We start from the raw sequence: 55,287 nt of genomic DNA, 5'->3' as shown, positions 1-55,287 counted from the left end.
TCGTAGGGCCGATCATCCCAAAGGCGGGAGCGCTCCACCGTCGACGAATCCGCCCGCGCTGTAGACCATCGGGGCGTCGTCGGCGACGGCGGCGTGGACCACCCGGCAGATGAACACCGTGTGCGTGCTGGCCTGGAGCCGTTCGCGGATCTCGGTCTCCATCTGCGCGGCGCTGCGCGCGATCAGCGGGCTTCCGTGGGGTCCGTGCGTCCAGTCGAGCCCGCTGAACTTGTCGTCGGACTTGGCCGCGAAGCGCCGGACCACGTCGAGCTGGGCCGTCGACAGGATGTTGATCGCCATGTGGCCGGTCCGAAAGAGGCAGTCGTGGGTGGAGGAGGACCGCTGGACGCACACCATGACCGTCGGCGGCTCCAGGGAGATGCTGGCGAAGGCGTTGACCGCCAGGCCCTTAGGGGTGCCGTCGTCCAGGGCGGTCACGACGGTGACGCCCGTGACGAAGCGCCGGTTGACCTGCTTCATCAGGTCGGTGTCGGGGGTCGCCGGAAGCGTGGGCATGAGGGTGCTCCTTGTCGTACCGCTGATCAGTCCTGTCCGACGGCGATGATCCCCAGCGCCGCGAGCAGGGTCCGGGGGTCCCAGGTCACGTGCTCCTCGGCGATGAGCCCTCCGTCGAAGCGCGCGAAGGTCGCCCCGGCGACCTCGACGCGCCGCCGCGTGGCGGGCACACCCAGGAGCGATCCCTCATGGGTGCCGGTGCTGTGCCAGCGGATCGCGGCCCGGTCGCCCTCGATGACGATGTCGTCGAGCACGGTGGCCAGGTCGGGGAACGCCGAACGGGTGGCCGTGATCGACGCCTTGAACGCGGGCAGGTCCTGGGGGTGCGGTTCCCGGCCGTGGCGCAGGTAGCCGCCGGCGAGCAGCTCGTCGAGCGCGTCGACGTCGCCGTGGTTCCACGCCGCCGCCCAGACCTTCTCGATCTGCGCGCGCCGGGGGTCAGTGTGCGGCATCGGTCTCGGCCTCCTCAGCCGTGTCGGTGGTCGGTCCGGGAGTCGTCCCGGTGGTCGTGCCGGGCGGGGCTGCGGGACCGCCCCGCAGGTCCGCCGCCAGGTCCTTCCAGAAGGACACCGCGACGCCGGCGATGATCACCAGGAAGGGCAGCGAGGTGACGATCACGGTGTTCTGGAGCGCGTCGAGCCCGTCGGCGAGCATCAGCGTGACCGCGGTGCCGCCGGTGAGGACGCCCCACAGGACGAGGACGGGGCGGCGCGGGGCGAGCGAGCCGTCGGAGGTCATCGAGCCCAGCACGTAGGTGTTGGAGTCCGCGCTGGTCACGAAGAAGATCACCGCGAGCAGGACGGCGATCGCCGAGGTGGCCGCGGGCAGGGGGTAGTGCTCGAGCGTCGCGAAGAACGCGTTCCCGAAGTCGGCCGCGGTCTGGTCGGCGATGTCCCCGCCCCGGAACAGGTCCACGTGGATGGCCGAGCCGCCGAACACGGCGAACCAGGTGAAGAACGCGAGGCTGGGCACGGTCAGGACGCCGGTGATGAAGCCGCGGATCGTGCGGCCGCGGGAGATGCGGGCGAGGAAGATGCCGACGAACGCGCCCCAGGCCACCCACCAGGCCAGCATGAAATAGGTCCACCACTGCATCCACTCCAGCCCGCCGAAGGCGGTGCCCTGCAGGCTCATCCGGAAGAAGTCGCCGGCCCACACGCCGATCGACTCGATGTAGAGGTTGGCGATGAACACGGTCGGGCCGACGATCATCATGAACACGAACATCGCGATGGCCAGGGTGCCGCTGGTATAGCTCAGCATCTTGATGCCCCGGTCGATGCCGCTGACGGCCGACACGGTGAACACGGCGGTGATGGCCGCGACGATGAGCACCTGGGCGGTGGAGCCGACGGGGATCCCGAGGAGCCGGCCCAGCCCGTTGTTGATCTGGAGCGCCCCCAGCCCCAGGGACGTGGCCGTGCCGAAGAGCGTCGCGAACACCGCCAGGACGTCGATCACCTTGCCGATCGGGCCGTCGGCCCTGTCTCCGAGCAGCGGGGTGAACAGCTGGCTCACCAGGGGGCGGCGCCCCTTGCGGTAGGTCGAGTAGGCGATCGCGAGGCCGAACACGGCGAAGACGCCCCAGGCGTGCAGGCCCCAGTCGAAGTAGGAGTACTGCAGCGCGCGCACCGCCGCCTCGGGGGTGTTCGGCTCGGCGAGCCCGTGGGGCGGATCCGCCAGGTGCGAGATGGGCTCGGCGACCCCGTACGAGATCAGCCCGATGCCCATCACGGCGCCGAGGAGCATCGCGAGCCAGGCCGGGGTGGAGAACTCGGGCCGGTCGGTGTCCTTGCCGAGCCGGATGCGGCCCGCGGGGCTGAAGGCGAGGAACACCAGGAAGACGAGGATGGCGAGGGTGACGAGCAGGTAGCTCCAGCCGAACGACGAGGTGACCCAGTTCAGCGACGACTCCGTGACGCTGTTGAGGTTCTCGGTGAACAGGGTCGCCCAGGCGATGAAGACCGCCGCGACCGCGACCGACGCCCAGAAGACGGAGCCGAGCCGACCCGCACTGTGGCGCCGGCCGGGTCCGGCGGCCCGGCTCCCGGGACCGCCCCCGTCCGGGGGCCCATTCCCCGGTGCCGCCGTGGGGTTCGGTTCCGAAGCCCCTTGTAGCTGTCTGGACATGACACTCCCTGAGTCGGGGGCCCCGAGCCGCGCTGCCGTACAAGCCGCTCGCCGTGGGGTGCTGGCATACAAGAAACGGTAAGCCACGTCACAGGTCGCATGTCAAGCATTCCACGAGAATCCAGCCGCCCGCCCGGCACCGGTTCAGTGATTCCGCAGTTCGAATAGGGCACCGACCCGGATCAACCCTCCACTGCAGACGGCGGCGGCGAACCACTCTTGACTCACGCGGCACGGATACCTAACGTTCCTTGCATGCAAGAGATGGGTGACGCGCCCCCGGTCCCACCGGTCCGCGTCCGCAAACTGGTGACCTACCGCGATGAGATCGTCACTGAGGCAGGGGTGGCGCCGGACCGGCCGGCGCGGCGCGCCAGCGTCGCCGCCGTCGTAGAGAATCCGTGGTCCGGCGCGGCACCGCTCGCCGACCTCGGCGAGGAGCAGGAGCGGGTCGGGCCCGTGCTGGCCGGACTGCTCTGCGACCGGCTCGTGCACGCGCTCGGCCCGGCGCACGGGATCGAGGCGTTCGGGAAGGCGGCGATCGTCGGCACCGCCGGGGAGATCGAGCACGCCGGAGCGCTCATCCACACGCCGTACTTCGGCAACCTGGTCCGGGAGGCGCTCCAGGGCGAGTCGATCATCTGCTTCGCCGATGCACGGGCCGAGGCGGGTGAGCCGCTGGTCGTCCCCCTCTGGCACAAGACGCACGCCGCGACGCGCAGCCACTACCAGACCATCGGCGCACGCATCCCGGACGCCCCCCGGGCCGACGAGATCGTCGTCATCGCGGCCGCGTCCACCGGCCCGCGCCCGCACCCCCGGATCGGGGACCGCAGGACCGACCCGGTCGTCACCGCCGAGACCCTGGAGGGATCGCCGTCATGAACGTCCGCAAGATCGTCACCGTCGTCGAGGAGGTGCGGGCCGAGGGGGGACGCGCGGTCTCCCCTCCGGCCACCGTCGCCGTCGTCGCGGCGGTGATCCCGAACCCGTGGGCCGGGCAGGGCTTCGTCGAGGACCTCGGCCCGGGGATCGACGCGAACGCCTCGGACCTCGGCGCGCTGCTCGCGCCCGCGGTGCTGGAGGGGCTCGGCGCCCCGGCCCAGGCCTACGGCAAGGCCGCGATCGTCGGCCTCGACGGCGAGATCGAGCACGGGTCGGCGCTCATCCACACCCTCGCCTTCGGCGACCACTTCCGCAAGGCGGCGAACGCCACCACGCTCCTGCCCGCGGTCGAGAAGCGGGGCGCGGCCGGGGCCGTCTTCGACATCCCGCTCAAGCACGTCACCGACGCGACGGTCCGCTCCCACCACCAGACGGTGGAGGTGCGGATCCCCGACGCGCCGCACCCGGGGGAGATCGTCATCGCGCTGGCGGCCGCCGCACAGGGCCGCCCCCAGCAGCGGCTCGCGGCCTTCCCGACCGAGCGGGACCGGTCGGCATGAGCAGGCCCACCGTCGTGCTCCTGCACGGTGTCGGGCTCGACCGCACGATGTGGGAGCCCACCGCCGACCTGCTGGCCGACCGCTTCACCGTCCTGGCGCCCGACCTCCTGGGGCACGGGCGGAACGGGCCCGCCCCGGCGGGGACCACCCTGGAGCACCTGGCGCTCGACGCCGCGGCCGGGATCCCTCCGGGGTCCCACATCGTCGGCTTCTCCCTCGGCGCGCTCGTGGCGCAGTACCTGGCGCTGCACCGGCCGGAGCTCGTCGCGACCCTGACCTCGGTCAGCTCGGTGTGCAGGCGCACGCCGGAGGAGCGGGAGCAGGTCTTCGAACGGCTCCGCCTCGCGCACACCGACTTCGATGCGGCGGTCTCGGCGTCCCTGCGCCGGTGGTTCGCGGGCACCGGCGTCGGCGCCGAGTGGGTGGGCCGCACCGAGGCGACCCTGCGCGCCAACGACGTGGAGTCCTTCCGCAACTGCTACCGCGTGTTCGCGACCGCCGACGCCGACCTCGCCCCCGACCTGCACCGGATCACCGTCCCCGCCATGGCGGTCACCGGGGAGGACGACCCGGGGTCCACGCCCGACATGACCCGCCGGCTCGCGGCCGCCCTGCCGGACTGCGGGGCCGCCGTCGTGCCCGGAACACGCCACATGCTCCCGGTCCAGCGGCCCGAGGCCGTGGCCGAGCACGTCACCGCCCTCATCGGAGACAGCACCCATGCCTGACGTGAAGAAGCTGAGCCATCTCATCGGCGGCGAGCCGGTCGAGCCCGCCTCCGGGGACCACTTCGAGAGCACGGACCCGGCGACGCGCCGGCCGCTCTACCGGGCGGCCCGGGGCGACGCCGCCGACATCGAACGGGCGGTGGCCGCGGCGAAGCGGACGTTCGAGGACCCGCGCTGGCGCGACCTCAGCCAGACCCGGCGCGGACACCTCCTGCGACGGCTCGGCGACCTCATCGCCGAGAACGCCGAGGAGCTCGCCCGCATGGAGACGCGGGACAACGGCAAGCTGCTGCGCGAGATGCGCGGGCAGCTCGCCGCCCTGCCCGAGTACTACCACTACTACGCGGGCCTGGCCGACAAGATCCACGGCGACGTCGTTCCGACCTCGGACCGGACGGTCCTGAACTACACGAGCCGCGAACCCCTCGGCGTCGTGGGGGCCATCACCCCCTGGAACTCTCCGCTGACCCTGACCAGCAGCAAGCTGGCCCCCGCGCTGTGCGCCGGGAACACCGTCGTGGTCAAGCCCTCCGAGCACACCTCGGCCTCCGTGCTCCGGCTGGGCGAGCTCGCCATCGAGGCGGGCCTCCCGGCCGGTGCGGTCAACGTGGTCACCGGTTTCGGGGCCGAGGCCGGGCAGGCGCTCGTCGACCACCGCGACCTCGCGAAGATCTCGTTCACCGGCAGCACCGCGACGGGTTCCCGCATCGCGGCGGCCGCGGCGGGCCGGTTCATCGGGTCGACACTGGAGCTGGGCGGCAAGTCGCCCAACATCGTGTTCGAGGACGCGGACATCCCGAACGCCGCCATGGGGGTGGTCGCCGGGATCTTCGCCGCCGCGGGCCAGACCTGCATCGCCGGCAGCCGCGTGTTCGCCCACCGCTCGGTCTACGACGAGCTGCTGGAGCGGGTGGCCGAGCGGGCGCGGAGCATCCGCATGGGCGACCCCATGGAGGACGCCACCGAGATCGGCCCGCTGGCGTTCGAGGAGCAGCGGGACAAGGTCGCCGGGTACGTCGACCTGGGACGCGCCGAGGGGGCCCACATCCTCACCGGCGGCCGCCCCTCGGACGGCGGCGGCCTCGGCGGGTACTTCTACGAGCCGACCATCCTGGTCGACGTGGACAACGGCATGCGCGTCGTCCGGGAGGAGATCTTCGGCCCCGTCCTCGCGATCATGCCGTTCGACACCGAGGAGGAGGTCATCCGCCTCGCGAACGACACCGAGTACGGCCTCGCGGCGGGGGTGTGGACCGGAAGTCTGGGACGGGCCCACCGGATGGCCGCGCGCCTGGACGCGGGGACGGTGTGGGTCAACACCTACCGGGCCATGTCGCCGATGTCCCCGCGCCAGGGCTTCAAGACCAGTGGGGCGGGGGTCGAGCACGGCACCGAGACCATGAAGGAGTACACGCGGCTCAAGAGCGTCTGGATCAACACCAGCGACGAGCCCGTGGCCGACCCCTTCGTGCTGCGGAGCTGAGATGCCGCAGGTCGACATCGCCCTCGCCGAAGGACGCACCGCGGCCCAGGTCCGGGCCCTGATGCGCGAAGTGCACGCAGCGGTGGTCCGCACCACCGGCACCCGGCCGGAGTACGTCCGTGTCGTCGTCCGCGAGGTGCCGCGGACGCACTGGGCCACCGGCGACGTGACCCTCGCCGAGATGGATTCGGCGAGCGGGACCGGCCCGGACGCCGGACGACAGAACGACGGCCAGAACGACGGCGCCGACACGGGGCGCCCCGCCGACACCGCACACCTGGAGCAGCAATGAGATTCTCCCTGTTCGCGCACATGGAACGCTGGGACGAGAGCGTGAGCCCGTCCCGGCAGTTCGAGGACCTGACAGAACTCGTGCAGATCGCCGAGGCGGGCGGCTTCAGCACGGTGTGGATCGGCGAACACCACTCCATGGAGTTCGTCGCCTCCCCCAGCCCCATTCCGCAACTGGCCTACCTGGCGGCGCGCACCTCGACGATCCGGCTCGGCGCGGGCACCGTCGTCGCCCCGTTCTGGAACCCGATCAGGGCCGCCGGCGAGACCGCGCTGCTGGACGTCATCAGCGGCGGCCGGGCCGAGATCGGCCTGGCGCGGGGCGCCCACCAGTTCGAGTTCGACCGCCTCGCGGACGGCCTGGCGGCCGGCGACGGCGGACGGTACCTCCGGGAGCTCGTGCCGGCGGTCCGCGCGCTCTGGCAGGGCGACTACGCCCACGACGGGGAGATCTGGCGGTTCCCCACCTCCACCAGCGTGCCCAAGCCGGTGCAGCGGCCGACCCCGCCGATGTGGATCGCCGCCCGGGACCCCGCCTCCCACGACTTCGCCGTCGCCAACGGGTGCAACGTGATGGTCACGCCGCTGATGAAGGGGATCGAGGAGGTCGAGAACCTGGTCGAGAAGTTCGAGTCCGCGGTCGGCGACCACCCCGAGGTGCCGAGGCGCGAACTCATGGTGCTGCGGCACACCCACGTGCACAGCCCTCAGGACCCCGACGGCTGGCGCCCTGCGGCCGAGGCCGTCCAGCGCTACTACCGCACCTTCGACGCCTGGTTCGGCAACGACCGGACGCCCGAGAACGGCTTCCTCGAGCCCAGCCCGGTGTCGAAGTTCGAGGGGCGCCCGGAATTCGAGCCGGAATCCCTGCACAGGACCGCGATGATCGGGACCCCGGACGAGCTCGTGGAGCGGCTGCGCCGCTATGAGGAGCTGGGTATCGACGAGTACGGCTTCTGGATCGACAACAGCCTGCCCCACGAGGAGAAGCGCCGTTCCCTCGAACTGTTCATCAAGGAGGTCGCGCCCGCCTTCCGGTAGGCACCGTGGGGGCTCCAGCGAGACGGCAGGGTGGACGGCCTGATCACACGGGCCGTCCACCTTGCGGGTCCGGGGCGGACACGCACCCCACATCACTTCATGTGAGTGTCGAACCAGTCCAAGATCCGCTGCGGGTGACGCTGGAAGTACCGGTAGCCGGCCCACCGAACCGTCTCGTCCTCGATCCAGAACATGTCCTTCTCAGTCGCGCCCAGGGCCGCGTAGGCGTTCTCGAGATCGTAAGGGCGGGTGATCGCGTCGTCGTACACGCCGTAGGTCAGCGTGGGCACGGTGACCGACGGCGCCCAGTCGCTGACGTTCCCATCGGCCAGCGTCCTGCTCGTCAGGAGCCGGAATCGGCGATCCACCTCGTCGATGTGCTCTCCCAGGCCCGCTCCCTCCAGGGTCGCCTCCACGAAGACGCGTGGAGACAGGAGCAGCGGCGCGACCAGGCAGGCGACGTCGTCGAACGCCTGCGGACGGGAGTGGATCGCCCGGAACACCACGCCGGCGCCCATACAGCGGGCGAAGATTCCGAGCGCCATGGACGACAGGTCCGGCCGGGAGCGGATGTAGTCCAGGGTCCCGATCACGTCACGGGTCTCGAAGTGGTTGTTCGACATCCGGTTGCCGTTGGCGTCGCCGCTCAGGCCGCAGTTGCGGAAGTCGAAGGCGAGGACGTTGTAGCCGTGGTCGTGGAGGACCTTGTAATCGAGCGTGAAGTCGATCTCGGTGTCGTTTCCCGGCCCGAACGCGGACTTCCACGGCTCGACGTGGCTCGGGAACCCGTACCGGTTGAATCCGAAGGCATGCATGCCGACGATCAGCCTGGTCGATCCCTCGGCCGGGATGAACCAGCCTTCGAGCGGGACTCCGTCGGACGACGGGTAGGAGATCTCCTCGTACGCGAGACCGTGCTCAGCGGGGGTCCGCAGGACGGGCGACCGGGAAGCGTAGCCGAGGCCGTTGGCCAGTGATTCGATGGCGGCCTCCGTTTCGGCATCGAGGACCGGAGCGCCGAGGGCGGCGTTTTCAGTCATGACCATTCCTTTCAGGGGAACGGGATCGTGCGGCCGGGCGTCCGTCAGGGCCGGCGGGCCGGGCTCCACGCATCGTAGGTCGGCGTCCGGCCGTCTTCCCGGGTGCGCTGCACCCAGGAGGATCCCGCCTCTCCCGTCCCACCGGCGACCGGGGCAGCCTCGACGGCACGGCCACACCCCGCTCCGAAGACGGCGGGCCGGCCGACCCGCTGAACACCACCGGAGGAACCGCATGACCGCATCTCTGCCCGCCCCCTGGGACCTCACCGGCCGCGTCGCCGTCGTCACCGGTGCCGCCCGCGGCATCGGCCGCGCCACCGCCGCCCTGCTGCACGCCCGCGGCGCCCGCCTGGTCGTCACCGACCGCTCGGCGGCCGTCGAGGACCTGGCCGCCGAGGACCCGGACACCATCACCGCCCTCGTCGGCGACGTCGCCGACGAGGACCACGCCCGCGCCACCGCGGAGCTGGCCACGAGCCGCTTCGGCTCCCTGGACATCCTGGTCAACAACGCCGGCCGCACCCTCAACGAACCCGTCACCGAGACCACCGCCGACGACTTCGACGCCATCCTGCGCGTCAACGCCCGCGGCAACTTCCTCCAGGCCCGCGAGGCCTTCCGCGCCATGGAGGCGTCCGGCCGCGGCGGGGCCATCGTCTCGATCGCCTCCGTCTCGTCCGTCGTCGCCTTCGCCACCCAGACCGCCTACGCCGCCTCCAAGGGCGCCCTGGCCCAGATCACCCGGGTGCTGGCGATCGAGGGCGGCCCAAAGGGCATCCGCTCCAACGCCGTCCTCCCCGGCGTGATCGACACCGACATCATGGACGGCGTCGTCGACAACGGACGGGAGATGCTCGCCTCCTTCGGCCCGGCCCACCCGCTGGGCCGAATCGGACGCCCGGAGGAGATCGCGGAGGCCGTCGCCTTTCTCGCCTCCGACGCCTCCTCCTTCATCACCGGCGCGCTCCTCGCCGCCGACGGCGGCTGGACCGCCCAGTGACGCACCGCGGTGAACCGCCCCGCGGCGGACCGCACCCGTCAGACAAGCGCCTGCGGCCCATCGACATCACCATCCCCGACCTGCACGGGAAACGAGCCGTCGTCACCGGGGCGGACGACGCGCTCTGAGGGGGGCTCAGGCGCGCTCGTCGGCGGTGGCGTCCAGCCAGGCCAGTACGGCGGCCGTGTGCTGGCCGAGCATCGGCGGCGGCCTGTGGCCCCCGGTCGGCGCCGTCCGCCCGGCCCCTTCCGCCTCGTCCTCCGCCGCCCCGTCGGGGTCGAAGCGGATCGCCGGGCCGGGCAGCTCGATGCGGCCCAGGGCGGGGTGGTCGACCTCGATGACCAGGCCCTGGGAGCGCGTCTGCTCCCACTCGTAGACCTCGTCGATGGTGCGCAGCGCCCCGCAGGGGATGCCGATGCCGGTCAGGCGCTCCAGCCAGCGGTCCCGTCCGTCCTCCTTGAACCGCCGCTCCAGTTCGGCGGTCAGCTCCTCCCGGTTGGCCACCCGGTCGGCGTTCGAGGCGAACCGGGGGTCGCCCGGCTCCAGGCCCACGAGCGCGGCGAACCGGTCCCACTGCCCCTCGCTGGCGACCGACACCTGGAGCACCCCGTCGGCGCACGCGAAGGCGCCGTACGGGGCGATCGAGGGGTGGTGGTTGCCCATCGCCCGCGGCACCTCCCCCGCGACGGTCCACCGGGTGCCCTGGAAGGCGTGCACACCCACGATCGAGGACAGCAGTGAGGTGCGCACGATCCGCCCGCGCCCCGTCCGCTCCCGCTCGTACAGCGCGGCCAGCACCCCCTGGGCGCCGTTCATCCCCGCCAGCAGGTCGCCGATGGGCACCCCCGACTTGGTCGGGGTGTGCGGGTCGGGGCCGGTCAGGCTCATCAGCCCGGCCTCCCCCTGGGCGATCTGGTCGTACCCGGCCCGGCCGCCCTCGGGCCCGTCGTGCCCGAAACCGGTGATGGAGCAGACCACCAGGCGCGGGTTGATCGCCCGCAGCCGCTCGGCCCCGAAGCCGAGCCGGTCCAGGACGCCCGGCCGGAAGTTCTCCACCAGCACGTCGGCCACCCGCAGGAGCCGGGTGAGCCGTTCGCGGCCCTCCTCGGCCTTCAGGTCCAGCTCGACGGACTCCTTGTTCCTGTTGCACGAGAGGAAGTAGGTGCTCACCGGGTCCTCCTGCGGACCGGCGAAGGGTGGTCCCCAGCCGCGGGTGTCGTCGCCGCTGCCGGGGCGCTCGACCTTGATGACCCGGGCGCCGAGGTCGCCCAGCAGCATCGCGGCGTGCGGCCCGGCCAGCGCGCGGCTCAGGTCGGCGACCACGATCCCGGCCAGCGGCCCCCCGGTCTCGCGCGGGCCGGCGGCCGTGTCGGTGAGGTTCTCCATCTCGGTGTCCTGCTCCCTGGTCGGCGCCCCGGCGGGACGGGGCGGTCGGTGACGCGGTCGGTGACGGGGTCGGTGGAAGGGCCGGTCCGCGGGCCGCCGTTCAGGCGGTCCCGAGGTTCCGGAAGCGGGCGCGGCGGCGGGCGAGCCGCGCCCCGTCGTCCTCGGCGGACGTGGTGCCCAGCTCCCGTCCGATCGCCGCGCCCATGCGGCGGCAGAAGGCCCCGGGCTCGTCGGCCGCGTCGCCGCGCTCATCGACGATGCGGTCCACCGCTCCGGCCCGGAGCAGGTCGGCGGAGCGGGCACCCATGCCGGCGGCGACCTCGGCGGCCCGGTCCGGGGTGCGGTGCACGATGCCGCTGGCCCCTTCGAAGGGGAGCGGGCTGAGCCAGGCGTGCCGTGCGGCCAGCACCCGGTCGGCGGGCAGCAGGGCGAGCGCCGCTCCCCCGGCGCCCTGGCCGAGCAGGACCGACACGGTGGGCCGGGGCAGCGTGGCCAGGTCGGCGAGGCAGCGCGCGATCTCCCCGGCGATGCCCTCCTCCTCGGCCTGGGCACTGAGCGCGGCCCCGGGCGTATCGATGACGGTGACCAGCGGCAGGCGCAACTCGGCGGCCAGGCGGATGCCGCGCCGTGCGGTGCGGAGCGCCCCGGCGCCGAGCGCGCTCCCCCCGTTCTGCGCCGCGCGGTCCTGGCCGACCAGGACACAGGCGGTGCCGCCGAAGCGCGCGAAGGCTGCGGTCATCGCCGGGTCGGCCCGACCGTCCCCGGTGCCGTGGAGGAACACGACCTCCTCCGCCGCGTGGCGGAGGAGGTCGGCGAGGCCCGGACGCCCGGCGCGGCGGGTGCGGGCGACCGAGTCCCATGCCTCCCCCTCCGGTGTGGGCCCCGCCTGCTCGTCCACCTCATCGGCGAGGGGCGCCGGAACGGCACCGCCTCCTGCGGACATCAGCGTCAGGAGCCGGTGGACCTCCTCCCTCAGGTCTTCGGGGGGCACGACGGCGTCGACCAGGCCGTGCCGGTACAGGTTCTCGGCCGACTGCACGCCTTCAGGCAGACGGTGCCCGAGGATCGCGTCCTGTGCGCGCGGACCGAGGAATCCGATGAGCGCGCGGGGCTCGGCCAGGGTCACATGGCCCTGGGACCCCCAGGAGGCCAGGACGCCGCCGGTGGTGGGGTGGCGCAGGTACACCAGGTAGGGCAGCCCGGCGCTCTTGTGCTCGGCGATGGCGGCGGAGACCTTCGCCATGGCCAGGAAGGCCCGGGTGCCCTCCTGCATGCGGGTTCCGCCCGAGGCGGGCGCGGCGATCAGGGGCAGGCCCTCGGCGGTGGCGCGCTCGGCCGCCCGGGTCAGCCGCTCGGCGGCCGCGGCCCCGATGGAGCCGCCGAGGAAGGAGAACTCCGAGGCGGCGACGGCCACGCGCAGGCCGCGGACCCTCCCCTCCCCGCAGACGACCGCCTCGTCGGCGCCGCTGGTGCGATGGGCCCGCTCAAGCTCGGCCGCGTACTCGGGCGTGCACCCCGGGCCGGCGCCGTGGGGCGGCTCCCCGCCGGGCGGCCCGTCCCACGGCACGAAGGTCCCCGGGTCCAGCAGCCCGGCGAGCAACTCCCCCACCGGGGCCCAGCCGCGCGCCTCCGTCGTTCGTGCCACTGCGCCTCCTCGGTGGATCATTGGCTTACTGGACTAGCCAATAGCCCACAGAGCGATTCGTCAATAGCGCACCCGGAGACCGGGGCCGCGAGCCCGCGCCGACAGGCGTCGTTGATCTCGGGAAAAGCGCCCCTAAACGCGGCCCGGAAGCGTCGTTCCTCCCGAGATCAACGACGAGCGCACCCGTCTGTCCGCGCGGGCTCCTAAAAGAGGCGACCGTGGCCTCATGCGGCCCAGTGGACGGGCCACTGCGCCAGCTATGATCCGAAGAGGACCCCGCCGAGCACCCGCACGACCCGCCGCCGAACCGGCCCACGCGAAGGGACCCATGAGCGACAAGCAGCCGCCCCGCCCCCGTCGCCTCGCCCGCCCGCGGCTCTACGAGCAGCTGGTGGAGCGGCTGATCGAGTACATCCGGGAGGCCGGCCTGGCCCCCGGCGACCGGCTGCCCTCCGAGCGCGAGTTCGCCGCCGACCTGGGGGTGAGCCGCGTCTCCCTGGGGCAGGCGCTGGTCGCCCTGGAGGTGCAGGGGGTCCTCGACGTGCGCCACGGGGACGGCGCGATCATCCGGCACGTGCCCACCGAGGAGCAGGTCCTGCAGGTGCTGCGGGACCGCGACAACCGGCGCGCGGAGATCATCGAGGCGCGCCAGGCGCTGGAGGTCAAGCTCGCCGAGCTGGCCGCGGCCCGGCGCGACCAGGAGGACATCGCCCGCATCGACGCGGCCATCGGGGTGATGCGCGCGGAGATCGCCTCGGGCGAGCGCGGCGTCTCCGGCGACCAGCTCTTCCACGAGGCCGTGACCCGCGCCGCGCGCAACGGCCTGCTGGCCCGGATGATGGCCGAGCTGTCGCCGATGATCATGCAGACGCGGGTGGAGTCGCTGTCCCAGCCGGACCGCCCCGACCGGTCCCTGGCCGGCCACGAGCGCATCGCCGAGGCCATCCGCAGCGGCGACTCGCGGGCGGCGGCGGACGCCATGTACGCGCACCTGCTCCTGGTCTCGGACGTGCCGCCGGTCGCCGACTGAACCGGGGCGGGACCGCGGCCCCGCCCCGGACGGGGGCCGCTCAGAACATGCCGGGCACGACGATCGCCGCCCACGACACCAGGGGGGCGGCGACGCACATCAGGCCGGTGTAGGCGAGCATCCGGCGGGAGAAGCGCTGGGCGTCGCCGGTGCGCGAGTTGGCCAGCACGAGTGCGCCGTTGGTGGAGAACGGGCTGATGTCGGTCATGGTCACCGAGATCGCGAGCGCGGCGATCATCGCAGTGGTGGACACGTCCCCCTGCATGAGGAAGGGCGCGGCCAGCGGGATGAGCATGCCGAGCATCGCCGTGGAGGAGGCCACCGCGGTGACGGCGGCCGCGATCACGCACAGCACCAGGGCGCTGAGCAGGGCCGCGTCGAGGCCGACGACCGCATCGCCCACCCACTCGATGGTGCCGGCCTCCTCCAGCACCGAGACGTAGGTCAGCACCCCGCACAGGAGCAGCACGATGGGCCAGCTGATCTTGTCCACGGCCTCCTTCTGCTGCCGGGGGAAGGCCAGGGCCAGGACGACGGCCACCCCCATCGCCACCGCCCCCAGGTGGAGCTGGAAGCCGACGGTCAGCACGACCATGACGGCCAGCCCCAGCAGGGTCAGGACCTGCGGAAGCCCGATGCGGGCGGGGCCCTGCCCGGTGTCGGACGCGGGCGTGCCGTCGGCCGGCCGGTCCGCGGCCCCGGGGCCGCCGACACCGTCATCGGACGCGGGGCCGCCGGCCCCCGGCGCGGCGCCCGCCCCGACCGCGGCGTGCTCCGCCTGCCGGACCCGCTCGGCCGACGCGCGCTGCGCGGGCACCCCGGCGCCGCCCGTCCTGCGGCCCAGGACCAGGTACAGCACGACGGCGAAGGCCAGGTTGAAGGCGTAGGTGAGGGCGAAGACCGCCATCGGGTCCATGGAGATGGGCAGGTCGTCGAGGATGCCGGCGACGATCCCGCCGTAGACGCTGACCGGCGAGAAGCTCCCAGCCTGGGCGCCGTGCACCACCATGGCGCCCATCAGCAGGGCGTCGATGCGGTACCGCGCGGCGAAGCCCATGGCGATGGGCGCGACGATGGCGACGGCGGCGGGGCTTAGCGCCCCGATGGCGGTGAGCGCCGAGGCGGTCGCGAACATCACCCACGGCAGCAGTGCGGCCCTGCCGCGCACGGCCGCCACCGCCCAGCGGATCAGCAGGTCGACGGTGCCGTTGGTCTGGGCGATGGCGAAGAGGTAGGTGACGCCGACCAGGATGAGGAAGAGCGAGCCGGGGAAGCCCGCGAGGATCTCGTCGGCGGTCATCCCCACGGCGAGGGTGCCCACCAGGAAGGCCGCGGCGAAGGCCACGGCCCCCATGTTGACCGGGACGGCCATGGCGACGGCGAAGACCGCCGCCATCGCCAAGACCGTGATGAGTTCGACCGACACATCGCCTCCTCGGCACAGGGGGGTGCGTGCCCGGGCCGGCGGCTCGGAGGGGAGACGTCGAAGAAGTGACCCAGTGGCACATTGGCTAGTCCACTGTGGCGTCCTGTGTGACCGGCGTCAACCCCTTGGAGTGGCCGAGGTCATTCCCGGGCCGTCGGGCCTGCTCGGAGGCACGGACGCCCTCCGCCACGCCCGCAGGGGCTCCCGGCCTCCGGGGTGTACGCGCGTCGTGCGGTGCCACGGCCGTCCCGTCCGCCCTGTCGGTGACGGCGGTTACGCTCCATCGCACGGCAGGCACGGCGGCGACACGGGAGGCCCGATGTACGGCTTCTATCTGTTCGAAGGTTCGTTCCACCAGGGCGGTGGGGGCTGGGAGCGGTACGAGGTCGGCACCGGCCTGGACCAGGTCAAGACAGCGGCGGCCCGATACATCCGGGAGGGGTGGTGGGTGGCGAACCCGGGCGACACCTGCGCGGTCCGCGTCTACCGCGGCGGCGAGGTCGAGCACGAGGCGGCCGTCTACCCGTTCACCCGGGTGAAGGTTCCGGGCTTCGCCTGGATCTCCTTCGACGACAAGGGGCGGCCGGTCGGCGGCGAACCCGAGCCCGGCGGCCGCCATGAGGGCACCGCGCCGCTCGACCTGTGGGGAGCGGTACTCCCGGAGGCCCTCAACGAGTGCCCCGGCGAGATCGAGGTGACGATCGATTGGGAGCGCATGGCCCTCCCCGGACTCGAACCACCGCTCCTCCCCGAGGGCGCGTCCCTGGTCGTCGACCATGCGGAGGGGACGGCCACGGCGTTCGGCCACGACCTGTCCGACGAGGAGCACGACGACCTCACCGATGAGCTCTACGACGACCTGTCCGACGACCAGGTCATCCTCACCTACGGGTCGAACGACACGCTTTGAGGCGCGGGGCGTCCACGTCACCGCCGCCCGTGCGCTCGGCCGGTCCGGCCGCCCCTCAGGTGCCGGGTCCGTGGGCGGCCGTACCGGCGGCCAGGGAGCCGAGGAGGGCGAGGGCGCTGCTGCTGGGGGAGGCGGGCTCGGCGTGGTAGACGACCAGTTCCTGGCCCGGGGCGGAGCGGACGTCGAAGGTCTGCATGGTCAGCGTCAGCGGGCCGACGTCGCGGTGGGTGAAGCGTTTGCTCTCCAGGGCCTTGCCCCGGGCGTCGTGGCGTGACCACAGCTCGGCGAATTCGGGGCTCGCCTCCAGGAGTTCGCCCAGCACCTGCCGCACCCGCGGATCGTCCGGGGCCGTGCCGTGGCCGAAGCGGAAGCCGGCGACCGAATTGCGGGCGACCTCGTGCCAGTCGCGGTAGAAGGCGCGGGCGGCCGGGTCGGTGAAGACCACGTGCATCAGGTTGTGCGAGTGCGTCCAGTCGTGGAAGAGGGCGTCGGCGATGGCGTTGGAGGCCAGGACGTCGTACGCGCGGTTGTAGACGATGGCCGGATTGTGCGGCCAGGCGTCCATCAGGGCCAGCAGGCTGGGCTCCACCCGGTCGGTGACGGCGGCCGCCGCGGCGCGCGGCCCCACACCCGCGAGGCGGAACAGGTGCAGCCGTCCGTCCTCCCCCAGCCGCAGCGCGGCCGCCAGCGCGTCGAGCACCTGGGCCGAGGGGCTGCGCTCACGGCCCTGCTCCAGGCGGACGTAGTAGTCCGCGCTGACGCCCGCGAGGAGGGCCACCTCTTCGCGGCGCAGCCCGGGCACACGGCGGTGGCCGGTGGTCGGGAGGTTCGCCTCGGCCGGGGTGACCTGGGCGCGGCGGGCGGATAGGTAGGCGCCGAGCTCGGTGCGTGCTGCCATGGGCCCAATCGTAGGTCGGGGTCCGGCCGTCTTCCTGGGTGCGCTGCACCCAGGAGGATCCCGTCTCTCCCGCCCGGCCCGCGCGCCGGGCAGCCTCAGGGCATGACCACACCACACACCGAAGGCGGCTCGCCCGCCGACCGCAAGGTCGTCCTCGTCACCGGCGCCAGCAGCGGCATCGGCGAGGCCGTCGCCGAACGCCTCGCCGCCGACGGCCACCACGTCGTCGCCGGCGCCCGCCGCACCGACCGGCTGCGCGCGCTCGCCGACCGTGCGGCGGAATCGCCCGGCAGCGTGCACCCTGTCCCCTTGGACGTGACGGACCGCGCCGACGTCGCGCGCTTCGTCGCCGCCGCCCTCGCACGCCACGGCCGCGTCGACGCCCTCGTCGCCAACGCCGGCGTCATGCCGCTCTCCCGCCTGGACGCCCTGCTCACCGACGAGTGGGACCGGATGATCGACGTCAACGTCCGCGGCCTGCTGCACGGCATCGCCGCCGCGCTGCCGGTCTTCACCGAGCGGGGCGCGGGCCACTTCGTGACCATCGCCAGCGTGGGCGCCCATGAGGTCGTGCCCACGGCGGCCGTGTACTGCGCCACCAAGCACGCGGCCTGGGCGATCACCGAGGGACTGCGCCTGGAGGCCGACCCCTCGATCCGGGTCACGACCGTCTCCCCCGGCGTGGTCGAATCCGAGCTCGCCGACACCATCACCGATCCGGGGGCCGCCGCGGCCATGCGCGCCTACCGGGCCCACGCCATCGCCCCGGACGCCATCGCGTCGGCGGTCGCGTACGCACTCGCCCAGCCCCCGGAGGTCGACGTCAACGAGATCGTCGTCCGCCCCGCCCGTCAGCGCTGACCCCCACCGGAGGAACCCTCGTACCGCGCCCCTGCCCGCGCCCCGGGCGCGGCGGCGGGCCGGGGGTTCAGGGAGCGGTGGCCGCGATCGCGACGGCGGCGCACAGGCAGGCCACACCGATGACGCCGAAGATCCCGCCGAGGAGCACCGACCCCTCGCCTCGGATCTGGATCCGCTCGGGGTTCTTCGACAGGTAGGTCACCTGGACCTCCTGGCCGACGGTGAAGCGGGCCGGGTAGGCCCCCATGGACCCCTGCCTCCGCATCGGGCGGCCATCGGCGGTGCGGTAGTCGACGACCGGGTAGTAGACCGGATTGTCGCCCTCCCCGGACTCACCCCGCAGCGCCACGACCCGGCCGGGCACGGTGACGCCTTTGAACCGGTATCGGCGCCGGCGCCAGAGCATCAGCGCCGCCACGACGATCCAGAACAGGCCGATGGCGCCGAACGTGGGGGCGCTGTCCTCGGAGACGAACACTGTCAGAACGACCGGGCCCATGGTGGGGCCTTCCTTTCCGGGGGCGGCCTCACATTCCGCACGGCCGCGTCGTCAGTAGGGGTGGGAGCGCGAACCGGGGTTACCGAACCGCTCGGGTTCGCCTTCTGAGGGCATCGACCACTGCACCCAAGGAGGAATTCTCGTTATGACACCCCAGGAGATCAACAGGGCCGTCTATGAACGGCTCCATGAGGCGACCGACAGCCGTGATCTGGAGCGGATCTCGCGCACCGTCGACGAGGTGTTCCACCCCGATGCCGTGTTCCACGCCACGGGGCCGGTGGGCCCGACGGCGCGCGACGCCGTGAAAGGCGCCTGGGCGATGCTGCTTCGGGCGTTCCCCGACATCCGGGTCACCGTCGAGGACACGATCGCCGAAGGCGACAAGATCGTCGTCCGGAACACCGTGAGGGGGACCCACCAGGGCGAATACCGCGGCCTCGCGCCCACGGGAAGGACCGTCACCTACGGCGAGATCTTCGTCGTCCGCTTCTCCGAGGGAAAGGTCGCCGAAGCGTGGGGGGTCGTCGACATCTTCTCCCAGATGCAGCAGTTGGGAGAGAGGGTCCCGTGACCCCGCCGACCGTTGTGCGTTTCGTGGAGGACGGCTTGACGGACCCATGGACGTCGGGAATCCGCAATGGCCACGAGTGACCGCCCGTTCCCCGGCCCGGAGGACCCGGGACTGAAAGCGGTGATGAGCGAGCGGCGCAAGCTGGTCGCTCTCGCCTACCGGCTTCTGGGTTCCGTCGCCGAGGCGGAGGACGCGGTGCAGGAGACCTACGCCCGCTGGTACGCCATGTCCGCGGACCAGCGGGACGCCGTCCGCTCCCCCGGCGCGTGGCTGACCACGGTCGCGAGCCGCGTCTGCCTGGACGTGCTCGGCTCGGCGCGGGCCCGCCGGGAGCGGTACGTCGGCGAATGGATCCCCGAGCCGCTGCCCGGGTCCGTGGAGTGGTCGAGCGCGGGCCGGGCGCCGGGCGGTGCCGGTGACCCGGCGGACCGGATCACCCTCGACGAATCGGTCACCATGGCGTTCCTGGTCGCGCTCGAAGCGATGACGCCGGCCGAGCGCGTGGCCCTGGTCCTCCACGACGTCTTCGGCTATCCGTTCCCCGAGGTGGCGGAGATCGTCGGCCGGACGCCCGCGGCCTGCCGCCAGCTCGCCTCGTCGGCCCGCCGCCGGGCGCGCTCCTTCGACGCCGCCCGGGTCTCGGAGGACCGGCGGGCCGAGACGGTCCGGGCCTTCAAGGCGGCGTGGGAGGCCCATGACATCGATGCGCTGGTCGGCCTTCTCGATCCCGGCGTCACGGCGGCCGCCGACAGCAACGGTCTGGCACAGGCGGCACTCCGGCCGATCGAGGGCGCCGAACAGGTCGCCCGCCACTTCCTCGCCCTCGCCGAACGGATGCCGACCGGTGTGGCGGTGGCCGAGTGCGTGGTGAACGGTCAGCCGGGGCTCGCGGTGCAACGGGACGGAGCCACGGCGACCGTTCTGGCGTTCGACATCGGTGAGGACGGGATCACGCGCATCTGGGCCGTCCTCAACCCCGACAAGCTCCAAAGCTGGAACCGGGCCGACGCCCTTCACGGCCGGAGCGGGGGCGCCGGGCAGGACCCCTGACCCCCTCGTATCCGCCATGTCCGCCCTGCGAGGCGGGCACGGCGGCGGCGAGGTCGCCCCCGCCGCCGTAGGGATCATGCGGCCGGGGTGCCTCCCGTGGGGGGCGGCGGGGCGGGGAACCGGTCGAGGGCGGGCTGGTCTCGTGCGCCCAGGGGAGCCATCCCGGGAACGTCCGCCGCGCGTGCCAGCTCGTCCAGGCCCAGGCGGGCGCGGCGGACCCGCTCCCGGGACGCCGCCAGGACGGTCGCGGCGACCTGCTCCCCGGCCGGGTACACGTCCGGGGCGTTGCGCAGCCCGAACTTGATGTACACGGGCGCGGCCACGCGGGCGATCTCGGCGATCTCATGGTGGCGCACGAAGCCCCCGATGTCGTCGGGCGCCTCCACGTAGACGTCGAGGGGCACCGGCGACCCGGCGCGCAGTTCGGCGAGCTGGTGGGTCGTCAGGTCCGAGGGGACGTTCACCGTGTCGGCGCCCAGGAGCTCGTGCACCCGCAGCGCGGCCGGGTTGGCCGGTCCGGCCATCACGGAGACCTTGAGCTGGAGGGAGGCGGGCAGGTCGCCCCGATCGCGCAGCAGGTGCAGGGCCCACAGCAGCCCCTCGTCGGCGACCAGCACGCTGCCCACGCCCAGGGCCGCGGCCCGCTCGGCCTGGGCGACGCCCGCGGCCAGCTGCCCGCGCCCGCGGCTCCGGGCGACCAGGGCCCGGGCGGCGGTCGCGGAGGCCGCGCCGGTGTCCCAGTTCGCGCCGGGGCGGGCGAACAGGCACAGCTCGATCCCGCGCTCGCCGGCGGCCTGCACCATGTCGGTGATCTCGGCGTCGGTGAGCATCCCCACCCCCGACCCCTGGGAGACGCGGTGCACGGGGACGCCGAGCCCGTCGGCCGCCTCGATCACCGCGGCGAGCGCGTCGGGGCCCTCGACGCTGGGGATCTCCAGCCGCCAGGCGCCGCCCCCGGGGAAGGCGCGGGGGGAGGAGGGCGGTCCGCCGCCGGACGGCGGCAGTCCGAGCGGATCCAGCAGAGCACTCATGGACACTCCCGAGAGCGAGGGGTTCGAGGAAGGTTCGAAATATCGGACGTCATTCTTTATTTCGAACTCACCCTAGAGCGCCCCGCCCGCGGGGGTCAACGCGGTGACGGAGGCCACTGCCCGGGTTGACCCCGGTCACACGGGTGGATTACGGTGCCCGAAATAACGAATAATGTTCGATATTTCGAACCTGGCTGCGCGCTCCCCCTCCCACCCCCGAGACAGAGGCACCGCACCCATGCCCCCCATGAACGACACCGCCGCCCTGCCCGCCGGCTGGCTGCTCACCATCGCCGTGCTGGCCGTCGCCGTCCTGCTGCTGCTCATCATCCGCCTGCGCCTGAACGCGATCCTGGCGCTCATCCTGGTCAGCGCCGCCACCGCGCTCGCCACCGGCGTCCCGCCCCAGGAGCTGGTCCCCGTGCTCACCGAGGGCATGGGGTCCACGCTCGGATCGGTCGTCCTCCTCGTCGGCCTGGGGGCCGTCCTGGGCCGGATGATCGAGGTCTCCGGCGGGGCCGCCGTGCTCGCCGACGGGCTGCTGCGCCTGTTCGGCGAGCGCCGCGCCCCGCTGGCGCTGAGCGTGGCCTCACTGCTGTTCGGCCTGCCGATCTTCCTGGACGCCGCCTTCGTCGTGATGCTGCCGGTCATCTTCTCCGTGGCGCGGCGCATGGGCGGATCGGTCCTGCTCTACGCCCTGCCCTCCACCGGCGCGTTCCTGGTGATGCACGCCCTGCTGCCCCCGCACCCGGGGCCGGTCGGCGCCACCGAGATCATCGGCGCCGACATGGGCCTGGTGGTCGTGCTGGGGCTGGCCGTGGGCCTGCCCGCCTGGTACCTGGGCGGCTACCGGCTGGGCCTGTGGCTCGGGCGCCGCCACGACCTGCCGGTGCCGGCCATCTTCGGCGGCGAGGACGACCGGGAGCTGGACGGCCCGCCCCCGGGCATGGGCGTGCTGCTGTTCCTCCTGCTGCTGCCGCTCGGCCTGATCTTCCTCAACACCGGCCTGGACGCGCTGGCGGTCGCCGGGGCGGTCGACGGCGACGCGCTGTGGGTGCGCTCGGCCGCGGCCGTCGGCGCCACGCCCTCGGCGCTGTTCATCACCGTGCTCATGGCGCTGTGGCTGCTGGGGTGGCGGCGCCGGCACGGCGGCGACGTCCTCGACCGCCTCATCGACCGCGCCCTGGCCCCCGTCTGCGGCATCATCGTGCTCACCGGCGCCGGGGGGATGTTCGGCGCCGTGCTCACCCGCAGCGGCATCGGCGAGGCCCTGACCTCGCGCCTGGACGCCCTGGGCATCCCGCTCCTGCTCGCCGCGTTCCTCATCGCCGTGGTGATGCGGGTCGCCCAGGGGTCGGCAACGGTCGCCGCGACCACCGCCGCGGGGTTCATCGCCCCCGCGGTGGAGGCCTCGGGCGGGTACTCGCCCTTCCAGCTCGCCCTGACCGTCCTGGCGGTGGCGGCCGGGTCGATCGTGCTCTCGCACGTCAACGACTCGGGGTTCTGGCTGGTGCGCGGGTTCCTCCGCCTGGACACCGCCACCATGCTCCGCACGTGGACCGTGCAGGCGACGGCGGTGGGCGTGCTGGCCTTCGCCGGGACCTGCCTGCTCTACCTGCTGAGCTGACCGGCCGGCGCGGGCGCGCCGCCGAGCAGCGCGGTGAACCGGTCGGCCGCCTCGGTCACCACCCCGCGCAGCTCGTCGCGGCGCGCCCGGGACCAGCGGTGCGCCGGGACGGAGATGCTCAGCGCGGACACCACCTGCCCGGAGCGGTCGCGCACGGGCGCGGCCACGCAGCACACGTCGGGGTTGGCCTCGCACTCCTCCATGGCCCACCCCTCCCGGCGCACCTGGTCCAGTTCGGCCCGCAGGCGCGCGGGGTCGGTGATGCTGCGCTCGCTCAGGGCCTCCAGCGGCCCGGCCTCCAGGCGGCGGTCCAACTCGGCCTCGGGCAGGCTCGCCAGCAGCGCCTTGCCGAGCGCGGTGCAGTGCGCCGGGAGCCTGCGGCCCAGGCTGGAGACCATGCGCACGGCGTGGGAGCTGTCCACCTTGGCGATGTAGATGATGTGCAGGCCGTCGAGCACCGCCACGTGAGCGGTCTCGTTGCAGGCCTGGACGACCTCCTGGGCGACGCGCTGGCCGATCTTGGGCACGTCCAGGCCCTCGGAGTAGCGGCTGCCGAGCCGGAAGAGCTGGATGCCGAGCTGGTAGCGGCCGGGCACGTCGGGGTGCCGGTGCAGGTACTCGCGCCCGGTCAGGGTGTTGAGCAGCTCGTGCACGGTGGTGCGCGGCAGCTCCAGCTCCTCGACGATCTCCGGAGCGCTGACCGAGTCCCGGCCGTCCAGGAACAGTTCGAGGATGTCCAGGCTGCGCTGGACCGCGGGTGTGCGCCGTGCCATCTGCGTGCCGTCCTCCTTCGGGCGCCGGTCGCCGACCAGGCTATACCGGTCGGCGCGCCGGGCCCGTTCACGGCCGCGCGCCGTCGGTGCGCCGTCAGTGCGACTCGCGCGGCACGTCCGCCCCGCTGGAGCCGACGAGGAAGTCCAGGTCGGCGCCGCGGTCGGCCTGCAGGACGGTGTCGCAGTACAGCCGGACCCAGCCGCGGTCGGCGAGCGGCGCGGGCGGCGTCCAGGCGGCCCGGCGGCGCTCCAGCTCCTCGTCGTCCACGTGCAGGGTCAGGGAGCGCTCCGGCACGTTCAGCTCGACCTCGTCGCCGTCGCGCACCAGGGCGAGCGGCCCTCCGACGGCGGCCTCGGGGGCGACGTGCAGCACCACGGTGCCGTAGGCGGTGCCGGACATGCGCCCGTCGCACACCCGCACCATGTCGGTGACGCCCTGGGCGAGCAGCCGGGACGGCAGGGGGACGTTGCTGACCTCGGGCATCCCCGGGTAGCCGGAGGGGCCGCAGTTGCGCAGCACCAGCACGGTGTCGGCGTCCACGTCCAGGTCCGGGTCCTCGGCGACGGCGTAGTACTCCTCCGGGGAGTCGAAGACCCTGGCGCGCCCGCGGTGGACCAGCAGGCGCTCGTCCGCGGCGGACTGCTTGACCACGGCCCCCGACGGGGCGAGGTTGCCGCGCAGGACGGCGGTGCCGGTGCCCGCGGGCTGGAACGGCTCGTCGAAGGGGCGGATGACCCGGCGGTCGTGGCACGGCGCCTGCCCCGCGCGCGCCGGGGCGTCGATGGGCTCGCCGGTCACGGTGACCGCGTCGGTGTGCAGCAGGTCGCCCAGCTCGGCGATGACCGCCGGCAGGCCCCCGGCGTAGCAGAAGTCCTCCATCAGGAACCGGCCGCTGGGCATGAGGTCGAGCAGGGTGGGCACGTCGCGGGCCAGGCGGTCGAAGTCGTCCAGCTCCAGCGGCACGCCCAGGCGCCCGGCGATGGCCAGCAGGTGCACGACCGCGTTGGTGGAGCCGCCGATGGCGGCGTTGACCCGGACGGCGTTCTCGAAGGCCTCGCGGGTCATGATCGAGGAGGGGCGGACGTCGTCGTGGATCAACTCCACGATCCGGCGCCCGGATCGCTGGGCCATGGCGTACCGGCGGGCGTCGACGGCCGGCCAGGTGGCGCCGTAGGGCGGCTGCATGCCCAGCGCCTCGGCCATGCAGGCCATGGTGGAGGCGGTCCCCATGGTCATGCAGTGCCCGTTGGAGCGCGACATGCAGGACTCGGCGAACGCGCAGTCCGCCTCGCTCATCCGGCCGGCCCGCACCTCGGCCTCGAACTTCCACACGTGGGTGCCCGAGCCGATGTCCTCGCCGCGGAACTTGCCGTTGAGCATGGGCCCACCGGTGATCATCAGGGCGGGGAGGTCGGTGCTGGCGGCCGCCATGAGCAGGCCGGGGGTGGTCTTGTCGCAGCCCGACAGCAGGACGACGCCGTCCAGGGGGTTGGCGCGGAACAGCTCTTCGGCCTCCATGGCCAGCAGGTTCCGGTAGAGCATGGCGGTGGGGCGCAGCACCGTCTCGCCCAGGGCCATGACGGGGAACTCCAGGGGCAGCCCCCCGGCCTCCCACACGCCGCGCTTGACCGACTCGGCGATGCGGGACAGGTGGGCGTTGCAGGGGGCCAGCTCGGAGCCGGACACCGCGATGCCGACGACGGGGCGCCCGTCGAAGACGTCGTCGGCGAAGCCCTGGTTGCGCATCCAGGAGCGGTAGAGCATGCCGGAGCGGCCGTCGGCGCCGAACCAGTGGCGGCTGCGCAGCTCCCGGTCGGGCGCGGTGTCCTGGGGCATGGCCGGAATCCCCTCACTGTCCGAAATATCGAACGCTTGCCAATATATCGAAGTTGACGCTAGACAAGGGGGTGGACGGGCGTCAACCCCCGCGCCGCGGGGCACTCCGGAGAGGCTGGTACCGACCGTGGACGGATTCGTTCGCTTCACCGATCACCCTTCCCCCGCCGCCGGGAGCGCCCCCCGCGTCGGCTGGTACTCCGCCGACCGCGGCGCCGTGCACCCCCTGCCCGGCACCGCGACGATGGCGGACCTGCTGCGCCTCCCCTTGCCGCAGATCCGCGCCCTGGCCGAGCGCGCCGCACGGGACCCCTCCCCCGTCCCCGCCTCGGACGCGCTCCTGCTGCCGCCCGTCGACGGCGGAACGGAGGTGTGGGCCTCCGGGGTCACCTATGAGCGCTCCCGCGAGGCCCGCCGGGAGGAGAGCGGGAGCGCCGACCTGTACGAGCGGGTGTACACCGCGCAGCGGCCCGAGCTGTTCTTCAAGGCCGTCCCCTGGCGCGTGGTCACCGACGGCGAGCCGGTCGCGGTGCGCGAGGACTCCGCGCTCGACGTCCCCGAGCCCGAGCTCGCGCTGGTCGCCAACGCCTTCGGCGACGTCGTGGGGTACGGGGTGTGCAACGACATGAGCTCGCGCAGCATCGAGGGGGAGAACGCGCTCTACCTGCCCCAGGCCAAGGTCTACGCCGGGAGCTGCGCCCTGGCCCCGGTGGTGCGCCCGGCATGGCTGGTGCCCGACTGGCGCGCGCTGCGCGTGTCGATGTCGGTGGAGCGCGGGGGCGCGACCGCCTTCTCCGGGGAAATCGGCCTGACGGCGATGCGCCGCGAACCGGCCGACCTGCTCTCCCACCTGTTCGCCGGGCAGCCCTTCCCGGACGGGGCCGTGCTGGCCACGGGGACCGGGATCGTCCCGGACATGGACTTCACCCTGGAAGAGGGGGACGTGGTCCACATCGGGATCGAGGGCGTGGGCGGCCTGTCCAACCCCGTCGTGCGCGGCGGTGCGGGCCTGGAGTGGCTGGTGGCCGCCCGCGACGACGCCCGGGCCCGCCCGCCGCGGAGGCGCGGATAGGGCCTTGTGACCCCGGTTCCGAACACGGATTTTACGGCGGTTTCCTAGACTCGGCAGTGACGCGACATGTCGCATCTCCGCTCCGGGGAGGGGGACACGCGCTCTCCGGCGGTATTCGGGAACGAGGTGACCACGATATGGCCAACCTGCAGAGGCTGTTCCGGCAGGTCCTCAGCTACGTCCGCAGGAACCCCGACGCGGCGAACCGGCATCTGCGCAAGGCCGGGGAGACCGTGAAGCAGCGCACCGGGGGCAAGTACGACCGCCACATCGACAAGGCCCTCGGCGGGGCGTCGCGGTACCTCTCCAAGCAGCGCGGCCGCCCCGGGCGGGGCGGTCCGCACGGCCGGGGCTTCGGCCACGGCCGCGGGGGACCGCCGAAGTACCGCCCCTGACGGCGGCGCGGCCGAGCGGGCCGCGACCGTCCCCCTCGTCCCGCCCCCACGCCCGCCCCGCGCGCTGACCGGCGTAACCGTGGGCGGGGGCCGTCCGACGGCCCCCGCCCACGGCCGTCGCGACCGATCCGGCGGCACCACCTCGGTGTCATCGGCGAAACCGATGGGCAGCGCGTGCTCCACCCCGAGCGCGGTCATCGCCGACGGTCCGCACTGCCACTACCGCGACGGCGGCGACGTGCCGGCCGTGTCCATGCGCGTCGTCACCGGCGCCTGACCGCCCCGCTCCCCGGGGCCCTCGATCCGGATGACCCGGTCGCACCGCGCCAGGGTCTCCGCCCGGTGGGACGCGATGAGGACGGTGCCGTCGAAACCGGCGATCACGTCGGATATCGCCCGCTCGGTCGCCGGGTCCAGGCTGGCGGTCACCTCGTCGACCAGCAGCACGCGCGGGCTCCGGACCAGGGCGCGGGCCAGGCACAGCCGTGCCCGCTGCCCTCCGGACAGCCGCACCCCGCTCTCGCCCAGGCCGTCGTCGAGGCCGATCCACCCGTCGGCGCCGACCCGCTCCAGCACGGCGGCCAGATCCGCGTCGGGACGGGTCCCGGTCCCGCGCAGGAGGTTCTCCCGCACCGTTCCGTGGAACAGGGTCGCGTCCTGGTCGACCAGCGCGACCGCGCCGCGCAGGTCGGTGTCGTCGAGCTCGCTCAGCGCCACGGCGTCCCCGTCCCCGCCGACCAGTTCGACGGCCCCCGAGGCGGGGTCCCACAGGCGGGCGGCCAGCGCGACGGCCGTGCTCTTGCCCGCGCCGGAGGGCCCGGCGAGGCCGACGTGCTCACCGGGCGCGATCTCGGCGAACCAGGACGCGAGCACGGGCTCCCGGCCGTCGTAGGCGAACCCCACGTCCCGGAAGCGGAGCCCGAGTGGGCCCACGGGCAGGCGCCGCGCCGCCGCCGGCTCGGACACGACCGGGGGCCGGTTGATCCCGGCGGCGACGCGGTCGGCCCCGGCGACCAGCGGGTGGAGCTGGCTGAGCGTGGTGGCGGCCTCCGTGGTCGCGGCGACCCCGGCCACGGCCAGCGCCACCAGGGCGGGCAGGAGCGCCGGGGACAGCGCGGCCCCCGCCCCGGAGCCGGACAGCACCCCGGCGGCCGAGGCGCTCACGGCGATGACGCCGATCACCACGGCCGTCACGATCAGCTCCCGGAGGGCGGTGACCAGCTGCGCCACGAGTTCGCGGCGGCGCGTGGTCGCCGCGGCCGCGGCGGTGGCGGCGTCGGTCTCGGCGACGATGCGCGGCGCGAGCCCGTAGGCGAGCACCTCGCGCAGCGCCCCGAGCGCGTCGACCATCCGCGCGGACAGGGCCGACCGCTCGCGCTGCTCCTCCTCGCCGAGCCGCCGCGCCGTCCGGGCCCAGGCGAAGGCCGACGCCGCGACCGCCGCGCTCCCGACGAGCATGACCGCGCCGGCCTGCGGGAGCAGGACGGTCGCTGTGGCCAGGGCGGCCAGGAACACGGTGACCGACGCCCCGATCTGGGCCACGGTGTGGGCGTAGAAGAACTCCAGCTTCTCGATGTCGCCCATGGCGACGGTCGCCGCCCGCCCCGAGTGCTCGCGCCGCCGCCCGGGGACGCTGCGCGCGTAGGCGTCGAACAGGGCCATCCGCAAGCGGGCCAGCACACGGTAGGCCAGGGCGTGCGAGACGTCCATCTCTTGCCAGGTCAGTACGGTGCGCAGCACGACGAGCCCGATGACGGCGGCCCACCAGACCGCCCCGGGTGGCTCCCCCTCGACGACGGCGCGGCCGACCGCCCACGCCGTGAGGACGGTAAGGGCGGCCAGCGCGAGCGCGCTGACGGTGCCGACCAGGTAGCTCCAGAGCATTCCGCGCCATTCGGGGCGCAGGGCGGGCAGCAGGCCGCGCAGGGCGCGGAGCGCGGACACGGTGGTCACGGGGCGCTCCTCTCCAGGTGTCCGGCGTCCAGGCGCAGCACGTCGGCCGCGCCGGTGAGCGTCTCGGGGCGGTGGCTGATCATGATGACGATGCGGTCGCGGGCGACGCGGTGCAGCGTGTCGACGACCTCCGCGGCGCGCGCCGCGTCCAGGGCGCTGGTCGGCTCGTCCACGAGGAGGACGGGGCGGCGCGCGAGGAGGGCGCGGGCGAGGGCGAGCCGCTGGCGCTGCCCGCCCGACAGGTTGGTCCCCGCCTCGGTGACCTCGGTGTCGAACCCCTGCGGCAGGCGCCGGACGTCGTCGAGGATTCCGGCCGAGCGGCACGCGGCGGCGAGGTCGGAGTCGTCCGGGTCCTGCTCGTCGGAGCGGTCGGAGCGGTCGGGGCGGTCGGGGCGGGTGACGGCGAGGTTGTCCCGGATGCTCCCGGCGAAGAGCACCGGCCGCTGGGAGACCACGGCGACGTCGTCGGGGCTCACCGGCCAGCCGTCGAGGGTGATGCCGCCCCGGTCCGGGGCGAGGAACCCGAGCACCAGGTCGAACAGGGTGGACTTGCCCGCCCCGGACTCCCCGGTGATCGCGGTGAGCGACCCGCGCCGCGCGGTCAGGTCGAGGTCGTGCAGGACGTCGTCGCGGGCACCGGGGTAGCGGAAGCCCAGCCCGGAGACGCGCAGCTCATCGGCCTGCTCCGTGGTGGGGCCGCTGGTGGGCCCACCGGCCGGTGTGTCGGACGTCCGGGATGCGGCTCCCTGCGGGTCTCCGCTCTCCGGGAGGCCTCGCTCCGAGACCCCCTCCGGGGCCTGCCCCGAGGCGAAGGCGCCGATCCGGGCCAGTCCGGGGATGGCGGTCAGCCCGAGGAACCCGGCGTGCCAGTGCCGCGAGAGGTCGCGGATCGGCCGGAACGCCTCCGAGGAGAGCAGCAGGATCAGATACACCTCGATGGCGGGCCCCTGCCCGGAGGCGGCGTGGCCGAGGGCCGCGACCGCCGCGGCGACGATGCCCGCCTGCACCGCGAAGTCGATGACGGCGGTCTCGGCCAGGGAGACCCGCATGACACGCTCGGTGGCCCCGCGCAGCGCCTCGGACCGGGAGTGCAGCCGTCGCCGGGTCCCGGGAACGTCGCCGAGGGTGCGCAGGGTCGCCATGCCGCGCAGGGATTCGAGGAGGTCGGAGCTGAGGTCCTCGTAGCTGTCCCAGTGGTCGAGGCCGCGCCGGGCCATCATGCGCTTCCATGCCATCGGCCCCAGCAGCGCCAGCACGATCCCCGCCGCCACGCACAGCCCCGCCACCGGGGAGAGCACTGCCAGCGCGGCGACGACGACCGGGCAGGCCAGGAACACCTGCGCGATGGCGGGGATGTACTTGGAGACGTAGGCATCGGTGCCGTCGACACCGTCGCCGAGGGCGGCGCGCATCGATCCGTCCCTGGCATCGGTATCGTGCAGCCGCTCAGGGACCAGCGCCGCGCGCATCGCGCGGCGGCGGAGGGCCTGCCGGACGCGGCCGCCCAGCCCGGCGGCGGCCGAGGCCTGGGCGAGCGAGAGGGCGGTGCGCGCCAGCGCGATCCCGACGATCAGCGCCAGCGCGGCGAGCACGTCCTCGGGCCGCCCGCGCAGGACGGCCGACATCGACCAGGCGATCGCGACGGCCTGGGCGACATGGGTGAGGAACACCAGCGCCAACAGCCCGGTGCTCCAGGCCAGCGCGGCGGGGAACCGGGCCGCCTCCCGCCAGAGCTCTCGGACGATCATCATGGGGCGGTCTCCTCCAGCCGACGCCTTGCGGGAACGCACTTCATTGCCGAGTCCCCCTCCCGGGCACCCGGGCGATGCCGTCCGCCGGGGTGGTGGGACAGTCGCCGGTCGCGTCCGCCCCCAGCAGGCGTCCGAAGGTCGTGGTGCCGGTCAGGGCATCGGGGGCGGTCAGCCCGGACGGACACGACGCCGCTCGAACGGACACCGTCGCCCACTCCGGAGGCGCCCCCGTCGGGCGCAGTGGGCTCAGCGGAGCGGGTCGCCTCCCGCCAAGGCGCTCGAACGATCACCATCACGCGACCTCCTCGGCCGAACGTGTACCGGGCCCGGTCACGCCGCACTCGGCAGATCCAGGAAGCATCGCCACAGCGTGCACAGTCCAACGCCCCTGCACCGCGCGGAAACCGGACACCGGCCGACAACGCCACTCCCCCGTCAGGGCGCTCGAATAGCACAGGTGGGCCGCCTCCCGGTGGGCCCGCCACAGCACCTCGGCGACGGCGGCGGTCGACGCGTCCACGGGGACGGACCAGGTCTCCAGACGGTGGGCCCCGAGGACCCACGCCTGCTCGCACGCTTCGACGGCCCCGCGCGTCTCGGGAACCCGGGCCGCTGAACCGACGACGCACAGCCGGGCCCGCGCCGCCGCGGCGAATTCGCCGATCGCGGGCGAGCGGCGCGCGGCCAAAGCCTCCCGGCGCCCGGCGTCCACCGACCACGTGTCCGGCAGCTCGATCGACGCGAGCGGGATCTCCGGGGCGAGCCCGCGCCGGGTCCACCACTCGTGTTCGGCCGCGCGGGGCACGCCGAGCAGGCCGCGCAAGGGCGCCCCCGGTCCGAGCCGCACGGACGAGGCGCGGGTCAGGAACTCCACGGCGGCGAGCGCGTAGGCCGTGTCCGCGATCCACAGCGGCCAGGCCCGGTGGCGGTAGCGGCCGTAGCTCCGGCCCGGCTGCACGGTCAGGACCACGTGGGTCCCCGCTCCCGGCCCGACGGCGCCGTCGGCGCCAGCGCCGGTGTCGGTGTCGGTGTCGGTGTAGGAGTCGACGTCGGCGCGCCGGAGCAGCGTGTCCCGGTCGTGGTCGTAGACGTACCGGCCCGGCTCCAGGGATCCGCCGCCGTCCCCGCGCGCACCGGAAGCGCCCACGACCACATGCGTCTGCACCGGGTAGGCCCCGCCCGCCGAAGGCACCGGGCGCCTGCGGACGTTGGTCGGGGTCCCGTCCTCCAGCCGGTGGAAGCCCTCCCCGGACCACAGGCCGCCGAGCAGGTCCCCGAGCCGCCCGGGCACGGCCACCGGAACGGCACCCGCCGCACCCCAAGGGTTCACGCGCGGCCCGGGCGGGCGCGCCTCCCCGGGAGGGTCGGCGGCGAAGGCGTGCGCCAGGCCGGGCGGAAGGCCGGGCGGCACCGCTGTCAGGTGGTCGGTGGAGTACACGGGAGCCTTACATGTGCGGGGGCGGGATGAGCGTGAAGTCCTCAGGGGTGCCGTCCCACTCCGTGCGCCACCCGCGCTCGGCGGCGGCCTCCCTGAACCGGGACATGCCGAGGTAGGCAAAGGCGGCGGGGGCGTTGGGGACCAGCCCGGTGATCAGGGTCCGCACCACGCGCAGCGGCGTGCGGCGGATGTCGGACGTGGTCAGGTCGCGGGTGAGGATCCGGTGCCCGCGCCGTGCCAGACGCCGGTACACCTCCCCCATCTCGACCGGCTCCACCGCGGTGATCGGCCGGGTGCCCAGGTCCGGCTCGGTGAAGCGCCGCGCCTCGCCGTGGACGCGCGGGTCGAGCCAGAGCTGGACGTGCGCGCCCAGGTCGATGATGTTCCCGCACTGCTCCCCGGCGGCGTCCAGGTAGGAGGCGTCCTCGCGGAAGTCCAGGTAGAGCCCGCGGGCCATCAGCCCCTGTTCGACGGCGCGGAACACCCACCCGTCGGCGGCGGTGCACCCCTGGGTGTACACCCACGTGTGGACCGCTTCGAGGACCGCCTTGCGGGCGGCCCGCACCGGGTCGCAGGAGGCGGAGAAGCCCGCGGCGTACAGGCCGCGCTCCTCGTCGTGCACGAGCGCCGCGACGGCGGGCGCGAACTCCGACGGCATCGCCACCAGGGAGACGTCCAGCGAGCTGCCGCCCAGGTCCTCCTCCAGCCCCGGCACGCTCGCGGGGTCGATGCCGAAGGTCGGCCCGTCCAGGTGCCACCACAGTTCGAGGGCGTCGCGCTCGACGACCTCCAGGACCCCGCGGTCGCGCGCGTCGTCGGCGCCCTGGCCGGTGGCGATGCCCGCGTAGTTGAGGTGGTGGGTGCGGGGCAGGTGCCGGAAGCGCGACTGCCGCCAGTTCAGGTAGACGAGCGAGGCGGGCACCCAGGTCCGGGCGCCGTCGAGGTCGGCGCAGCGCGTCCAGAGCGTGGGGGTGTCGTCGGTGAGCCGGTGGTAGGGGAAGCGGTCGCGGTCGTACTGCCAGGGGGCGAAGACCGGGAGCTCGGCCGCGCCGATCACGTCGGCTCCCTGGGCCACGAGTTCGGCGCGGGTGGAGATGCGCAGCTCGTCCGGGGGGAGCTCGGCGGGGAGCCAGTTCCCGCAGTAGCGTTCGACCCCTTCGGCGATCGCGGCGATCCTCGCCTGGTCGCGGTCGCCGAAGGTGGTGCCCAGGGAGACGCGGTCGGCGGGCCACTCGCCGAGCCGCCGCGCGTCGGCGACGGACGCGGTCATCGCCAGGTAGGAGGCCGGAGCCCCGGAGGGGTGCGGCACCTCCCGGACGGATCTGATGATGCCGCACTCGGGATCGACCAGCGCCTCGACGGGCAGGGTCGGCCGGCCGGGAACGGCCGCCGCGCCCGGCGCGGGGGCGGCCCCGGGCGCGGGTCGCGGCGGGTGGGCGTCGGTCTTCGTCAGGGTCATCGGCGGATCCTTAGGGGCCGAAGGTGCGGAGGACGGGGCGAGACCCGCGTTGATCTCGGGAGAATCGACGCTAGAACCGCGCTTGTAGGGGCGTCTTTCCCGAGATCAACGCGGTGGGGCGGCTCAGGCATGGACGGTCCTCTCGTGGCGCCAGGCCCCGGCCGCGGGGTCGAGGACCGACCGGGTCCGCGGCGGCTCCGGGCGCGAGGGCGGGCGCGCGGGCGGGCACGCGGGTGGCGGCGCGAGGATGTCCGTCCACTCCGCCGGGACTCCGGGCAGGCCGTGCGCCGACAGCCAGGGGTCGATGACGTGCTTCAGGCCTCCGGCCCCGGCGATGCGGGCCCGCAGGGCCGTGTCGGCGACCCCGCCGACGAGGAGGTGCCCCCAGGGGCCGCTGGCGAGGTGGCTCGGGCCGCTCCATGCGCTGGCGAGGCGCTGGGCGTCGTGGTGGAAGAAGTCCTCGTCCCCGCTGATCACCAGCAGCGGCGCGGTGATGCCGCGGTAGCGCTCCGCCAGGTCGAGCCGCCGGGCGGTCCACAGCCGCCGCCAGGCCGCGCGCGCCTCCCGCGTCCAGCCCCAGTGGTCGGCGGCGTCGATGACGCCGTGCTCACGCGCCTGCGCGGTCCGCCGGTCCAGTTCGTCCGGGGGCAGCGGGGGTTCGGGACGGCGGGTGCGGCCGTGCTCGTGCCACCACCCGATGCGGTGCCGGATCTGCGGTTCGCCCCCGGCGTCCCAAGCGGTCTCGGCCAGGCCGAGCGCGGGCACGAGCGCGATGACCGCCGCGACGGGGCCCGGACCGGCCCCGTCCCCTCGGCGCGTGGCGGCGCGCGCGGCCTCCAGGGCGGCGTGGGCGGCGTAGGAGGCCCCGTAGACGACGACGGGGAGTCCGGGGTGCTCGGCCGTGAGCCGGACCAGGACCTCTCCGCCGTCGTCGTGCTCGTGTGCGTACGGTGACCAGGTCCCTTCCGACCGGTACCGTCCGCGCACGTCCTGCACGAGGCAGTGGTATCCGCGCTCACTCCACGACCGCGCGGTCGACGCGTGCTGGTCGGCGCCGTAGGGCGTGCGGATCAGCACGAGGCCCCGCGCGTCCCGCACGGCCCGCCACCACCGACCGCGCAGGAGGGTCCCGTCCGGCATCCGGCACCGGTGGTCGTCCCCCTGCTCCGTCATGACGGGTGGGCCGCCGCGCCGGCGATGGCGGACGGGGCGTCGTAGGCCAGCACCGGGTGCTCGCTGAGCGCCCCGGTTGCGGCGACGAACATGAAGAGCATGCTGCGGTACCCCTCCAGCGTGTCGCTCCGCTGTGCCCAGGCGAGAGCGACGGTGAGCATCCGGCCGGTCAGCAGCGTGGACGCCGCCGGTGAGAGCGGCTCGGGGGCGCGGGGTGAGGCGGCGGCGCCGCGCTGCCAGGCGTCGAGTTCGCCGGGCACGGGGCTCGCCGCCAGGCGGCGCCGCCGGACCTGCTCGGCGGTGGGGTCGTCGGTCGAGACGGCGATGGGGTCGACGAAGCACACCGTGCCCTCGCGGTAGGCGCGCAGCCAGGCGGTACCGCGCTCGGGGAGGGTGTCCAACGTGTCCCACCCCGCGCGTTCGCGGGGCGAGTCGGCGTAGCCGATGACGAGGTCCCAGCCCTGGTCGGCGGGCAGGTCCGCAGCGTCGGGGAAGCGCGTTGCGGACAGGCCCCACCCGTCCAGGGCATCGGCCAGCGCGTCGACGGGGGCGCCATGGCCGATGAGTGCGACGTTCCGCCGTTCCGCTGGCCAGCGGCGCTCGGCGTCGTCGGCCTCGCGGGAGGCCATCTCGGCGGCGAGCCTGTGCGCGTACGCGGCGCCGCCGGTGTCCCCGCCGTCCTCGCCCTCCCCGGCGCCCCCGGCGTCCTCTTCCGGTGCTCCGGTGAGCGCGCGGACGAGGCCGGGCGCCGGGTTCTGCAGCCGGAGGAACCGGCCCGAGGAGGTGCGCACGGCACCGGTGCCGTCGTGCCCGACGAGGGCGTCGGCTCCGGTTCCCGGCACGCGGGCGATGAGGGGGTCGGTGGTCATCTGCGCCTCACGGGGCCTCTCTCGAACCGCCCTGGCGGGGGTTCTTCCGGGGATGGCGCCCCGGCCTCGGGGCGCCGTGCTCACAGAGGGGCCCGGTCGGGCGGTCCGCCGACCGCCCGACCGGGGATTCACGCCGGACCGGCCACGCCGCGGAGGAAGGGCCGCGCGGCACGGTCAGACGGATCGGCCGGATCCGGTCACTCGAAGGGGTTGGCCACGAGCGCGTTGGAGTGCGAGGCCGACAGGTGGGCCAGCTGCTCGGACTCCTCGATCTCGGCGGTGACGGCCTCGTCGAAGGGGTTGGCGACCAGGGCGTTGGAGTGCGAGGCCGACAGGTGCGCCAGCTGCTCGGACTCCTCGACCTCGGTGGCGATCTGCTGGTCCATGGCGGTGTCCTCTCATTGCGACAGGACGTGTCGGACGTGTTCCGACACGTGCTCCCTCGGGAGCGATGCGCACTTTACTTGAGAACGATAATCATTTCCAATAGCGTCTTCCCCATGAATCCCGAAACGCTCTTCGTGGCCGACCACCGCGCGGGCCGCACCTACACCGCCGACGGCACCGGCGTCCGGCCCCTGGGCCGCGGACACCTCGCCGAGCACGCCGGGGTGCTGGCGCTTCCGCGCGACGGCGCGACCGGCGCGGAGCTGGCCTTCGTCGACGACCGGGCCGGCGCGCTCGTGGTGCACGGCCCCGGCGGGGAGCGGCGCATCCCGGTGGCGATCCCCGCAGAGCACCTGGCCTGCGACCCCACGGGGCGCCACGTCGTGGTGACGAGCGGCCTCGGCGCGAACGAGGCCCCGTGGAGCGACGTGGTCACCGTCGCCGACCTGCGGAGCGGGGATTCGGTGCGATTCCGGTCACGTTCGGGCGAGCCCGGGGTGCTGGTGGTGCCCGACCGGGACGGCGGCGCGCCGACGGTCGTGCTGCGCCACCGCGAGCCCGGGGCCCTCGAGGCGTTCCCGCTCGCCCGGTGCCTGGACACCGGCGCCCACGTGCCCCGGATCACCGGCACCATCGCCGAGGACATCGCCGACGACGGCCACGGCGACGTGGTCGACCAGCGCACGGGAACGGCCGCGACCGCGACGGGCCGGGGCCTGGAGCGGTTCGCCGTCGAAGGGGGCGTGCCGCGAATGCTCGGCACGGTTCCCTGGCCGGTGCCCGGGCGCGCCTTCTACCTGCGCTTCGACCCGGACACCGGCCGTGCCGTGGGCGTGGTGCGCGGCGGCCCGGCGTCCCCGGCGCAGTGGACCGAGTGGACCAACCACCTGGTCGACATCGACCTCGCCACGGGCGACGCGCGGGCGCTGGAGCTGCCGCCGGGCCTGGCGTTCCGGTTCGCGCTCGGCGGGGGCCGGGCCGCCGTGGCGACGATCCACCCGGACGGGGACGCGCTGACGGTCGTCGACCGGTCCGGCCCCGGGCTGGAGCCCCTGCTCCGAAGGGACCTCCCCGCGATGTCGCACCCGCCGAAGCCCGGGCACCTGCCCTGGGACCCGGTCGGCGACGCGCCCGCGCAGCGCAGGGCCGTCGCGCTCGACCCGACCGGGACCACCGCCGCGGTGACCAGGGGCGGCGACGCCGAACTGCACCTGGTCGGCGAGGACCGGTTCGACACCCTCGCGGTGCCGAGCCCGCTCGACGAGGGCGGGCACCTGCACTGGCACGGCGGCGCCTTCGACCCCATCGGCCGGTGATGGACACCACACCTCCTCAGGACGTACCGGAGATCGTCCCCGCCCTCGACGCCGCCCTGTCCGAGTGGGAGCACCACGGCCGCCCCGGCCTGCCCGACCGAGGATTCGCCCTGAGCAGGCTCCCCGGGCGCGGGCGGCGCGGCATCTACCGGGTCGGCGACTCCTCTTCATGCGCCCCCTCCACGAGCGGCGACGCCGTTCCGGTCTTCGAGCCCGAGGGGCACATCCTGCGCATGGCGCCCTCCCCGGACGGGAGGCACATCGCGGTCCAGCTGGCCGAGCGTGCGGACGAGGACGCCGCCCTGGTCCTGGTCGACACCGCGACGGGCCGGGTGCGCACGTACGCGGAGGTCCGCTGCCGCTACGACACCATGCTCTGGAGCGGGGACTCCTCCCGCCTAGAGCTCGTGGCGGGCGGGTCGCGCCGGTTCGTCGATCTCGACGCGGAGAGCGGGGAGCTCCGGACCTCGGCCGCGCCGCCGGACGTGCGGCTCCGGCTGTTCCCCGGTGGGCGGCGCGGGCTGCTGGCCGAGAGCCGCCCCGGCGCGGCCACCGTCCTGACCGACCGCGCCACGGGCGCCGTGCTCGGCACGTTCCCGGCGGTCGTCCGCGTCCTCGGCGCAGGAGACGACGCCCTGGTGGACACGGGGCGGCGCCTCACCGTCCTCAATGCGCGCGACGGGGCCGAGAGGTGGTCCTGGGAGGACCCGTCCCTTCGGATCACGTCCGTCGCTGCACTCGGCGGCGACGGACTCCGCGATGTCCTCGTGTCCGGGGTGCGCGCGGGCGGCAGTGTGCTGGTGTGCATCTGCGAGGGGGAGGCCGTCGACGACCGCCCGGTGGCCTACGAGGGCGAACCGGCCGTCGCGACGGAGGTGGGCGCCGACGCGGGCCGGTTCCACGCCCTGATCGAGGGCCCGGTCCTGCCGCCGCGCGTGGTCGAGGCCGATGAGCTGCTGCGTCCTGCCTCCCGCATTGAGCATGGCGCCTCCCTGCGCGCGGACCGGACCGCCGCACCGGGGGCAGGGCCCACACCGTCCGCCGCCGCACTCACCGAACCGGACGCGGTCACCACCACCGCGGACGACGGCACGGACGGCCTCAACGACGACTCCACCCCTCCCCCGCGCACCCACGCAACCGACGAACAGCCACGCGAGGACCGCCGAGCCGAGCACCACACGCACAAGGCTCCCGGCCGGCCCACAAGCCCAACCACCGCCGCACAGAGGGCCCCGCGTCCACCGTCCCCCTGGGCGCGGACCGAGCGGCTCGACCTCCCCGCCGACGACGGGGCGGCGGTCCCCGTCGTGGTCACCTCACCCGCGGACGCGAGCGGTCCCACCCCGTTGATCCTCACCTGCTACGGAGGCTTCGGCGTCCCGAGTCTGGCCACCTTCGAGCCGACGGTCCCCGCATGGGTCGGCCACGGCGGCCGGTACGCGACCGCCCAGATCCGGGGCGGCGGCGAGCACGGCGCCGCCTGGCGCGAGGCCGGACGGGGCGCGGCCAAGGCGCGCGGCATCGACGACCTGGCCGCCGTGGCGCGCGGGCTCGTCGCCGCCGGGCTCACCCGGCCGGACCTGCTCGTCCTGGCCGGAGCCTCGCACGGCGGGGTGGTGGCGGCCGGCTGCGCCCTGGGCTCACCGGGGCTGTGCGCCGGGGTGGTCAGCACCGCCGCCCCGCTCGACCTGCTCAACCTCGCCGCGCACCCGCTCGGGCGGCACTGGATCGAGGAGTTCGGCGGACCCGACGACCCCGGCCGGAACGCCCGCCTCCGGCGGATCTCCCCGCTGCACCGCGCGAGGAGCCTGCCGCCCGGCGCCGCCGGCCTGCCCCGCTTCCTCGGCATCGTCCTGGACGAGGACTCCCGCGTCGCCGCCGACGACACCTCGGCCGTCGTCGACGCCCTGCGGCGCGCCGGCGGTGACGCGGCCCTGTGGCGCGCGCCGCGCACCGGCCACGGCGGCAACCACCTCGACAGCCTGCACCTGCTGGGCGCCACCGTGCTGAGCTTCGCCGCGGCGGCGACCCGCTCGGCGCGGCCGGCGCCCGCGCACCGAACCATGACCCCTGAGGCCGGAAAGGGCTTGTGACTCCATGCCGGAGACGACCGATGGGAGCGCCGGGGTGACGACCCCGGAACGCTCCCCCGACTCACCACCGGAGCGGCGCGGCGCCGCCACCGGAACCGCCGGCCCCGCCGGTGGCGGCGGTAGCGGCGGTGCACCGCCCGCACCGGCCGGGCCCACCGCTCCCCGCCGGCGGGGCGTGCTCGCGGCCCGCCTCCTGGTCCCGGCCCTGGCGTTCGCGCTGGCGGCTGTGGTGCTGGTCTCGACGAGCACCGGCACCATCGCGGTGCCGCCCCTGGACGCCCTCCGCATCGTCACCGGGCACCTCCTGCCCGGCATGCCGTGGATGTCCGACGGGTCGCTGACGACGGTGCAGGACAACGCCGTCTGGCAGTTCCGGCTCCCGCGGGCCCTGCTCGCCGCCCTGGCCGGGGCCTCCCTCGCGCTGGCGGGCGCGCTGATCCAGGCGGTGGTGCACAACTCGCTCGCCGAGCCCTACATCCTCGGCGTCTCCGCCGGTGCGGGGGTCGGTGCGGTGACCTACATCGTGCTGGGGATCGGGATCGGCTCGCTCGGGATCGGCGCCTCCGCCTTCGCGGGGGCGCTCATGGCGACCGGGGCGGTGTACTTCCTGGCGCGCAAGAACGGGCGGATCGCGCCGCAGCGGCTGATCCTGGCCGGGGTCGCGCTCGGGTCCCTGTTCAGCGCGGTGACCAGCTACCTCACCATCGCCACCGACGCGCAGAACGTCTTCAGCATCATGTTCTTCCTGCTCGGCTCGGTCTCGGCGGCCACCATGGGGCACCTGGCCCTGCCCGCCGCCGCGCTGGCCGCCGTCGGGGTGTTCGCGGCGCTGCGTGCGCGCGCCCTCAACGCCCTGCTCGTCGGCGACGAGGCAGCGGCCTCGCTCGGCGTGCACGTCGACCGGCTGCGCACCGCCGTCCTCATCGCCGCGGCGCTGCTGACCGGAGCGGTCGTGGCCGTCTCGGGCGGGATCGGGTTCGTCGGGCTGGTCATCCCGCACATCGCGCGGATCATCGTCGGCTCCGACCACCGGCGGATGCTGCCGGTCGCGGTGCTGGCCGGGGCGGTGTTCCTCGCCGCCTCCGACCTGCTGGCGCGCACCCTCGCCGAGCCGTCGGAGATCCCGCTCGGGGTGCTGACCGCCATGGTCGGAGCACCGTTCTTCCTGTGGCTGCTGCGGCGCGACCGCGCGGAGAGCGCGGGGGTGGGCCGATGAGGGTCGACATCGAAGGCCTGGACGCGCACCGGGGCGGACGGCGGGTCGTGTCCGAGGTGAGCGTCTCCGTCCCGTCGGGGACGGTCCTCGGGATGCTGGGCCCCAACGGCAGCGGCAAGTCCACGCTGCTGCGCGCCGTGTCGGGGGTCGCGGCCCCGTCGTCGGGCCGGGTGCTCCTGGACGGGAGGGACACCGCGTCGCTGAGCCGCCGGGAGATGGCCCTGCGCGTGGCGGTGATGGCGCAGGAGCACAGCGAGGAGTTCGAGATCCCCGTCCTCGACATGGTGCTGCTCGGCCGCATCCCGCACGGGCGCGGGTTCGGCAACGACTCCGACCGGGACGTGGCGGTCGCCCTCGGCGCCCTGGAGCGGGTCGGCGCCTCGCACCTGGCCCGGCGCGCGTTCTCGGCGCTGTCGGGCGGCGAGCGCCAGCGGGTGCTGTTCGCCCGCGCGCTGGCCCAGGACACGCCGGTCCTCGTCCTCGACGAGCCGACCAACCACCTCGATATCGCCCACCAGCTCGAACTGCTCGACCTGATCCGCGCCACCGACAAGACCGTCCTGGTCGCCCTGCACGACCTGAACCTGGCCGCGCGCTCGTGCGACACGGTCGGCGTCCTGGTCGACGGGCGGCTGGCCGCGCTCGGCGCGCCGGACGAGGTCCTGGACACCGCACTGATCCGTACGGCGTTCGACGTCGACTCCACCGCGGTCGACCACCCGCGGTCGGGGCAGCGGCACTTCCTCTTCGACGCCCGCAGCTCCGCGGCGCGGGACGGCGCAGACCACCGGGACGGCCGGGACGACCCGGACCGCCCGGACACCGAACCCGACCACGAGGGAACCCCTGTGTCCCTCACAGCCCCGGAAGGAAGCACCAGACCATGATCCGCAGCACCTCCCCCTCCACCCCGCCGAGCCGGTCCCGCCGCCGGGGCCCCTTGGGCGCGCTCGCCGCCGTGGCCGCAGCACCCCTGGTGCTGTCGGCGTGCGGGACGGGTGTCACGGCCGACTCGGAGGCGGGCGGCGGCTCGGGCGAGACGGTGTCGGTCACGAACTGCGGGCGCGAGCTGTCGTTCGACGCGGCGCCCGCCAGCATCGTCGGCATGATGCCCTCGCAGACCGAGCTGCTGGTCCGCCTCGGCGCCGCGGACTCCCTCTCCGGCCAGGCGCAGACGGACGTCTCCGCGCTCCCGGACGACGTGGCCGAGCAGGCCGCCGACGTCCCGGTGCTCAGCACCGACGCGCCGCCCGCGCGCGAGGACCTGCTGGCGGCCTCCCCTGACCTGGTCGTGTCCCCGACGGAGTACGAGTTCACCGCCGAGCAGGGCTTCGCCAGCATCGAGCAGCTGAAGGACAACGGCGCCCAGGCCTACGTGGCGACCGGCGGGTGCCTGGACCGCCGGAGCAGCGCTGAGGTGACCGACGTGCTGACCGACATCGAGAACCTGGGGAAGATCCTGCGCGAGGAGGACACCGCCGCCGAGCTGTCGGCGGACGCCGAGGAGCGGCTGTCCGGGGTGGAGTCGTCGCTCGAAGGCGTGGACCGGCTGTCGGTGGCGCAGGTCTTCGTCGACGGCAACTCCCTGCAGGCGATCGGCGCCGGGATCGAGGCGGACATCATCGCCCAGGCGGGCGGGGACAACGTGTTCGACCCGGACGCCCCCGAGTTCGCCGACTTCTTCGCCGCCGAGATCAGCCCGGAGGAGATCATCAGCCGGAACCCGGAGGCCATCGTCTTCAGCGTGTCGGACGCCGACTCGGAGAAGAAGACCCGCGACTACCTGGAGGAGACCTTCCCCGACGTGCCCGCCGTGGAGGAGGGCCGCCTCATCGCGGTGCAGAAGAGCGACCTGTTCCCGGGCACGCTCGGCAACATCGACGCGGTCGAGCAGATCGCCGGTGAGCTGTACCCCGACGCCTTCTGAGTCCGCAGGGCGGGCCGCCGGACGCCGGCGGCCCGCCCGCGGGGCCCTGCTCAGTGGTGGACACAGAGGCAGACGAGCCACACACCGCCGTCCAGGGCGTCGATGTAGCCGTCCGCTTCGGCATACCGGTCGCCGAGGCCCGGCCCGTTGGTCTCGATCCACTCCCCTTCCAGGGTCACCAGCGCCGAATCCGCGATGGCCCGGCCCCGTACGGCGGCGACGTACCGGTCGAACTCCGCACGGACGGTCGCGGCGGTCTCCGGCTCGCGGAACCGGCCCGTGAACGGTGACCTCCGCCGCTCGAGGAACGCGGGCCACTCGCGCCACGCCTCCACTTCCGCCGCCGCTCGGGCGTGCTCCAGGTCGAGGAGGCGCTTGGGGCCGCCGTCGCAGGCGAGGCGGCCGGACAGCGGACTGTCGTCGGGGAAGGGCATCGGATCGACGAGGTCGGAGCGGACATCCGCAAAGTGGACCGCCGAACTCAGGAAGCGTCCGGACCAGCGGCCTCCGACACACCACCCGTCACACCGCTTGCGGCCCGGCCCCTCGTCCGGGTCGTCTCGGTCGCGGCCCCGGACGAAGGGGCGCATGACCAGGTCCAATTGTCGTTCCAACCCCATATCGGGGTCCCTGTGCAGGGCGACGACGATGGGTTTGAACGACACCGCACCACCTCTCACTCTCCGTTCAAGCCGACTCGCGGATCGTAGTCCCGGGTGGTGACGAAACCGCGGCCGCCGATCGGACGAGGCATTCCTCCAGGAAGGCGAGCACCCGCAGGTGGTAGCTGCGGGCCATCAGGCCGAGGCTGATGTTGTGCCCGGCGCCGGGCATGTGCTCGACGCGCACCGCGCGGGTGCCCAGGCGGGACGCCATGGCCTCCACGGTCACCGGGTCGGACCGCCACCAGCGCTCGTACTCGGCGAAGGTGAAGCGGACGGGCACGCGCACCGCGGGCGCCAGCCGGGCGTACATGCGCGGCCAGTGCGGGATCTGCGCCGCCTCCCGTTCGGGGACCGGCGCGACCAGGCCGCGGGCGAAGCGGAAGGTGCCGGGCGGGTAGAGGGACGGCGGCCCCCAGACGCGGCCGTGCGTCTGGGCCCGCTCCTTCTCGGTGAGGCCCGCGGGGTCGACCGCCCACCGGTCGCTGATCCCCGACACGTCCACCCCGAGGAGCCCGGCGCCCTTCCAGCCGGCGGCGGCGGCCAACGCCACCTTGCCCCCCAGCGAGTGCCCCAGGAGGAGGAAGCCGTCACCGACCGGGCGCCGCCGGGCGTGCTCGGCGAGCGCCTCGCGGACCGTCTCCGCCTGCTCGGCCTGCTCCATGCCCTCGGGGAGCTGCTCCGCCGAAGCGCCGTATCCGGGGCGGTCCAGGGCGAGCACCGCGGCCCCCGTGGCGGCGGCGAGGGTGAGCAGCGAGGTGGCGGGGTCGGCCCGGCCGTGGAAGTACCCGGCGCGCATCCCCCCGCCGTGGAGCGCCGCGATCACGGCGCGGGGCGGCCCCTCGCGCGGTTCGGCCAGCAGCCCGGACAGGGTCAGGCCGCGGACCTTCACCTCGACCGGCCGCACAGGGACGCCGATGTGGGATGTGTCCGCTTCCTGGAGCGGAGGGCAGGAGGAGGGTGGGGACTGGGACACGGGCTGCTCCGGCTGATCAAGGGGCGAAGGGGTGCCGGTCAGTCTGCGGGAGCGCGGTCGCGCGGCGGTGGAAGCACGGAAGGGCCGTCGACGCGTCGCCCTCCTGACGATTCCCCCGCCGGTCGACCGCTACGCGCCGCGCCGCCGCGGTTCTCTCCGTGGTGTGCGGCACACTCGTACCCGCCGTGCACCGTCCGCCCGAGGGGGGAGGCCGGGGGCCGGGCGGCGGCCGGAGCGGCCGTCCGCTCAGACGGGCCGACTCCGATAGCGTGACGAGGGCCGTCCGCGCCGCTCCCCGGGCGGACCGGCGATCCGCCGCCGACCAGGACAGGACGCCCATGAGCCGACGTTTCCAGGTGCTGGACCTGCGCCCCACGCCCATCGGCGACATCAGCCTGCGCCGCAGGCTCGACCCGGTGCTCGGGCGCGAGGTCCACGAGATCAAACTGGGCGACGAGTTCCTGATGTCCAGCGCGTTCACCGCCGCCGAGGAGGAGATGTCCCGCCTGGCCCTGGCGGAACCGGGCCTCACCCCGGGCGGCTCGGGACGGGGGCTGCGGGTGGCGGTCGGCGGGCTCGGGCTCGGGTTCACGGCGCAGACCGCGCTGGAGGACGACCGTGTCGGCGCCCTGGTGGTGATCGAGGCGCTGGGCGAGGTCATCGACTGGCACAAGGAGGGGCTCATCCCGGCGGGTGCGGTCCTGTCCGCCGACGACCGGTGCACGTTCGTGCACGGCGACTTCTTCGCCATCGCGCGCGGGGACGAGGAGCCGGACGCGCTCAAGGGCGACGCGGGCGCCTTCGACGTGGTGCTGCTCGACGTCGACCACTCCCCCGAGCACGTCCTGAACCCGGAGCACTCGGCCTTCTACACCACCGAGGGCCTGGCCGCGTTCGCCCGGCGGATGCTGGCCGGGGGCGGGGTGTTCGCCCTGTGGTCGAACGACCCGCCCGACGACGGGTTCACCGCCCGGCTGGGGGAGGTCTTCGCCGCCGCGCGCGCTGAGGAGGTGCGGTTCCCCAACCCGCTGCAAGGGGGAGAGTCGTCCAACACGGTGTACATCGCGGCCCGCCCACGGGAGGCCGCCGGGACCTGAGCGGTCACCTCGGGAGGCGGCCCCCCAGTTCGGCGTGGGCGGCCGTGATCACCGCGGCCGGGTCCGCGGCCGGACGCACACCGAGGTTCTCCTCCGCCCAGGACCGGAACGCGTCCGCTTGTCCAGCCCGATCGCGCGGGCGCAGGGCCGCGCCCGCGCGGTCGCAGCGGATCTCGGTGTCCTCCAGCCCCGCCACCAGGCCCAGGAATTCACGGGCGTTGCGGGCCACGACGTGGACGCCGCCGTCCATGCCCGCGGCCACGACGGGGCGGTCGGCCGCTCCGGTCCGCCCACCGGCCTGTTCACCGGCCTGTTCATCGAGCCGCCACAGGGCGAAGACCGTGTCGTCGCCGTTGGTGGCGAACGGCTCCATCGCGGTGGTGAGGCCCGGGGCGTCCGCGTAGTCCGGGTCGCCGTAGGTCTCCAGGAGCCACAGGCCACTGGCATGCCGCGCGGCGAACCCGTCGTCGGCTTCGTACAGCCGGTTGAGGTCGCGGACGGGCGACCAGACCGAACCCGGTCCGAAGGCGTGCGCCCAGGCGGCCCATTCGTCGCCGAACTCCTCCTCGGCGGCATCGACCACGGCGCGCCAGTCGTCGGCGGGTGCCAGGCCGAAGGTGCGGTCCAGCCACTCGGTGAAGGCCGCGTTGTCCGCGAGCGCGGCGCCCTCGTCGTCCTCATCCTCCTCGTCGTCCGGGTCGATCAGCTCGCGGACGAACACCCCTTCGGTGTCGATGTGCGGTTCGCAGTTCGTGGGCAGGGCCGCCAGGAAGGTGAGGAAGGCACGAAGGTCGCGCGCGACGAGGCGGACGCCGCCTTCGTCCCCGAGAGCGACGACCGGCTGGGCGGCAGGGTCCGCGCCCCTGTCCCGGAGCCAGACGGCGTACAGGGACCCGCTGCCGTTGGCCTGGGCGAAGGTGATCAGGCGGCCGTCGAACCCGGGGGCGGGCTCCAGGCCGCGCCGGGTATAGCGCCCCATCTCGAACCCCAGGGCGAGGTAGCCGGTCCGGGTGGCGTCGAACGCCGCGAGGAGGTCGAGCTCGGGAATGGGCGGGTGGGAGTGGGAGGTGGCCATGGAGGGCTCCGGTCCTGTGCTCGGTCGGGTCGGTGGGCCTTCTGCGGGGGATCGGCGGCCACCGTAGTGCCGGGGGACGACACGGACCGGCGGGGCGGCCGTCAGCGCGCGTCGAGGCCGGTCAGCCGGGACAGGGCGGCGAAGCCTTCGTCGGTCCCCGGCCAGTGCGCGCGCACGGCGTCGGTGCCCGCGCGGCGGACCACTGACCGCAGCACGGCCGCTGTGATGATGGCGTCGTCGGCGTAGCCGAGCACCGGGACTACGTCGGGGACGAGGTCGATCGGGAGCGCCAGGTAGGCGATCAGCAGCCACAGCCGGACGCGGACCCCGCGCGGGAGGCCGGGGTCGGCGGCCAGGCGGCGGACCAGGCGCAGCACGTCGGGCAGCAGCCGCACGGCCTCTTTGAGCAGGCCGCCGCGCGGGCGGAGCAGCAATAGCGCGGCGATCAGCGCGACCCACACGGCCAGCAGGGCCACGACGGCGCCGATCAGCATGTCCCACACCCACCACCCGGTCATACGGGTGATTCTCTCCGAGGAGGCGGGGCGGGCGCGCAGGCGCCCTCTGCCTCACCCCCGACGACACCGAACGCGCCGCACCTGGAAGGCCCCGAGCGCCGGGCCGGCGGAGTGCCGGGTGGACGGCGGCAGCACGAGGAGGGCGCGACAACGCCGAGGGAGCCGCCTTCGCCACCTCCGGGGCGCTGGGCCCATGCGAGGGGGCGCCGAAGGGGCGCCGTGGGTCAGAGTTCCCTCATCTCCGCTTCGAGCGCGCCCGGTCCCGCGGACAGCACCCGGTACCAGTGGGCCACCAGGGAGACGACGCGTTCGTCCCCCGCCAGGTCCTCGGGAAGGACACCCGAGCGCAGCAGGGCGGTCACCGTCCCGCGCGCCCCGCCGCCCTCCGGGAGCGCCGCGCGCAGCGGTCCGGCGAGCGGGTCCTGCAGGTCCGGGCCGGACACCGCGACGTGGCGCATCCAGGCCGCCAGCACCAGGGCGCTCCACCGCGGCTCCCCGCCCTTCGCCAGGACCGGGCGCATGGTGGGGGCAAGGCGCGGCGGCAGCTTCTTCGACCCGTCCTCGGCGACCTTGGCGGTGCTGTGCGCGAGGGCGTGGTTGCCGTAGCGGCGCAGCACGGAGGCGGCGTACTCCCGGGCGTCCATGCCCTCGGGCGCGTCGAGCCCGGGCAGCACCTCCTCGTCGAAGAACCGGTGCACCGCCCCCGCGAGCGCCTCGTCGTCCGCGCACGCCGCGATGGTGCGGTGCCCGCGGCCGAGCCCCAGGTAGGCGAGCAGGGAGTGCCCGGCGTTGAGCACCCGCAGCTTGACCGCCTCCCAGGGGGCCACGTCCGCGACCAGCTGCGCCCCCGCCGCCTCCCAGCGCGGCCGGCGCCCGGCGAAGCGGTCCTCGACCACCCACTGGGAGAACGGTTCGGCGACCACGGCCGCCTCGTCGCGCAGCCCCAGCTCCCGCTCGACCGCGTCCAGGTCCGCCCGGGTGGTGGCCGGCACCATCCGGTCGACCATGGTGTCCGGGAAGGCCGCGCTCCGCTCGGCCCACGCCGCCAGCCGCTCGCCGTCGGCCGCGGGCAGCGCCGCGGCGAAGTCCGCCACCAGCGAGGCCAGCAGGCGCCCGTTGCCGGGCAGGTTGTCGCAGCTGACCACGGTCACCGGCGGGGCGTCGCGCTCGGCCCGAAGCAGCAGGCCGCGGGCCAGGCGCCCCACCGGCGTGAGCGGCGGGGCGCCGTCCAGGTCGGCGCGGACGCGGTCGTCCCCGGTGTCCAGGCGGCCGGTCACCGGGTGGGCGCAGTAGCCCTTCTCGGTCACCGTCAGGGTGACGACCCGGGTCCCCGGGTCGGCGATGCGCTCGACAACGGCCCAGGGGTCGCCGTTCCCGCCGAGCACCTCGCGCACCGGGGAGACGACGCGCATCGGGCGCGCCCCCGCGCCGCGCTCGGAGACGGTGAACAGGCCGTCCTGCGGCGCCAGCTGCTCCCATACCCGCGGCGAGCGCCCGGTGACCGCGCACACCCCCCAATCGGCCTCGCCCGCGGCGAGCATCGCGTCCTCGGTCATCACCGCGCCGTGGGCGCGGAAGAAGGCGCCCACCCCGAGGTGGACGATCCCCGTGCGCAGCGCCCGCCGGTCGAGCGCGGTGGTGCGCCCCGCCGCCGCCAGCGCCGCGGCGTCCAGCCGCCCGCTCATCGTGCGTCCTCCCTGTCGTTCCGGTCCGCCCCGCCCGCGGTCCGGGCGTGGGCGCGCGTCTGTTCCAGCGCCGGCAGCAGGCCGGTGCCCCCGCGGCCGCCGACGCTCAGGCTCGCCGCGGCCACCGCCAGCCGCGCCGCCTCCTCCAAGCCGTCGCCCAGGGCGATGCGGGCGGCGGCGGTTCCGGCGAACACGTCCCCGGCGCCGGTCTGGTCGACCACGCGGGGCGCGGGCACCGCGCCGATCCACCCCTCCCCGTCGGGGCCGGCCAGGTAGGCGCCGCGCTCGCCGCAGGTCACCGCCGCGTGCGCGGCGCCCGCCGCGAGGGTGCGCCGCGCGGCCTCCTCGGGGGTGTCGGCGCCCAGCAGGGCCTGGGCCTCCCCGGGGAAGGAGGGGGTGACCAGGTGGGCCCCGCGCGCCATCTCCTCCAGGACGGCCGCCGCCTGCCCGGGGGAGGCCAGGCGGGGGCGGTGGTTGGGGTCGAAGACGAACCGGCGCGCCCACCCGGCCGCGGACCGCACCGCCCGCCGGGCGCTGTCGGACACCGCGCAGGCGATGCCGCTCGCCACCACCGCCCCGGCCCCGCGCAGCGCCGCCTCGTCCAGGTCGCCGGGGCCGAGGGTGGAGCCGACGCTGCCGCGCCGGGCGTAGGCGAAGGCCCGCTCGCCCCCGGGGTCGCAGTGCACCAGGTACATCCCCTGCTGCCCGGGGCGGAAGCGGAGCAGGGAGGTGGAGACGCCCAGCTCGGCGACCCGGTCGGCGACCGCCCGGCCGAGCTCGTCGTCGGGCAGCACGGCGGCCAGGGCCGTGTCCGCTCCGGCGCGCGCCGCCGCCGCGGCGGCGTTCAGCGCGTCGCCGGAGACCCCGAGGACGGCGGGCACACCGTGGCCGGCGGGCCGGTCGGTGGACACCTCCACCAGGACCTCGCCCAGGACGGCGACGTCGGGGGCGACGTCGCTCAGCGGTCGTGTCCTCACCAGTCGTGCACCGTCCCGTCCAGGCGCCGGTTGACCGGCAGGTAGCGGGGCTCGTAGGGGAAGCATTCGGCGGCCGCCTCGTCGAACTCCACCCCCAGGCCGGGGCGCTCGCCCGGGTGCATGTACCCGTCGCGGAAGGTGTAGGCGTGGGTGAACACCTCGGTGTAGGGCCCGGTGTGGCCCATGTGCTCCTGGATGCCGAGGTTGGGCACGGCCAGGTCCAGGTGCAGGGCGGCGGCCAGGGACACCGGCGACAGGTCCCCGGCGCCGTGTGGGCCGGTGCGCACCCCGTAGAGCTCGGCCAGGGAGGCGATGCGCCGCATGTGGGTGATGCCGCCGGCGTGCGAGACGGCGGTGCGGATGTAGTCGATCAGCCGCTCGGTGATGAGCTGCTGGCAGTCCCAGATGGAGTTGAACACCTCACCCACGGCGATGGGGGTGGTGGTGTGGCCGCGCAGGGCGCGGAAGGCCGACGGGTCCTCGGCGGGGGTGGGGTCCTCCATCCAGAACGGCCGGTAGGGCTCCAGCGCCGCGCCGAGCCGGCCCGCCTCGGTGGGCGTGAGCCGGTGGTGCACGTCGTGCAGCAGGTGCACGCGGTAGCCGAAGTCCTCGCGGATGCGGGCGAACATGGCGGGCGCGAAGTCGAGGTAGAGGGAGCTCTCCCAGGCGGCCTCGTGGGGGCGGGGGGCGTCGGCGGGCTCGTAGACGCCCTCGCCGGCGATGCCGTAGGTGGTCTCCAGGCCGGGGACGGAGGCCTGCAGCCGCACGGCCGTGTAGCCCAGGTCCAGGTGGCGCTGGACGTCCTCGGCCAGCTCGTCGAGCGTGGCGCCGCTGGCGTGGCCGTAGACGGGGACGCCGTCCCGGGAGGCCCCGCCGAGGAGCCGGTACAGGGGCATGCCCGCGGCCTTGCCGGTGATGTCCCACAGCGCCACGTCCACGGCGGCGATGGCGGCCATGGTGACCGGCCCGCGCCGCCAGTAGGCGCCCTTGTACAGGTACTGCCAGGTGTCCTCGATCCGCCGCGCGTCGCGGCCCACGAGCAGCGGGCACACGTGGTCGCGCAGGTAGGAGGCGACGGCGAGTTCGCGCCCGTTGAGGGTGGCGTCGCCGACGCCGGTGAGGCCGTCCTCGGTCTCAACGACGAGGGTGACGTAGTTGCGGCCGGGTGAGCACACGACGACCCGTGCGTCGGTGATCTTCACGTGGAGCCCTTTCTCGGAGGGGTTTGCCGGGTTCTCAGGGGGGATCGCGGTGCGGGGCGCGGGCGGTGCGCGTGCTCAGCCGAACCGCAGCAGGACCTTGCCGGATCCGGGCGCGGCCGCCGTGCGCATGGCCTCCTCGGCCCGGTCCGCGGGGAACTCGTGGGTGATGAGGGGGGCGACGTCCAGGCCCGCGGCCATCGCCTCCAGGGCCTGGCCGATCTCCTCGGCGAACCGGAAGGAGCCGGTCCAGGTGATCTCGCGGGTGACCAGGGCGCCCAGGGCCGCGGGTGCGGGCGTGCCCGGGAGGTTGCCGACCTGGACGAGGGTGCCGCCGCGGGCGGTCGCCTCCAGCACCCCGGCCAGGGCCGCGGGGGCGCCGCTGGCCTCGAAGACCACCTCGGTGTCCGCGGGCAGCCCCTGCCCCGCCGACAGGTCGCGCGTCTCGTGGGCGCCCATGGCCGCGGCGGTCCGCGGCGGCCCGCCGTCGATGTCGGCGGCGACCACCCGCGCCGCCCCGGCGTGCCGCAGGGCGGCCACGAGCAGGGAGCCGATCGGGCCGGCGCCGTTGACCAGCACCTCCCGGCCGCGGACGCCGCCCGCGCGGCCGACCGCGTGGAGGGCCACGGCGAGCGGTTCGGCCAGGGCCCCGCACCGGGTGTCCACCCCCTCCGGGAGCGGGCGCAGCTGGTGGGCCTTGACCGGGAGGAGGTCGCGGAAGCCGCCGTCGGTGTGCGGGTGCAGGGCGGCCGAGCCCAGGTAGCGCACCCGGGGGTGCAGGTTGCTGCGCCCGGCCAGGCGCTCGGGCAGGTCCTGGCCGCCGACCGGGTCGGCCGGGTGCACGGTCACCGGCAGCCCTTCGGGCACCCCCTCCACCCCGGGGCCGGTGCGGGCCACCCGCCCGGCGACCTCGTGGCCCAGCACCAGCGGGTCGCGCAGCTCGGCGGTGCCGGTCCGGCCGTGGCGCCAGTAGGCCAGGTCGGATCCGCAGATGCCGCCCCACTCCACGGCGACCAGGACCTCGCCGTCGCCGGGCTCGGGGGTCGGCACCTCGTCGACGCGCAGGTCTCCGGGGGCGTGCACGGTCACGGACCTCATACGGCGTCCTCCAGTCGGACCAGGTCCCGGCCGCGCACCTCGGGCGCGAGGGCGGCCGAGGCCAGGGTGATCAGGGAGTAGGCGATGATCAGCGCGGACACCGGCCACCAGGACCCGGTGGCGGCGGTGAGGGTGGCGGCGAGCACCGGGCCGATGGCGGTGGCCAGCACGCCGCCGAGCTCCTTGGCGAGCGCGAGCTGGGTGAAGCGGGTGCGGGCGCCGAACAGCTCGGCCATGGTGACGCTCTCCATCGAGAACAGGCTCAGCACCGAGAGGTTCAGCCCGATGACGACGGCGAGGGTGACGAGCAGGGTGTCGCCGGTCTGGACCATGAGCATCATCGGCACCGCGAACAGGGCGCTCGCTATGGTGAGCGCCAGGTACACCGGCCGTCGGCCGTAGCGGTCGCCGACGGCCCCGGCCAGCGGCACCGTCACGAAGCCGAGCAGGGAGCCGTAGACGATCGCGGAGGTGCCCAGCGAGCCGTCCAGCAGCAGGGTGGCGCTGAGGTAGCCGACCAGGAAGGTCTGGACGATCCCGGAGTTGCCGGCCTGGCCGAAGCGCAGACCGAAGGCCAGCAGGAACGCCTTGCCCTTGCGCTGCCGCAGGGCGGTCTCCAGGGTGCTCTGCCCGGAGGCGGCCTTTGCGGCCAGCTCGTCGCGGGAGACGGCCACGCCGTCCACGGTGTCCTCGCGCTGCTCGAACACCGGGCTCTCGCGGACCGAGGAGCGGATCCACAGAGCCAGCATCAGGAGCACGAAGCTGGCCAGGAAGGGCAGGCGCCAGCCCCAGGAGTGCAGCTGCTCGTCGGAGAGCGCGAAGACCAGCACCGCCCACACCGCCGAGGCGCCCAGGGTGCCCGAGTTGGTGCCCAGGGCGACCAGGGAGGCGATGAAGCCGCGCCGGCGCGGCGGGGCGTACTCGGCGAGCATCACGGTGGCGCCGGCGATCTCGGCGCCGGCGCCGAAGCCCTGCACCAGCCGCAGGGCGACCAGCAGGACCGGGGCCAGCAGGCCGACCTGCTGGTAGGTGGGCAGCGCCCCGATGAGGGTGGTGGAGACGCCCATCAGCGCGACCGTGATGAACAGGACCCGCTTGGGGCCCACACGGTCGCCCATCCGGCCGAAGAAGACCGCACCGGCCAGGCGGGCGACGTAGCCGACCCCGTAGGTGCCCATGGCGGCGATGAGGCCGACGGCCGGGTGCAGGTCGGGGAAGAAGATGGTGTTGAACACCAGGGCCGCGGCGAGCGAGTAGAGCTGGAAGTCCATGAACTCCATCGCGGTGCCCAGCCAGCCGGAGGCGGCGGCCTTGGTGAGGTCCCGGGTGGTGCGGGTCCCGGGACCCGGTGGTGCGGGGGGTGCCTGTTCGCTCATCTGCCGTCCTCGGTCATGCGCCTCCACCTGCGCGGACTCGCGGGGGGGAAACGCTGCGTTCACGTTGCGGCGGCTGACATACAAGCACTGATATGTCAGTGCGGTCAAGGCCACTAGAATCGGGGGCATGGCTGACGAGACCCGGTCCGACCCCCCGCCCTCCCCCCTGCTGTCCGCGCGCGACCGCGTCCTGGACGCGCTGCGCCGCGCGATCATCACCCTCAGGCTCGCGCCGGGAACGCCGGTGTCCGAGAAGGACCTGGCCGCCGAGCTGGCCGTGAGCAGGACGCCGGTGCGCGAGAGCGTCATCCTGCTGCGCGCCGAGGGGCTGGTGGAGGTCTACCCCCAGGTCGGCACGTTCGTCGCGCCCGTCGACCTGGAACGGGTCCGGCAGGCGCAGTTCATCCGGGAGGCGGTGGAGTGCACGTCGCTGGAGCAGGCCGACCCCGCGGCCGCGCGCGGCCGCACCGGGGAGCTGCGCGCCCTGCTGGCGTCCCAGCGGGAGGCGGGGCGCGCCGGCGACCACGACCGCTTCTTCGACCTGGACGAGGAGTTCCACCGGGCCCTGCTGGCGCTGGCGGGCAACCTGAGCGCCTGGGGCACGGTCAACGCCGCAAAGGCGCACCTGGACCGCGCGCGGCGGCTGAGCCTGATCGATACCCGGCCCATCGGGGAGCTGGTCGAACAGCACACGGGGATCGTGGACGCCATCGAGGCCGAGGACACCTCCGCGGCCGTCGCCGCGCTCCGGGCCCACCTGCGCACGGTGTTCGAGGACGTCGAACGCATCCGGGCCGCCTCTCCCGACCTCTTCTCCGAGGGGCCGCGCCGCCCTGTCCGCCGGACGGTGACCACTCTGGGGTGACCCGGTTGGACCGCGTCCGGGGAGCCGGGTGACCCGGATGAATCGCGGCCGGGCACCGGTAACCTTCCTGTCCGAACCCGATGACCGACCGGGGCGGGATCCGCCCCGGAACCGTGAGTGGAGCCGATGACGACCGCCATTGCCCTGCGCCACCTCGCCTTCGAGGACCTCGGCGTCCTCGGCCCGATCCTGGAGCGCCGGGGCTACCGGGTGTCGTACCTCGACGCCGGGGTGGACGCCCTCGACGGGGACGCCGTCCAGGGCGCCGACCTGCTGGTGGTGCTCGGCGGGCCGGTCGGCGCCTATGAGACGGGCGCCTACCCCTACCTGGCGGAGGAGACCGAGGCCGTCGCCCGCCGCCTGGAGGCGGGGGCCCCGACGCTCGGCGTGTGCCTGGGCGCCCAGCTGATGGCCATCGCGGCGGGTGCGGCCGTCACCGCCACGGGCCGCAAGGAGATCGGGTACGCGCCGCTCACCCTCACGGCGGCCGGGGAGGCCTCGCCGCTGAAGCACCTGGCGGGGTCGCCGGTGCTGCACTGGCACGGCGACCGGTTCGAGACCCCCGAGGGGGCCGAGCGCCTGGCGGAGACGCCGGGCTTCCCCGACCAGGCGTTCAGCATCGGGGCGAACGCGCTGGGCCTGCAGTTCCATTTGGAGGCCGACCACACGCGGATCGAGCAGTGGCTGATCGGCCACGCGAACGAGCTGGCCGCGGCGGGGGTGGACCCGCGCACGGTCCGCGCCGACGCGGCAGCGTACGGCCCGGCCCTCGCCGAAGCGGCGGAGGCGGTCTTCGGCGCATGGCTCGACGGGATCACCCCACACGCCTGAGGGGGTCGGGGGCACCGCTTCGGCGTCGGGCCACCGGAGCGTGAGCGTCAAGGCAGCGACGACAAAGGTCAGCGCCCCATACGCCAGCACCGTCGACCGTCAGGCGTGTACGTGGTCACCGTGAATGGCGGCGACGGCGAGAGCGGGGCGGTTCCCCGACCCCGCCTGCCGACCGTCTGGCCGCTCCCGGTCCGGGAAGGCGGCGGCACAGCAGGTACCCCACTACCTGGCCCCGGCCGGGCGGCGGGCCACCGGAGTGTGAGCGCCATGGCAGCAACGACAACGGTCGGCGACACATCCGGCAGCATTGTCGGGCGCGGCGCGTGTGCGTGCTCGTCGTGGTCGGCGGCGACGGCGAGAGCGGGGCGATTCCCCGCCCCCGCCTGCCGACCGTCTGGCCACTCCCGGTCCGGGCGGCGGCGTGACGGGGTGAGCGCGTGGCCACCCGCGCTCGTGGCGGGCGGCGCGATAGGCATCCTGCGTGGTGAAATCGACGCCTAATCTGCATAAAAGCGTCGATTTCACGACGCAGGATGCGCGGACCCCTCTACCACCGACCGCTATGTCCGGTATGCGCCGCCCGGACGGCCCCCTCCTCGTTGATCTCGGGGAAGTCGGGGTTAAATCGGACACGATAAGCCCGACTTCCCCGAGA

Annotated in this window: 52 protein-coding genes; 24 read left to right on the top strand and 28 right to left on the bottom strand. The window is 74.4% G+C overall.

The genetic code is table 11. From position 1 onward, the window contains the following. Nucleotides 1–12: 12 nt before the first annotated feature. The 3 genes from O4J56_RS14935 to O4J56_RS14925 are packed head-to-tail and all read right to left on the bottom strand — an operon-like array spanning nt 13 to nt 2,646. Nucleotides 13–516 (bottom strand): flavin reductase family protein, encoded by a 504-nt coding sequence (locus tag O4J56_RS14935; RefSeq protein ID WP_270686390.1) that lies wholly within the window; start codon nt 514–516, stop codon nt 13–15. 26 nt (nt 517–542) lie between these two features. After that, nucleotides 543–968 carry an ester cyclase gene (locus O4J56_RS14930; protein ID WP_270686389.1) on the bottom strand — a complete coding sequence of 142 codons (426 nt, stop codon included), beginning with the start codon at nt 966–968 and terminating at the stop codon, nt 543–545. Continuing rightward, nucleotides 955–2,646, bottom strand: coding sequence for a BCCT family transporter (locus O4J56_RS14925; protein WP_270686388.1), 1,692 nt, complete (start codon nt 2,644–2,646; stop codon nt 955–957). Before O4J56_RS14925 ends, O4J56_RS14930 begins: the two co-directional genes overlap by 14 nt. Before the next feature lie 255 nt (nt 2,647–2,901). On the opposite strand from O4J56_RS14925, the gene O4J56_RS14920 reads away from it, so the two are divergent. The 6 genes from O4J56_RS14920 to O4J56_RS14895 are packed head-to-tail and all read left to right on the top strand — an operon-like array spanning nt 2,902 to nt 7,634. Then, nucleotides 2,902–3,531, top strand: a complete 630-nt coding sequence (locus O4J56_RS14920; RefSeq protein WP_270686387.1) for an amino acid synthesis family protein — start codon at nt 2,902–2,904, stop codon at nt 3,529–3,531. Then, complete coding sequence (locus O4J56_RS14915) at nt 3,528–4,091, top strand: amino acid synthesis family protein (RefSeq protein ID WP_270686386.1); 564 nt, start codon at nt 3,528–3,530, stop codon at nt 4,089–4,091. The genes O4J56_RS14920 and O4J56_RS14915 overlap by 4 nt, the downstream gene beginning before the upstream one ends. Continuing rightward, nucleotides 4,088–4,819, top strand: a complete 732-nt coding sequence (locus O4J56_RS14910) for an alpha/beta fold hydrolase (protein ID WP_270686385.1) — start codon at nt 4,088–4,090, stop codon at nt 4,817–4,819. Before O4J56_RS14915 ends, O4J56_RS14910 begins: the two co-directional genes overlap by 4 nt. Next, nucleotides 4,812–6,302: an aldehyde dehydrogenase gene (locus O4J56_RS14905; RefSeq protein WP_270686384.1), complete on the top strand. Its 1,491-nt coding sequence runs from the start codon at nt 4,812–4,814 to the stop codon at nt 6,300–6,302. Before O4J56_RS14910 ends, O4J56_RS14905 begins: the two co-directional genes overlap by 8 nt. Nucleotide 6,303: 1 nt before the next feature. Beyond that, entirely contained in the window at nt 6,304–6,594 is a 291-nt protein-coding gene (locus O4J56_RS14900) for a tautomerase family protein (protein ID WP_270686383.1), read from the top strand. Next, nucleotides 6,591–7,634, top strand: a complete 1,044-nt coding sequence (locus O4J56_RS14895; RefSeq protein WP_270686382.1) for an LLM class flavin-dependent oxidoreductase — start codon at nt 6,591–6,593, stop codon at nt 7,632–7,634. Before O4J56_RS14900 ends, O4J56_RS14895 begins: the two co-directional genes overlap by 4 nt. Nucleotides 7,635–7,726: 92 nt before the next feature. Here the strand turns inward: O4J56_RS14895 and O4J56_RS14890 are convergent, their stop codons facing one another. Continuing rightward, nucleotides 7,727–8,674 carry an alpha/beta hydrolase gene (locus O4J56_RS14890; RefSeq protein ID WP_270686381.1) on the bottom strand — a complete coding sequence of 316 codons (948 nt, stop codon included), beginning with the start codon at nt 8,672–8,674 and terminating at the stop codon, nt 7,727–7,729. A gap of 232 nt (nt 8,675–8,906) precedes the next feature. On the opposite strand from O4J56_RS14890, the gene O4J56_RS14885 reads away from it, so the two are divergent. Continuing rightward, entirely contained in the window at nt 8,907–9,674 is a 768-nt protein-coding gene (locus O4J56_RS14885; protein ID WP_270686380.1) for an SDR family NAD(P)-dependent oxidoreductase, read from the top strand. After that, entirely contained in the window at nt 9,671–9,802 is a 132-nt protein-coding gene (locus tag O4J56_RS14880; RefSeq protein ID WP_270686379.1) for a hypothetical protein, read from the top strand. Before O4J56_RS14885 ends, O4J56_RS14880 begins: the two co-directional genes overlap by 4 nt. A 7-nt stretch (nt 9,803–9,809) precedes the next feature. Here O4J56_RS14880 and O4J56_RS14875 read toward each other — a convergent pair whose 3' ends face one another. Together O4J56_RS14875 and O4J56_RS14870 are read right to left on the bottom strand one after the other, a co-directional pair. Further along, nucleotides 9,810–11,060 (bottom strand): CaiB/BaiF CoA transferase family protein, encoded by a 1,251-nt coding sequence (locus O4J56_RS14875; protein WP_270686378.1) that lies wholly within the window; start codon nt 11,058–11,060, stop codon nt 9,810–9,812. 100 nt (nt 11,061–11,160) lie between these two features. Then, entirely contained in the window at nt 11,161–12,705 is a 1,545-nt protein-coding gene (locus O4J56_RS14870; protein WP_270686377.1) for a carboxyl transferase domain-containing protein, read from the bottom strand. 328 nt (nt 12,706–13,033) lie between these two features. On the opposite strand from O4J56_RS14870, the gene O4J56_RS14865 reads away from it, so the two are divergent. After that, nucleotides 13,034–13,735, top strand: coding sequence for a FadR/GntR family transcriptional regulator (locus O4J56_RS14865; RefSeq protein WP_270686376.1), 702 nt, complete (start codon nt 13,034–13,036; stop codon nt 13,733–13,735). Between the two features lie 40 nt (nt 13,736–13,775). Here O4J56_RS14865 and O4J56_RS14860 read toward each other — a convergent pair whose 3' ends face one another. Continuing rightward, nucleotides 13,776–15,161, bottom strand: a complete 1,386-nt coding sequence (locus O4J56_RS14860; protein WP_270686375.1) for an SLC13 family permease — start codon at nt 15,159–15,161, stop codon at nt 13,776–13,778. A gap of 319 nt (nt 15,162–15,480) precedes the next feature. Between O4J56_RS14860 and O4J56_RS14855 the strand changes: the two genes are divergently transcribed. Then, nucleotides 15,481–16,071 (top strand): hypothetical protein, encoded by a 591-nt coding sequence (locus tag O4J56_RS14855; protein ID WP_270686374.1) that lies wholly within the window; start codon nt 15,481–15,483, stop codon nt 16,069–16,071. 55 nt (nt 16,072–16,126) lie between these two features. On the opposite strand, the gene O4J56_RS14850 is transcribed toward O4J56_RS14855, so the two are convergent. Beyond that, nucleotides 16,127–16,969, bottom strand: a complete 843-nt coding sequence (locus O4J56_RS14850; RefSeq protein WP_270686373.1) for a helix-turn-helix domain-containing protein — start codon at nt 16,967–16,969, stop codon at nt 16,127–16,129. A gap of 102 nt (nt 16,970–17,071) precedes the next feature. Between O4J56_RS14850 and O4J56_RS14845 the strand changes: the two genes are divergently transcribed. Beyond that, nucleotides 17,072–17,830 carry an SDR family oxidoreductase gene (locus tag O4J56_RS14845; protein WP_270686372.1) on the top strand — a complete coding sequence of 253 codons (759 nt, stop codon included), beginning with the start codon at nt 17,072–17,074 and terminating at the stop codon, nt 17,828–17,830. A 67-nt stretch (nt 17,831–17,897) separates the two neighbouring features. On the opposite strand, the gene O4J56_RS14840 is transcribed toward O4J56_RS14845, so the two are convergent. Then, on the bottom strand, nt 17,898–18,329 hold the full coding sequence (locus O4J56_RS14840; RefSeq protein ID WP_270686371.1) for a DUF3592 domain-containing protein: 432 nt from the start codon (nt 18,327–18,329) through the stop codon (nt 17,898–17,900). A gap of 145 nt (nt 18,330–18,474) precedes the next feature. On the opposite strand from O4J56_RS14840, the gene O4J56_RS14835 reads away from it, so the two are divergent. Continuing rightward, entirely contained in the window at nt 18,475–18,903 is a 429-nt protein-coding gene (locus tag O4J56_RS14835; RefSeq protein WP_270686370.1) for an ester cyclase, read from the top strand. 66 nt (nt 18,904–18,969) lie between these two features. Then, the gene (gene sigJ, locus O4J56_RS14830; RefSeq protein WP_270686369.1) at nt 18,970–19,953 is read left to right on the top strand and encodes an RNA polymerase sigma factor SigJ; all 984 of its coding nucleotides are present in this window, start codon (nt 18,970–18,972) and stop codon (nt 19,951–19,953) included. A gap of 74 nt (nt 19,954–20,027) precedes the next feature. Here the strand turns inward: sigJ and O4J56_RS14825 are convergent, their stop codons facing one another. Continuing rightward, complete coding sequence (locus tag O4J56_RS14825; protein WP_270686368.1) at nt 20,028–20,984, bottom strand: hypothetical protein; 957 nt, start codon at nt 20,982–20,984, stop codon at nt 20,028–20,030. 247 nt (nt 20,985–21,231) lie between these two features. Between O4J56_RS14825 and O4J56_RS14820 the strand changes: the two genes are divergently transcribed. Continuing rightward, the gene (locus tag O4J56_RS14820) at nt 21,232–22,611 is read left to right on the top strand and encodes a GntP family permease (RefSeq protein ID WP_270686367.1); all 1,380 of its coding nucleotides are present in this window, start codon (nt 21,232–21,234) and stop codon (nt 22,609–22,611) included. On the opposite strand, the gene O4J56_RS14815 is transcribed toward O4J56_RS14820, so the two are convergent. Beyond that, nucleotides 22,596–23,384: an IclR family transcriptional regulator gene (locus tag O4J56_RS14815; protein WP_270686366.1), complete on the bottom strand. Its 789-nt coding sequence runs from the start codon at nt 23,382–23,384 to the stop codon at nt 22,596–22,598. The two genes, O4J56_RS14820 and O4J56_RS14815, sit on opposite strands and share 16 nt — an antisense overlap. Before the next feature lie 94 nt (nt 23,385–23,478). Further along, nucleotides 23,479–25,221, bottom strand: coding sequence for an IlvD/Edd family dehydratase (locus tag O4J56_RS14810; protein ID WP_270686365.1), 1,743 nt, complete (start codon nt 25,219–25,221; stop codon nt 23,479–23,481). 127 nt (nt 25,222–25,348) lie between these two features. On the opposite strand from O4J56_RS14810, the gene O4J56_RS14805 reads away from it, so the two are divergent. Together O4J56_RS14805 and O4J56_RS14800 are read left to right on the top strand one after the other, a co-directional pair. Further along, nucleotides 25,349–26,293, top strand: a complete 945-nt coding sequence (locus O4J56_RS14805) for a fumarylacetoacetate hydrolase family protein (protein ID WP_270686364.1) — start codon at nt 25,349–25,351, stop codon at nt 26,291–26,293. 137 nt (nt 26,294–26,430) lie between these two features. Further along, nucleotides 26,431–26,688: an antitoxin gene (locus O4J56_RS14800; protein ID WP_270686363.1), complete on the top strand. Its 258-nt coding sequence runs from the start codon at nt 26,431–26,433 to the stop codon at nt 26,686–26,688. A 219-nt stretch (nt 26,689–26,907) separates the two neighbouring features. Here O4J56_RS14800 and O4J56_RS14795 read toward each other — a convergent pair whose 3' ends face one another. The 7 genes from O4J56_RS14795 to amiA all read right to left on the bottom strand — a co-directional run bounded on the left by O4J56_RS14795 (nt 26,908) and on the right by amiA (nt 35,717). After that, entirely contained in the window at nt 26,908–28,641 is a 1,734-nt protein-coding gene (locus O4J56_RS14795) for an ABC transporter ATP-binding protein (protein WP_270686362.1), read from the bottom strand. Next, nucleotides 28,638–30,392: an ABC transporter ATP-binding protein/permease gene (locus O4J56_RS14790; protein ID WP_270686361.1), complete on the bottom strand. Its 1,755-nt coding sequence runs from the start codon at nt 30,390–30,392 to the stop codon at nt 28,638–28,640. Before O4J56_RS14790 ends, O4J56_RS14795 begins: the two co-directional genes overlap by 4 nt. 292 nt (nt 30,393–30,684) lie before the next feature. After that, the gene (locus O4J56_RS14785; protein WP_270686360.1) at nt 30,685–31,830 is read right to left on the bottom strand and encodes a nitroreductase family protein; all 1,146 of its coding nucleotides are present in this window, start codon (nt 31,828–31,830) and stop codon (nt 30,685–30,687) included. Nucleotides 31,831–31,837: 7 nt separating this feature from the next. Further along, complete coding sequence (locus tag O4J56_RS14780) at nt 31,838–33,289, bottom strand: YcaO-like family protein (RefSeq protein WP_270686359.1); 1,452 nt, start codon at nt 33,287–33,289, stop codon at nt 31,838–31,840. A gap of 123 nt (nt 33,290–33,412) precedes the next feature. Beyond that, on the bottom strand, nt 33,413–34,462 hold the full coding sequence (locus O4J56_RS14775; protein ID WP_270686358.1) for a CocE/NonD family hydrolase: 1,050 nt from the start codon (nt 34,460–34,462) through the stop codon (nt 33,413–33,415). Continuing rightward, entirely contained in the window at nt 34,459–35,331 is an 873-nt protein-coding gene (locus O4J56_RS14770) for a hypothetical protein (RefSeq protein WP_270686357.1), read from the bottom strand. The genes O4J56_RS14775 and O4J56_RS14770 overlap by 4 nt, the downstream gene beginning before the upstream one ends. Before the next feature lie 197 nt (nt 35,332–35,528). Next, a complete protein-coding gene (gene amiA, locus O4J56_RS14765; protein ID WP_270686356.1) occupies nt 35,529–35,717 on the bottom strand; it encodes a streptamidine family RiPP in 189 nt (62 codons plus the stop codon). Between the two features lie 114 nt (nt 35,718–35,831). Here amiA and O4J56_RS14760 point away from each other — a divergent pair, with 114 nt between their 5' ends. From O4J56_RS14760 to O4J56_RS14740, 5 genes are read left to right on the top strand one after another with little or no spacing between them, the layout of a single operon-like run. Continuing rightward, nucleotides 35,832–37,034, top strand: coding sequence for a hypothetical protein (locus O4J56_RS14760; protein ID WP_270686355.1), 1,203 nt, complete (start codon nt 35,832–35,834; stop codon nt 37,032–37,034). Then, nucleotides 37,034–39,130, top strand: coding sequence for a prolyl oligopeptidase family serine peptidase (locus tag O4J56_RS14755; protein WP_270686354.1), 2,097 nt, complete (start codon nt 37,034–37,036; stop codon nt 39,128–39,130). The genes O4J56_RS14760 and O4J56_RS14755 overlap by 1 nt, the downstream gene beginning before the upstream one ends. A gap of 4 nt (nt 39,131–39,134) precedes the next feature. Next, on the top strand, nt 39,135–40,346 hold the full coding sequence (locus O4J56_RS14750; protein ID WP_270686353.1) for a FecCD family ABC transporter permease: 1,212 nt from the start codon (nt 39,135–39,137) through the stop codon (nt 40,344–40,346). Further along, nucleotides 40,343–41,233 carry an ABC transporter ATP-binding protein gene (locus O4J56_RS14745; protein ID WP_270686352.1) on the top strand — a complete coding sequence of 297 codons (891 nt, stop codon included), beginning with the start codon at nt 40,343–40,345 and terminating at the stop codon, nt 41,231–41,233. Before O4J56_RS14750 ends, O4J56_RS14745 begins: the two co-directional genes overlap by 4 nt. Beyond that, nucleotides 41,230–42,273, top strand: coding sequence for an ABC transporter substrate-binding protein (locus O4J56_RS14740; RefSeq protein WP_270686351.1), 1,044 nt, complete (start codon nt 41,230–41,232; stop codon nt 42,271–42,273). Before O4J56_RS14745 ends, O4J56_RS14740 begins: the two co-directional genes overlap by 4 nt. A gap of 50 nt (nt 42,274–42,323) precedes the next feature. On the opposite strand, the gene O4J56_RS14735 is transcribed toward O4J56_RS14740, so the two are convergent. Together O4J56_RS14735 and O4J56_RS14730 are read right to left on the bottom strand one after the other, a co-directional pair. Further along, a complete protein-coding gene (locus tag O4J56_RS14735; protein ID WP_270686350.1) occupies nt 42,324–42,938 on the bottom strand; it encodes a hypothetical protein in 615 nt (204 codons plus the stop codon). Between the two features lie 22 nt (nt 42,939–42,960). After that, complete coding sequence (locus tag O4J56_RS14730) at nt 42,961–43,842, bottom strand: alpha/beta fold hydrolase (protein ID WP_270686349.1); 882 nt, start codon at nt 43,840–43,842, stop codon at nt 42,961–42,963. Between the two features lie 407 nt (nt 43,843–44,249). Here O4J56_RS14730 and O4J56_RS14725 point away from each other — a divergent pair, with 407 nt between their 5' ends. Then, nucleotides 44,250–45,008 (top strand): polyamine aminopropyltransferase, encoded by a 759-nt coding sequence (locus O4J56_RS14725; protein ID WP_270686348.1) that lies wholly within the window; start codon nt 44,250–44,252, stop codon nt 45,006–45,008. 4 nt (nt 45,009–45,012) lie between these two features. Here the strand turns inward: O4J56_RS14725 and O4J56_RS14720 are convergent, their stop codons facing one another. The 7 genes from O4J56_RS14720 to O4J56_RS14690 form a co-directional block, all read right to left on the bottom strand. Beyond that, on the bottom strand, nt 45,013–46,083 hold the full coding sequence (locus O4J56_RS14720; RefSeq protein WP_270686347.1) for a hypothetical protein: 1,071 nt from the start codon (nt 46,081–46,083) through the stop codon (nt 45,013–45,015). Between the two features lie 101 nt (nt 46,084–46,184). Further along, nucleotides 46,185–46,601 carry a YkvA family protein gene (locus O4J56_RS14715; protein WP_270686346.1) on the bottom strand — a complete coding sequence of 139 codons (417 nt, stop codon included), beginning with the start codon at nt 46,599–46,601 and terminating at the stop codon, nt 46,185–46,187. 224 nt (nt 46,602–46,825) lie between these two features. After that, nucleotides 46,826–48,286, bottom strand: a complete 1,461-nt coding sequence (locus tag O4J56_RS14710) for a mannitol dehydrogenase family protein (protein WP_270686345.1) — start codon at nt 48,284–48,286, stop codon at nt 46,826–46,828. Then, nucleotides 48,283–49,263 (bottom strand): PfkB family carbohydrate kinase, encoded by a 981-nt coding sequence (locus tag O4J56_RS14705; RefSeq protein ID WP_270686344.1) that lies wholly within the window; start codon nt 49,261–49,263, stop codon nt 48,283–48,285. Before O4J56_RS14705 ends, O4J56_RS14710 begins: the two co-directional genes overlap by 4 nt. Then, nucleotides 49,260–50,465, bottom strand: a complete 1,206-nt coding sequence (manD, locus tag O4J56_RS14700; RefSeq protein ID WP_270686343.1) for a D-mannonate dehydratase ManD — start codon at nt 50,463–50,465, stop codon at nt 49,260–49,262. Before manD ends, O4J56_RS14705 begins: the two co-directional genes overlap by 4 nt. Before the next feature lie 75 nt (nt 50,466–50,540). After that, nucleotides 50,541–51,560 (bottom strand): L-idonate 5-dehydrogenase, encoded by a 1,020-nt coding sequence (locus O4J56_RS14695; RefSeq protein ID WP_270686342.1) that lies wholly within the window; start codon nt 51,558–51,560, stop codon nt 50,541–50,543. Then, complete coding sequence (locus O4J56_RS14690; protein WP_270686341.1) at nt 51,557–52,936, bottom strand: MFS transporter; 1,380 nt, start codon at nt 52,934–52,936, stop codon at nt 51,557–51,559. The genes O4J56_RS14695 and O4J56_RS14690 overlap by 4 nt, the downstream gene beginning before the upstream one ends. A gap of 127 nt (nt 52,937–53,063) precedes the next feature. On the opposite strand from O4J56_RS14690, the gene O4J56_RS14685 reads away from it, so the two are divergent. Together O4J56_RS14685 and O4J56_RS14680 are read left to right on the top strand one after the other, a co-directional pair. Beyond that, complete coding sequence (locus tag O4J56_RS14685) at nt 53,064–53,801, top strand: GntR family transcriptional regulator (RefSeq protein ID WP_270686340.1); 738 nt, start codon at nt 53,064–53,066, stop codon at nt 53,799–53,801. 126 nt (nt 53,802–53,927) lie between these two features. Continuing rightward, on the top strand, nt 53,928–54,632 hold the full coding sequence (locus O4J56_RS14680; protein WP_270686339.1) for a glutamine amidotransferase: 705 nt from the start codon (nt 53,928–53,930) through the stop codon (nt 54,630–54,632). Nucleotides 54,633–55,287: the final 655 nt, after the last annotated feature.

Origin of the sequence: Nocardiopsis endophytica, from assembly GCF_027706725.1 — a bacterium.
GTDB classification, from domain to species: Bacteria; Actinomycetota; Actinomycetes; order Streptosporangiales; family Streptosporangiaceae; genus Nocardiopsis_A; species Nocardiopsis_A endophytica.
This window is presented reverse-complemented; position numbering and strand designations above follow the sequence as displayed.

What these genes read in the sequence shown, in the direction of transcription:
- O4J56_RS14935 (WP_270686390.1), bottom strand. Translation starts at nt 516, where the DNA reads ATGCCCACGCTTCCGGCGACCCCCGACACCGACCTGATGAAGCAGGTC.
- O4J56_RS14930 (WP_270686389.1), bottom strand. Translation starts at nt 968, where the DNA reads ATGCCGCACACTGACCCCCGGCGCGCGCAGATCGAGAAGGTCTGGGCG.
- O4J56_RS14925 (WP_270686388.1), bottom strand. Translation starts at nt 2,646, where the DNA reads ATGTCCAGACAGCTACAAGGGGCTTCGGAACCGAACCCCACGGCGGCA.
- O4J56_RS14920 (WP_270686387.1), top strand. Translation starts at nt 2,902, where the DNA reads ATGCAAGAGATGGGTGACGCGCCCCCGGTCCCACCGGTCCGCGTCCGC.
- O4J56_RS14915 (WP_270686386.1), top strand. Translation starts at nt 3,528, where the DNA reads ATGAACGTCCGCAAGATCGTCACCGTCGTCGAGGAGGTGCGGGCCGAG.
- O4J56_RS14910 (WP_270686385.1), top strand. Translation starts at nt 4,088, where the DNA reads ATGAGCAGGCCCACCGTCGTGCTCCTGCACGGTGTCGGGCTCGACCGC.
- O4J56_RS14905 (WP_270686384.1), top strand. Translation starts at nt 4,812, where the DNA reads ATGCCTGACGTGAAGAAGCTGAGCCATCTCATCGGCGGCGAGCCGGTC.
- O4J56_RS14900 (WP_270686383.1), top strand. Translation starts at nt 6,304, where the DNA reads ATGCCGCAGGTCGACATCGCCCTCGCCGAAGGACGCACCGCGGCCCAG.
- O4J56_RS14895 (WP_270686382.1), top strand. Translation starts at nt 6,591, where the DNA reads ATGAGATTCTCCCTGTTCGCGCACATGGAACGCTGGGACGAGAGCGTG.
- O4J56_RS14890 (WP_270686381.1), bottom strand. Translation starts at nt 8,674, where the DNA reads ATGACTGAAAACGCCGCCCTCGGCGCTCCGGTCCTCGATGCCGAAACG.
- O4J56_RS14885 (WP_270686380.1), top strand. Translation starts at nt 8,907, where the DNA reads ATGACCGCATCTCTGCCCGCCCCCTGGGACCTCACCGGCCGCGTCGCC.
- O4J56_RS14875 (WP_270686378.1), bottom strand. Translation starts at nt 11,060, where the DNA reads ATGGAGAACCTCACCGACACGGCCGCCGGCCCGCGCGAGACCGGGGGG.
- O4J56_RS14865 (WP_270686376.1), top strand. Translation starts at nt 13,034, where the DNA reads ATGAGCGACAAGCAGCCGCCCCGCCCCCGTCGCCTCGCCCGCCCGCGG.
- O4J56_RS14855 (WP_270686374.1), top strand. Translation starts at nt 15,481, where the DNA reads ATGTACGGCTTCTATCTGTTCGAAGGTTCGTTCCACCAGGGCGGTGGG.
- O4J56_RS14850 (WP_270686373.1), bottom strand. Translation starts at nt 16,969, where the DNA reads ATGGCAGCACGCACCGAGCTCGGCGCCTACCTATCCGCCCGCCGCGCC.
- O4J56_RS14845 (WP_270686372.1), top strand. Translation starts at nt 17,072, where the DNA reads ATGACCACACCACACACCGAAGGCGGCTCGCCCGCCGACCGCAAGGTC.
- O4J56_RS14840 (WP_270686371.1), bottom strand. Translation starts at nt 18,329, where the DNA reads ATGGGCCCGGTCGTTCTGACAGTGTTCGTCTCCGAGGACAGCGCCCCC.
- O4J56_RS14835 (WP_270686370.1), top strand. Translation starts at nt 18,475, where the DNA reads ATGACACCCCAGGAGATCAACAGGGCCGTCTATGAACGGCTCCATGAG.
- sigJ (WP_270686369.1), top strand. Translation starts at nt 18,970, where the DNA reads ATGGCCACGAGTGACCGCCCGTTCCCCGGCCCGGAGGACCCGGGACTG.
- O4J56_RS14825 (WP_270686368.1), bottom strand. Translation starts at nt 20,984, where the DNA reads ATGAGTGCTCTGCTGGATCCGCTCGGACTGCCGCCGTCCGGCGGCGGA.
- O4J56_RS14820 (WP_270686367.1), top strand. Translation starts at nt 21,232, where the DNA reads ATGAACGACACCGCCGCCCTGCCCGCCGGCTGGCTGCTCACCATCGCC.
- O4J56_RS14815 (WP_270686366.1), bottom strand. Translation starts at nt 23,384, where the DNA reads ATGGCACGGCGCACACCCGCGGTCCAGCGCAGCCTGGACATCCTCGAA.
- O4J56_RS14810 (WP_270686365.1), bottom strand. Translation starts at nt 25,221, where the DNA reads ATGCCCCAGGACACCGCGCCCGACCGGGAGCTGCGCAGCCGCCACTGG.
- O4J56_RS14800 (WP_270686363.1), top strand. Translation starts at nt 26,431, where the DNA reads ATGGCCAACCTGCAGAGGCTGTTCCGGCAGGTCCTCAGCTACGTCCGC.
- O4J56_RS14790 (WP_270686361.1), bottom strand. Translation starts at nt 30,392, where the DNA reads ATGATGATCGTCCGAGAGCTCTGGCGGGAGGCGGCCCGGTTCCCCGCC.
- O4J56_RS14780 (WP_270686359.1), bottom strand. Translation starts at nt 33,289, where the DNA reads ATGACCCTGACGAAGACCGACGCCCACCCGCCGCGACCCGCGCCCGGG.
- O4J56_RS14775 (WP_270686358.1), bottom strand. Translation starts at nt 34,462, where the DNA reads ATGACGGAGCAGGGGGACGACCACCGGTGCCGGATGCCGGACGGGACC.
- O4J56_RS14770 (WP_270686357.1), bottom strand. Translation starts at nt 35,331, where the DNA reads ATGACCACCGACCCCCTCATCGCCCGCGTGCCGGGAACCGGAGCCGAC.
- amiA (WP_270686356.1), bottom strand. Translation starts at nt 35,717, where the DNA reads ATGGACCAGCAGATCGCCACCGAGGTCGAGGAGTCCGAGCAGCTGGCG.
- O4J56_RS14760 (WP_270686355.1), top strand. Translation starts at nt 35,832, where the DNA reads ATGAATCCCGAAACGCTCTTCGTGGCCGACCACCGCGCGGGCCGCACC.
- O4J56_RS14755 (WP_270686354.1), top strand. Translation starts at nt 37,034, where the DNA reads ATGGACACCACACCTCCTCAGGACGTACCGGAGATCGTCCCCGCCCTC.
- O4J56_RS14750 (WP_270686353.1), top strand. Translation starts at nt 39,135, where the DNA reads ATGCCGGAGACGACCGATGGGAGCGCCGGGGTGACGACCCCGGAACGC.
- O4J56_RS14745 (WP_270686352.1), top strand. Translation starts at nt 40,343, where the DNA reads ATGAGGGTCGACATCGAAGGCCTGGACGCGCACCGGGGCGGACGGCGG.
- O4J56_RS14740 (WP_270686351.1), top strand. Translation starts at nt 41,230, where the DNA reads ATGATCCGCAGCACCTCCCCCTCCACCCCGCCGAGCCGGTCCCGCCGC.
- O4J56_RS14725 (WP_270686348.1), top strand. Translation starts at nt 44,250, where the DNA reads ATGAGCCGACGTTTCCAGGTGCTGGACCTGCGCCCCACGCCCATCGGC.
- O4J56_RS14720 (WP_270686347.1), bottom strand. Translation starts at nt 46,083, where the DNA reads ATGGCCACCTCCCACTCCCACCCGCCCATTCCCGAGCTCGACCTCCTC.
- O4J56_RS14715 (WP_270686346.1), bottom strand. Translation starts at nt 46,601, where the DNA reads ATGACCGGGTGGTGGGTGTGGGACATGCTGATCGGCGCCGTCGTGGCC.
- O4J56_RS14710 (WP_270686345.1), bottom strand. Translation starts at nt 48,286, where the DNA reads ATGAGCGGGCGGCTGGACGCCGCGGCGCTGGCGGCGGCGGGGCGCACC.
- O4J56_RS14695 (WP_270686342.1), bottom strand. Translation starts at nt 51,560, where the DNA reads ATGAGGTCCGTGACCGTGCACGCCCCCGGAGACCTGCGCGTCGACGAG.
- O4J56_RS14690 (WP_270686341.1), bottom strand. Translation starts at nt 52,936, where the DNA reads ATGAGCGAACAGGCACCCCCCGCACCACCGGGTCCCGGGACCCGCACC.
- O4J56_RS14685 (WP_270686340.1), top strand. Translation starts at nt 53,064, where the DNA reads ATGGCTGACGAGACCCGGTCCGACCCCCCGCCCTCCCCCCTGCTGTCC.
- O4J56_RS14680 (WP_270686339.1), top strand. Translation starts at nt 53,928, where the DNA reads ATGACGACCGCCATTGCCCTGCGCCACCTCGCCTTCGAGGACCTCGGC.